Annotated in this window: 54 protein-coding genes, 1 pseudogene and 1 riboswitch (2 of these 56 only partly in view); of the genes and pseudogenes, 34 read left to right on the top strand and 21 right to left on the bottom strand. The window is 73.2% G+C overall.

The window, feature by feature from the left end; genetic code table 11:
* The 6 genes in view from LRS14_RS23345 to bchF are tightly spaced (at most 23 nt apart) and all read right to left on the bottom strand, a layout consistent with a single transcriptional unit that may run on beyond the window.
* Positions 1 to 948 carry the 5' portion of a PucC family protein gene (locus tag LRS14_RS23345; RefSeq protein WP_257801309.1) on the bottom strand. 480 nt of this gene lie to the left of the window's left edge, so 948 of the gene's 1428 nt are visible here — the first part of the coding sequence; the start codon lies at positions 946 to 948; its stop codon lies off the left edge, out of view.
* Positions 945 to 1640 carry a magnesium protoporphyrin IX methyltransferase gene (bchM, locus tag LRS14_RS23340; protein ID WP_257801308.1) on the bottom strand — a complete coding sequence of 232 codons (696 nt, stop codon included), beginning with the start codon at positions 1638 to 1640 and terminating at the stop codon, positions 945 to 947. Before bchM ends, LRS14_RS23345 begins: the two co-directional genes overlap by 4 nt.
* A gap of 14 nt (positions 1641 to 1654) precedes the next feature.
* A complete protein-coding gene (bchL, locus tag LRS14_RS23335; RefSeq protein ID WP_257801307.1) occupies positions 1655 to 2566 on the bottom strand; it encodes a ferredoxin:protochlorophyllide reductase (ATP-dependent) iron-sulfur ATP-binding protein in 912 nt (303 codons plus the stop codon).
* A gap of 23 nt (positions 2567 to 2589) precedes the next feature.
* Complete coding sequence (bchB, locus tag LRS14_RS23330) at positions 2590 to 4125, bottom strand: ferredoxin:protochlorophyllide reductase (ATP-dependent) subunit B (protein ID WP_257801306.1); 1536 nt, start codon at positions 4123 to 4125, stop codon at positions 2590 to 2592.
* A 21-nt stretch (positions 4126 to 4146) separates the two neighbouring features.
* Positions 4147 to 5424, bottom strand: coding sequence for a ferredoxin:protochlorophyllide reductase (ATP-dependent) subunit N (locus LRS14_RS23325; RefSeq protein ID WP_046114961.1), 1278 nt, complete (start codon positions 5422 to 5424; stop codon positions 4147 to 4149).
* Positions 5421 to 5948: a 2-vinyl bacteriochlorophyllide hydratase gene (gene bchF, locus LRS14_RS23320; RefSeq protein ID WP_257801305.1), complete on the bottom strand. Its 528-nt coding sequence runs from the start codon at positions 5946 to 5948 to the stop codon at positions 5421 to 5423. Before bchF ends, LRS14_RS23325 begins: the two co-directional genes overlap by 4 nt.
* Before the next feature lie 263 nt (positions 5949 to 6211).
* On the opposite strand from bchF, the gene LRS14_RS23315 reads away from it, so the two are divergent.
* From LRS14_RS23315 to LRS14_RS23260, 12 genes are all read left to right on the top strand, one after another.
* Positions 6212 to 7114: a B12-binding domain-containing protein gene (locus LRS14_RS23315; protein ID WP_257801304.1), complete on the top strand. Its 903-nt coding sequence runs from the start codon at positions 6212 to 6214 to the stop codon at positions 7112 to 7114.
* A 49-nt stretch (positions 7115 to 7163) separates the two neighbouring features.
* Positions 7164 to 8657, top strand: coding sequence for a transcriptional regulator PpsR (gene ppsR / locus LRS14_RS23310; protein WP_046114959.1), 1494 nt, complete (start codon positions 7164 to 7166; stop codon positions 8655 to 8657).
* A 214-nt stretch (positions 8658 to 8871) separates the two neighbouring features.
* Positions 8872 to 9756 carry a chlorophyll synthase ChlG gene (gene chlG, locus LRS14_RS23305; protein WP_257801303.1) on the top strand — a complete coding sequence of 295 codons (885 nt, stop codon included), beginning with the start codon at positions 8872 to 8874 and terminating at the stop codon, positions 9754 to 9756.
* Positions 9753 to 11114, top strand: a complete 1362-nt coding sequence (locus LRS14_RS23300; RefSeq protein ID WP_257801302.1) for a BCD family MFS transporter — start codon at positions 9753 to 9755, stop codon at positions 11112 to 11114. The genes chlG and LRS14_RS23300 overlap by 4 nt, the downstream gene beginning before the upstream one ends.
* Positions 11111 to 11881 (top strand): geranylgeranyl reductase family protein, encoded by a 771-nt coding sequence (locus LRS14_RS23295; protein ID WP_257801301.1) that lies wholly within the window; start codon positions 11111 to 11113, stop codon positions 11879 to 11881. Before LRS14_RS23300 ends, LRS14_RS23295 begins: the two co-directional genes overlap by 4 nt.
* Positions 11878 to 12297, top strand: coding sequence for a hypothetical protein (locus LRS14_RS23290; protein WP_257801300.1), 420 nt, complete (start codon positions 11878 to 11880; stop codon positions 12295 to 12297). Before LRS14_RS23295 ends, LRS14_RS23290 begins: the two co-directional genes overlap by 4 nt.
* The gene (locus LRS14_RS23285; RefSeq protein ID WP_257801299.1) at positions 12294 to 12779 is read left to right on the top strand and encodes a TspO/MBR family protein; all 486 of its coding nucleotides are present in this window, start codon (positions 12294 to 12296) and stop codon (positions 12777 to 12779) included. Before LRS14_RS23290 ends, LRS14_RS23285 begins: the two co-directional genes overlap by 4 nt.
* Before the next feature lie 374 nt (positions 12780 to 13153).
* Positions 13154 to 13468 carry a high-potential iron-sulfur protein gene (locus tag LRS14_RS23280; RefSeq protein ID WP_257801298.1) on the top strand — a complete coding sequence of 105 codons (315 nt, stop codon included), beginning with the start codon at positions 13154 to 13156 and terminating at the stop codon, positions 13466 to 13468.
* Positions 13469 to 13478: 10 nt separating this feature from the next.
* Complete coding sequence (gene bchI / locus LRS14_RS23275) at positions 13479 to 14504, top strand: magnesium chelatase ATPase subunit I (protein ID WP_257801297.1); 1026 nt, start codon at positions 13479 to 13481, stop codon at positions 14502 to 14504.
* A gap of 27 nt (positions 14505 to 14531) precedes the next feature.
* Complete coding sequence (locus LRS14_RS23270) at positions 14532 to 15977, top strand: hypothetical protein (RefSeq protein WP_257801296.1); 1446 nt, start codon at positions 14532 to 14534, stop codon at positions 15975 to 15977.
* Entirely contained in the window at positions 15926 to 16408 is a 483-nt protein-coding gene (locus LRS14_RS23265; protein WP_257801295.1) for a VWA domain-containing protein, read from the top strand. The genes LRS14_RS23270 and LRS14_RS23265 overlap by 52 nt, the downstream gene beginning before the upstream one ends.
* Positions 16409 to 16536: 128 nt before the next feature.
* On the top strand, positions 16537 to 17463 hold the full coding sequence (locus LRS14_RS23260; RefSeq protein ID WP_257801294.1) for a PRC-barrel domain-containing protein: 927 nt from the start codon (positions 16537 to 16539) through the stop codon (positions 17461 to 17463).
* Between the two features lie 12 nt (positions 17464 to 17475).
* Here LRS14_RS23260 and LRS14_RS23255 read toward each other — a convergent pair whose 3' ends face one another.
* The 6 genes from LRS14_RS23255 to LRS14_RS23230 form a co-directional block, all read right to left on the bottom strand.
* Complete coding sequence (locus tag LRS14_RS23255; RefSeq protein ID WP_257801293.1) at positions 17476 to 18390, bottom strand: RNA polymerase sigma-70 factor; 915 nt, start codon at positions 18388 to 18390, stop codon at positions 17476 to 17478.
* 44 nt (positions 18391 to 18434) lie between these two features.
* Positions 18435 to 19325 (bottom strand): alpha/beta fold hydrolase BchO, encoded by an 891-nt coding sequence (gene bchO / locus LRS14_RS23250; RefSeq protein ID WP_257801292.1) that lies wholly within the window; start codon positions 19323 to 19325, stop codon positions 18435 to 18437.
* A 16-nt stretch (positions 19326 to 19341) separates the two neighbouring features.
* Complete coding sequence (locus tag LRS14_RS23245; RefSeq protein ID WP_257801291.1) at positions 19342 to 21558, bottom strand: GAF domain-containing protein; 2217 nt, start codon at positions 21556 to 21558, stop codon at positions 19342 to 19344.
* Positions 21559 to 21583: 25 nt separating this feature from the next.
* On the bottom strand, positions 21584 to 22939 hold the full coding sequence (locus tag LRS14_RS30415) for a PAS domain-containing protein (RefSeq protein WP_257801290.1): 1356 nt from the start codon (positions 22937 to 22939) through the stop codon (positions 21584 to 21586).
* A 107-nt stretch (positions 22940 to 23046) separates the two neighbouring features.
* Positions 23047 to 23184 (bottom strand): hypothetical protein, encoded by a 138-nt coding sequence (locus tag LRS14_RS23235; protein WP_157039689.1) that lies wholly within the window; start codon positions 23182 to 23184, stop codon positions 23047 to 23049.
* Positions 23184 to 23930 carry a hypothetical protein gene (locus LRS14_RS23230; RefSeq protein ID WP_257801289.1) on the bottom strand — a complete coding sequence of 249 codons (747 nt, stop codon included), beginning with the start codon at positions 23928 to 23930 and terminating at the stop codon, positions 23184 to 23186. Before LRS14_RS23230 ends, LRS14_RS23235 begins: the two co-directional genes overlap by 1 nt.
* Positions 23931 to 24010: 80 nt before the next feature.
* Between LRS14_RS23230 and LRS14_RS23225 the strand changes: the two genes are divergently transcribed.
* The 5 genes from LRS14_RS23225 to LRS14_RS23205 all read left to right on the top strand — a co-directional run bounded on the left by LRS14_RS23225 (position 24011) and on the right by LRS14_RS23205 (position 29208).
* Entirely contained in the window at positions 24011 to 25576 is a 1566-nt protein-coding gene (locus LRS14_RS23225) for a phytoene desaturase (RefSeq protein ID WP_257801288.1), read from the top strand.
* Positions 25545 to 26582, top strand: coding sequence for a phytoene/squalene synthase family protein (locus LRS14_RS23220; protein ID WP_257801287.1), 1038 nt, complete (start codon positions 25545 to 25547; stop codon positions 26580 to 26582). The genes LRS14_RS23225 and LRS14_RS23220 overlap by 32 nt, the downstream gene beginning before the upstream one ends.
* Before the next feature lie 4 nt (positions 26583 to 26586).
* Positions 26587 to 27843, top strand: a complete 1257-nt coding sequence (gene hemA / locus LRS14_RS23215; RefSeq protein WP_257801286.1) for a glutamyl-tRNA reductase — start codon at positions 26587 to 26589, stop codon at positions 27841 to 27843.
* The gene (locus LRS14_RS23210; protein WP_257801285.1) at positions 27840 to 28040 is read left to right on the top strand and encodes a hypothetical protein; all 201 of its coding nucleotides are present in this window, start codon (positions 27840 to 27842) and stop codon (positions 28038 to 28040) included. The genes hemA and LRS14_RS23210 overlap by 4 nt, the downstream gene beginning before the upstream one ends.
* A 70-nt stretch (positions 28041 to 28110) precedes the next feature.
* Entirely contained in the window at positions 28111 to 29208 is a 1098-nt protein-coding gene (locus tag LRS14_RS23205; protein WP_257801284.1) for an acyltransferase family protein, read from the top strand.
* 21 nt (positions 29209 to 29229) lie between these two features.
* On the opposite strand, the gene LRS14_RS23200 is transcribed toward LRS14_RS23205, so the two are convergent.
* From LRS14_RS23200 to crtD, 5 genes and pseudogenes are all read right to left on the bottom strand, one after another.
* Positions 29230 to 29865 (bottom strand): exopolysaccharide biosynthesis protein, encoded by a 636-nt coding sequence (locus tag LRS14_RS23200; protein ID WP_198157008.1) that lies wholly within the window; start codon positions 29863 to 29865, stop codon positions 29230 to 29232.
* Positions 29862 to 30302 (bottom strand): hypothetical protein, encoded by a 441-nt coding sequence (locus LRS14_RS23195; RefSeq protein ID WP_257801283.1) that lies wholly within the window; start codon positions 30300 to 30302, stop codon positions 29862 to 29864. The genes LRS14_RS23200 and LRS14_RS23195 overlap by 4 nt, the downstream gene beginning before the upstream one ends.
* Before the next feature lie 114 nt (positions 30303 to 30416).
* Positions 30417 to 31995 (bottom strand): annotated as a pseudogene (locus LRS14_RS23190) (methyl-accepting chemotaxis protein).
* Between the two features lie 164 nt (positions 31996 to 32159).
* The gene (locus LRS14_RS23185; RefSeq protein WP_198157007.1) at positions 32160 to 32978 is read right to left on the bottom strand and encodes a carotenoid 1,2-hydratase; all 819 of its coding nucleotides are present in this window, start codon (positions 32976 to 32978) and stop codon (positions 32160 to 32162) included.
* 38 nt (positions 32979 to 33016) lie between these two features.
* Positions 33017 to 34555 (bottom strand): 1-hydroxycarotenoid 3,4-desaturase CrtD, encoded by a 1539-nt coding sequence (gene crtD, locus LRS14_RS23180; protein WP_257801282.1) that lies wholly within the window; start codon positions 34553 to 34555, stop codon positions 33017 to 33019.
* An 86-nt stretch (positions 34556 to 34641) separates the two neighbouring features.
* Here crtD and LRS14_RS23175 point away from each other — a divergent pair, with 86 nt between their 5' ends.
* From LRS14_RS23175 to LRS14_RS23095, 17 genes are all read left to right on the top strand, one after another.
* Positions 34642 to 35523: a polyprenyl synthetase family protein gene (locus tag LRS14_RS23175; protein WP_257801281.1), complete on the top strand. Its 882-nt coding sequence runs from the start codon at positions 34642 to 34644 to the stop codon at positions 35521 to 35523.
* A gap of 219 nt (positions 35524 to 35742) precedes the next feature.
* On the top strand, positions 35743 to 36861 hold the full coding sequence (locus tag LRS14_RS23170; protein ID WP_257801280.1) for an acetylserotonin O-methyltransferase: 1119 nt from the start codon (positions 35743 to 35745) through the stop codon (positions 36859 to 36861).
* 35 nt (positions 36862 to 36896) lie between these two features.
* On the top strand, positions 36897 to 37886 hold the full coding sequence (gene bchC, locus LRS14_RS23165) for a chlorophyll synthesis pathway protein BchC (RefSeq protein ID WP_257801279.1): 990 nt from the start codon (positions 36897 to 36899) through the stop codon (positions 37884 to 37886).
* Positions 37883 to 38878, top strand: a complete 996-nt coding sequence (locus LRS14_RS23160; RefSeq protein WP_257801278.1) for a chlorophyllide a reductase iron protein subunit X — start codon at positions 37883 to 37885, stop codon at positions 38876 to 38878. Before bchC ends, LRS14_RS23160 begins: the two co-directional genes overlap by 4 nt.
* A gap of 31 nt (positions 38879 to 38909) precedes the next feature.
* Positions 38910 to 40361 (top strand): chlorophyllide a reductase subunit Y, encoded by a 1452-nt coding sequence (bchY, locus tag LRS14_RS23155; RefSeq protein WP_257801277.1) that lies wholly within the window; start codon positions 38910 to 38912, stop codon positions 40359 to 40361.
* The gene (gene bchZ, locus LRS14_RS23150; RefSeq protein WP_257801276.1) at positions 40358 to 41836 is read left to right on the top strand and encodes a chlorophyllide a reductase subunit Z; all 1479 of its coding nucleotides are present in this window, start codon (positions 40358 to 40360) and stop codon (positions 41834 to 41836) included. The genes bchY and bchZ overlap by 4 nt, the downstream gene beginning before the upstream one ends.
* Before the next feature lie 117 nt (positions 41837 to 41953).
* Positions 41954 to 42103 carry a light-harvesting antenna LH1, beta subunit gene (gene pufB, locus LRS14_RS23145; protein WP_046114938.1) on the top strand — a complete coding sequence of 50 codons (150 nt, stop codon included), beginning with the start codon at positions 41954 to 41956 and terminating at the stop codon, positions 42101 to 42103.
* A 21-nt stretch (positions 42104 to 42124) separates the two neighbouring features.
* Complete coding sequence (locus LRS14_RS23140; protein WP_257801275.1) at positions 42125 to 42352, top strand: hypothetical protein; 228 nt, start codon at positions 42125 to 42127, stop codon at positions 42350 to 42352.
* A 12-nt stretch (positions 42353 to 42364) separates the two neighbouring features.
* Positions 42365 to 42550 carry a light-harvesting antenna LH1, alpha subunit gene (gene pufA / locus LRS14_RS23135; RefSeq protein WP_046114936.1) on the top strand — a complete coding sequence of 62 codons (186 nt, stop codon included), beginning with the start codon at positions 42365 to 42367 and terminating at the stop codon, positions 42548 to 42550.
* A 90-nt stretch (positions 42551 to 42640) separates the two neighbouring features.
* Positions 42641 to 43465 carry a photosynthetic reaction center subunit L gene (gene pufL / locus LRS14_RS23130; RefSeq protein WP_257801274.1) on the top strand — a complete coding sequence of 275 codons (825 nt, stop codon included), beginning with the start codon at positions 42641 to 42643 and terminating at the stop codon, positions 43463 to 43465.
* A gap of 12 nt (positions 43466 to 43477) precedes the next feature.
* Positions 43478 to 44455: a photosynthetic reaction center subunit M gene (gene pufM, locus LRS14_RS23125; RefSeq protein WP_046114934.1), complete on the top strand. Its 978-nt coding sequence runs from the start codon at positions 43478 to 43480 to the stop codon at positions 44453 to 44455.
* Positions 44452 to 45564: a photosynthetic reaction center cytochrome PufC gene (pufC, locus tag LRS14_RS23120; RefSeq protein WP_257801273.1), complete on the top strand. Its 1113-nt coding sequence runs from the start codon at positions 44452 to 44454 to the stop codon at positions 45562 to 45564. Before pufM ends, pufC begins: the two co-directional genes overlap by 4 nt.
* 111 nt (positions 45565 to 45675) lie before the next feature.
* Positions 45676 to 46452 (top strand): enoyl-CoA hydratase/isomerase family protein, encoded by a 777-nt coding sequence (locus tag LRS14_RS23115; RefSeq protein WP_046114932.1) that lies wholly within the window; start codon positions 45676 to 45678, stop codon positions 46450 to 46452.
* Positions 46453 to 46459: 7 nt separating this feature from the next.
* Positions 46460 to 47722: a CaiB/BaiF CoA-transferase family protein gene (locus LRS14_RS23110; protein ID WP_257801272.1), complete on the top strand. Its 1263-nt coding sequence runs from the start codon at positions 46460 to 46462 to the stop codon at positions 47720 to 47722.
* Between the two features lie 8 nt (positions 47723 to 47730).
* Positions 47731 to 48348, top strand: a complete 618-nt coding sequence (locus tag LRS14_RS23105; RefSeq protein WP_257801271.1) for a glutathione S-transferase family protein — start codon at positions 47731 to 47733, stop codon at positions 48346 to 48348.
* Between the two features lie 77 nt (positions 48349 to 48425).
* Positions 48426 to 48512, top strand: a riboswitch (cyclic di-GMP riboswitch).
* Between the two features lie 68 nt (positions 48513 to 48580).
* Positions 48581 to 50761: a S8 family peptidase gene (locus LRS14_RS23100; protein WP_257801270.1), complete on the top strand. Its 2181-nt coding sequence runs from the start codon at positions 48581 to 48583 to the stop codon at positions 50759 to 50761.
* A 93-nt stretch (positions 50762 to 50854) separates the two neighbouring features.
* Entirely contained in the window at positions 50855 to 51835 is a 981-nt protein-coding gene (locus tag LRS14_RS23095) for an NAD(P)H-binding protein (RefSeq protein ID WP_257801269.1), read from the top strand.
* Here LRS14_RS23095 and LRS14_RS23090 read toward each other — a convergent pair whose 3' ends face one another.
* From LRS14_RS23090 to LRS14_RS23075, 4 genes are all read right to left on the bottom strand, one after another.
* Entirely contained in the window at positions 51836 to 52651 is an 816-nt protein-coding gene (locus tag LRS14_RS23090) for an amidohydrolase family protein (protein ID WP_257801268.1), read from the bottom strand.
* Complete coding sequence (locus LRS14_RS23085) at positions 52648 to 53223, bottom strand: carboxymuconolactone decarboxylase family protein (protein ID WP_257801267.1); 576 nt, start codon at positions 53221 to 53223, stop codon at positions 52648 to 52650. The genes LRS14_RS23090 and LRS14_RS23085 overlap by 4 nt, the downstream gene beginning before the upstream one ends.
* A 67-nt stretch (positions 53224 to 53290) precedes the next feature.
* Positions 53291 to 54289 (bottom strand): LysR substrate-binding domain-containing protein, encoded by a 999-nt coding sequence (locus LRS14_RS23080; RefSeq protein WP_052736515.1) that lies wholly within the window; start codon positions 54287 to 54289, stop codon positions 53291 to 53293.
* A gap of 57 nt (positions 54290 to 54346) precedes the next feature.
* Positions 54347 to 55187, bottom strand: the 3' portion of a protein-coding gene (locus LRS14_RS23075; RefSeq protein ID WP_257801266.1) for a tripartite tricarboxylate transporter substrate binding protein. Its footprint extends 173 nt past the window's final position; the window shows 841 of its 1014 coding nt (coding positions 174-1014); the start codon falls outside the window, past its right edge; it ends in the stop codon at positions 54347 to 54349.

Here is a 55187-nt window from a genome sequence, read left to right as displayed (position 1 = left end):
CAGCCAGCGAGCCGCCAGCCCGAAGGCCAGCAGCGCGCCCGTGGCCAGCACCGCGGTGAGCAGGCTGGTGGCGCCCACGCCGAGGTGCATCACCGCGCCGCCGTAAGGCTCCAGCACGATGTCCTGCATGTTGAAGGCCGCGGTGCCCAGGCCCACCGCCACCAGGAAGCGGCGCACGGCCGGCTGGCCGGCGAAGGAACGCCAGGCCTGGCGGAACGAGGGCGGTGCGGTTGGCGCGGGCCGCCGTGCGCCACGCGGCTCCTGCTTCCACAGCGCGACGATGTTGAGCAGCATGGTCATCAGCGCCGCGCCCTGCACCACCTGCACCAGCCGCACATGGCTGAACTCGCGCAGCAGCGCGCCGAAGGCCAGGCTGCCCACCAGCATGCCCACCAGCAGCATCACGTACATCAGCGCCACCACGCGCGGGCGGGTGGCCTCAGGCGCCAGGTCGGTGGCCAGGGCCAGGCCGGCGGTCTGCGTGGTCTGCAGGCCGGCGCCCACCAGCACGAAGGCCAGCGCGGCGGCGGCGGTGCCCACCCAGGCCGGGCCGTGCAGGTCGGCCGCGTCGGACGACAGCACCAGCAGCGCGAAGGGCATGATGGCCAGGCCGCCGAACTGCATCAGCGAGCCGAACCACAGGTAGGGCACGCGGCGCCAGCCGAGCGCGCTCCAGTGCGTGTCGGACTTGAAGCCCACCAGCGCGCGCCACGGCGCCAGCAGCAGCGGCAGCGCCACCATGCTGGACACCAGCCAGGCCGCCACCTGCAGCTCCACGATCATCACGCGGTTGAGCGTGCCCACCATCAGCGCGCTGGCCATGCCCACCGACACCTGGAACAGCGCCAGGCGCAGCAGCCGCCGCAGCGGCAGGTCGGGCGAAGCCGCGTCCGCGAAAGGCAGGAAGCGCGGGCTGACGTGCAGCCACGCATTCGCGATCCTCTTCATCGCCGCAGCTCCAGCGCCTGCGAGGTGTAGAAGCCGCTGGCGATGCGCTGGGTGCGGTCGGTCTGCCAACCTTGCAGTGCCGGCACTTGCCTGATCAACCGATGCAGCTTCTCGCCGCGCACCGGCTCGATGGCCGGGGCCCGGTCGCCGCGCGGGAAGAGGCGGCCCAGCGCATGCATCGCGGCCAGCGCCGGGCTGCTGGGCGCATAGGTGAACAGCATCGAGCCGCGCACGCGCGGCGCCAGCCGCTGCAGCGCTTCCACCGCCTGTGGCGCGGTGTAGTGGATCAGCGAGTCCATCAGCACCACATGGTCGAAGCGGCCCAGCGAAGGGCTGAGCATGTCGCCCGAGCGGAAGTGGATGCGGCCGTGCAGCGCGGTCGGCACGCGCTCCCGCGCCAGCGCCACCAGCGTGGGCGAGAGGTCGATCGCCAGCACTTCGGCGCCGCGCTCGGCCGCGGCCATGGCCAGCGCGCCGGTGCCGCAGCCGGCGTCCAGCAGTCGCAGCCCGTGCAGGTCGCCGGGCAGCCAATCCAGCAACAGCGCGCGCATGCGGTCGCGGCCGGCGCGCACCGTCGCGCGGATGCGGCCCACCGGGGCGTCGGAGGTCAGGCGCGCCCAGGCCTCGGCCGCGGTGCGGTCGAAGTAGTGCTCGATGCGGCCGCGGCGCTGGGTGTAGGTGTCGGTGCTCATGGTCAGAGGCGCTCTCAGTCGAAGCCCAGCAGGTCGAAGATGTCGCGGTCCTTCATCGGCGTGCATTCCAGCGGCTCGGTGCCCAGCCACAGCGCGGCGGCCAGGCGCAGGTACTCGGCCTGCACCGCGGCCAGCTCGGGGCTGTCCTCCATCTCGAACAGCGTGGCCTTCTTCAGCCGGCTGCGGCGGATCACGTCCAGGTCAGGGAAGCGCGCCATCGTCTTCAGCCCGATGCGGTCATTGAACTTGTCGATCTGGTCGGTGGCCGCGCTGCGGTTGGCGATCACGCCGCCCAGCCGCACCTTGTAGTTCTTCGCCTTGGCGCCGATGGCCTGCACGATGCGGTTCATCGCGAAGATGCTGTCGAAGTCGTTGGCGGTGACGATCAGCGCACGGTCGGCATGCTGCAGCGGCGCGGCGAAGCCGCCGCACACCACGTCGCCCAGCACGTCGAAGATGACCACGTCGGTCTCCTCCAGCAGGTGGTGCTCCTTCAGCAGCTTGACCGTCTGGCCCACCACGTAGCCGCCGCAGCCGGTGCCGGCCGGCGGGCCGCCGGCTTCGACGCACATCACGCCGTTGTAGCCGGGGTAGACGAAGTCCTCGACGCGCAATTCCTCGGGGTGGAAGTCCGCCGACTCCAGCACGTCGATCACCGTGGGCATCAGCTTCTTGGTGAGGGTGAAGGTGCTGTCGTGCTTGGGGTCGCAGCCGATCTGCAGCACCCGCTTGCCCAGCTTGCTGAAGGCCACCGACAGGTTGGACGAGGTGGTGCTCTTGCCGATGCCGCCCTTGCCATACACCGCAAACACCTTGGCGGTGCCGATGGACACCGACGGATCGAGCTGCACCTGCAGGCTGCCCTCGCCGTCGGGCCGGCGCGGGGTCTTTAGCGTCGGGAAGGGCAGGGTGGTGGTTTCGGTCATCGGGTGTCCTTGGTGTCATCCGGTCAGCGGCTGAAATGCGCCTTGGCCTCGTACAGCGTCTCGACGGTGATGGTCATCAGCCCGCGGTCGACGGCATAACGCTCGGTGTTGCGGCGGGCCTTGCCACGCACGAAGAAGGGCACGCGGTGCAGCTCCTTCTCGGCTTCGGGCGCCCAGGTGGCGGCCGCGTCCTGCGGCTCCTGCTGCGCGTCTTGTTGCGGCAGCACCGGCGGCGGCGCGGCGGCATGGCCCAGGTGCGAGGCGGGCGCGTCCTCATGGAATTCGAAGTCGCCGCGGAACATGCCCAGCAGGTGTTCCTCCAGGCCCATCATCAGCGGATGCACCCAGGTGTCGAACAACACGTTCGCGCCCTCGAAGCCCATCTGCGGCGAGTAGCGCGCCGGAAAGTCCTGCACATGCACCGGCGCCGAGATCACCGCGCAGGGGATGCCCAGCCGCTTGGCGATGTGGCGCTCCATCTGCGTGCCCAGCACCAGGTCGGGCTGGGCGGCGGCCACGGCGGCTTCCACGTCCAGGTAGTCGTCGGTGATGAGCGGGGCCACGCCATGCAGCGCCGCGGCCTCGCGCACCTCGCGTGCGAACTCGCGGCTGTAGCTGCCCAGGCCCACCACCTCGAAGCCCATCTCGGTGGCGGCCACCCGGGCCGCGGCCACCGCATGGGTGGCATCGCCGAACACGAACACCCGCTTGCCGGTGAGGTAGGTGGAATCGACCGAACGCGAATACCACGGCGCGCGCGAAGCCTCCTCCCGCACCGCGGCCGGCACCTCGATGCCGGCCAGCGCGGCCACTTCGGCGATGAAGGCCTGCGTGGCCTGCGCGCCGATCGGGATGGTCCTGGTGAAGGGCTGGCCGAACTGCCGCTGCAGCCAGCCCGCGGCCTGCTGTGCCACCTCGGGGTACAGCACCACGTTGAAGGCGGCATCGCCGAGCCGGGCCAGGTCGGCGGGCGTGGCGTCCTGCGGCGCGGTCACGTTGACCGGGATGCCCATGCGCTGCAGCAGGCCGGTGATCTCGCGCACGTCGTCGCGGTGGCGGAAGCCCAGCGCGGTGGGCCCGAGGAGGTTGCAGCCGCTGCGGGGCGCGCCTTCGGCCGGCTTGCGGGCCAGCCCGCGCACCAGCTGGTAGAAGGTCTCACTGGCGCCGTAGTTCTCCTTGCGCTGGTACGAAGGCAGCTCCAGCGGGATCACCGGGATCGGCAGCGCCATCGCCTGCGCCAGGCCGCCGGGGTCGTCCTGGATCAGCTCGGCGGTGCACGAAGCCCCCACCAGCATCGCCTGCGGCTGGAAGCGCGCATAGGCATCGCGCGCCGCCTGCTGGAACAGTGCGGCGGTGTCGCCGCCCAGGTCGCGGGCCTGGAAAGTTGTATAGGTGACTGGCGGCCGCCGCCGAGAGCGTTCGATCATCGTGAACAGCAGGTCGGCATAGGTGTCGCCCTGCGGCGCATGCAGCACGTAGTGCACGCCGCGCATCGCGGTGGCCACCCGCATCGCGCCCACATGGGGCGGGCCTTCGTAGGTCCAGAGCGTGAGTTGCATGGTGCGGCCCGGGGGATGCGTTCAGGCCGCGGCCAGCAGCGCGCGGCGGAGCAAAGGGCGGGCGAACAGGCCGGCCAGGTCGGCGGCCTGCTCGTAACCCTGGATGGGCGTGAACACCAGCTCGATCGACCACTTGGTGGCAAAACCCTCTGCCTCCAGCGGATTGGCCAGGCCCAGGCCGCACACCACCAGGTCGGGACGGGCGGCGCGGCAGCGGTCCAGCTGGCGTTCGACGTCCTGCCCTTCGGACAGCACGGTGCCGGCGGGCAGCAGCGCCAGTTCCTCCGCCAGGTGCGCGCGGTGCAGGAAGGGCGAGCCTACCTCGGTGAGCTGCATGCCCAGCTCGCGCGACAGGAAGCGCGCCAGCGGCACCTCCAGCTGCGAATCGGGGAAGAAGAAGATGCGCCGGCCGGCCAGCCGTGCGCGGTGCGTCGCCAGCGCATGCTGCGCGCGCTCGATGGCCGGGCCGGTGGCCTGCGCAAAGCGCGCCGCGCTCACGCCGAAGGCCGAAGCGGCGGCCTGCAGCCAGGCCGTCGTGCCTTCCACGCCCAGCGGAAACGGCGCGGCGATGCGCGTGGCGCCGCGTTCTTCCAGCGCCCGGGCGGTATCGGCCAGGAAGGGCTGTGCCAGCAGGTAGCGCGTCTGCGGCCCGACCGAGGGCATCGCCCCCGCGCGGCGTGCGGGCAGGAACTGCACCGGCCCGATGCCCAGCGCCGCGAACAGGCGCTTGAATTGTTCTTCCACCACATCGGCCAGCGCACCCACCACCAGCAGGCCAGGCTGCGCGGTGGCCTCCAGCGTGGGCACCAGCGCGGCCAGGCAGGCGTCTTCGCCCTGGGTGAAGGTGGTCTCGATGCCGCTGCCCGAATAGTTGAGCACCCGTACCTGCGGCATGAAGCGCTGGCCCAGCCGCTGCGCGGCGCGAGACAGGTCGAGCTTGATTACCTCCGAAGGGCAGGAGCCCACCAGGAACAGCAGCTTGATGTCGGGCCGGCGCTGCAGCAGCCGGGTGACGACGCGGTCGAGCTCGTCGTTGGCGTCGGCCAGCCCGGCCAGGTCGCGGTCGTCGATGATGGCGGTGGCGAAGCGCGGCTCGGCGAAGATCATCACGCCTGCGGCCGACTGCACCAGGTGCGCGCAGGTGCGCGAGCCCACCACCAGGAAGAAGGCGTCCTGGATCTTGCGGTGCAGCCAGATGATGCCGGTGAGGCCGCAGAACACCTCGCGCTGGCCGCGTTCGCGCAGCACCGGTGCGGTGCTGCAGCCGGTGTCGGCCATCGCCGTGGCGATGGGAATCATGGCCGCCCCGCCGCCTGGGCCGCCTGATGCCCGGCCGACCGCATGCCCTCGGCCTGCTGCTGCAGCCGCGCCGCGCGCAGCTTGAGCAGGAACTGCGTGGCATTGATGGCATAGCTGGCGTAGGCCGCCAGCGCCAGCCCCATCAGGCCCTGGCTGCCCAGCCAGCCGAAGCCCAGCGCCAGCAGGTAGGCGGTGTGCAGCGCCAGCACCAGCATGCTGAACACGTCTTCCCAGTAGAAGGCGGGTGCGAACAGGTACTGCCCGAACACCGCCTTTTCCCACAGGCAGCCGGTGACCATGATGGCGTAGAGCAGCAGCGTCTTCAGCACCACCGACACCGTGGCCACCTGCTCGCCCTGGCCGGTGGCCAGGAAGCGCAGCACCAGGCCCAGGCTCACCAGGAACACCAGGAACTGCAGCGGGGCCAGCAGCCCCTGCACCAGGGTCCAGGCGCTGCGGTCACGCCGCCAGCGTTGTTCCGGCGTGTAGAGCGGGGCGGCGGCGGAAGGGTTTGCAGTGGCCATGCGGCAAAGACTAGGGCGCCGCCTGCAGAGTGTCAATCCAGATTGACGTTCTTCGGGTCTGACACTACGCTGCCAGCCATGGGGATACAAATTGAGAAATGCTTGACGGCAATGGGCGTTCCCGCTGACAGTTCGCGCGGACCCTGCTCTTGCTTACCAACACGACACACAAGACAGTCAACCACCGGGCACCAACAGGTCCACCTCAGAAGCAGCTGCTTCCTTCCGAGACCCGACGCGCTCGACCCACGAGGAGACACGTGGTGCAGACGTATACAAGGAACCTGTTCGGTGCGCCGCCCGCGGCCGCCCAGGAGGGCGTGAGCTCGGCGCTGCCATGGGGTGCGGCCGAGCAGCCGGCCCCCGACACCCTGAGCCCGATGGACCGCGCCGCCTCGCTGTTGCGCACGATCGAGACGCAGATCATTCCGCGCCTGCTGCTGGCGCATTGCCACCACGACAGCGGTGCCTCCCACGAGAGCAGGCCGCTGCCGCACACCGGGCCCGCCGAGGTGGCCACGCTGACCGACATCGTGCTGGGCCGCCGGCCCGGCTCCGCCGCCGAGTACATGCGCGCACGCCGTGCCGAGGGCATCGAGATCGAGGCCCTGTACCTGGACCTGCTGGCGCCCACCGCGCAGCGCCTGGGTGCGCTGTGGGAGGCCGACCTGTGCGACTTCACCGAGGTGACGGTGGGCCTGTGGCGGCTGCAGCAGCTGGTCAATGAATACAGCAGCGCCTTCCAGCGCACCGAGCCGCGGCGGCGCAGTCCCTGGCGCGCCCTGCTGGCGCCGGCGCCGGGTTCGCAGCACAACTTCGGCCTGCTGATGGTGGTGGAGTTCTTCCGCCGGGCCGGCTGGGACGTGTGGGCCGATCCGGGTGCGGGTCTGCCGGAGCTGACACAGGCGTTGTCCAGTGGCTGGTACGACATCATTGGCCTGTCGGTCGGCAGCGAGTGCCATGCCGACGGCGTGGCATCGGCTATCCTCGCGCTGCGCCGGGCGTCCTTGAATCCGGCGGTGGTCGTGATGGTGGGTGGACCGGTTGTCAACCTGCTGGACGACTTCGCGGTGAAGGTGGGCGCTGACGCCATGGCGTCCGATGCCCGCGCCGCCGTCGCCGAAGCCGAACGTCTGATGGCCGCCCGCGCGGCGGCCGTCCCCTGAATCCGTCCACCCACCCGCGCGCCTTCCAGCGCCGATCGAACAAGGCCTCATGAACCTCGCAGGCGTGCCGAACGTGACCCCTTTCGACGCTCCCGAGCAGTTGCTGGCGGACATCGACGCACGTTCCACCGCCGCGCTGATCTCCGCCGCGGCCGACGTGGCGCTGGTGATCGACGGCCAGGGCGTCATCCGCGACGTGTCCATCGGCAACGACGAGCTGGTGTACGAAGGCAGCGCTGAATGGGTGGGCCGCCACTGGCTGGAGACCGTGACGGTGGAAAGCCGGCCCAAGGTGCTGGCCATGCTGCGCGATGCGGCCAGCATGCGCAGCGGCCACACGCCGTGGCGCCAGGTGAACCACCCGGCGGCGGGCACGGCCGGCGTTCCGGTGATGTATTCGGCGGTGCAGTTCGGCGACCAGGGCCGGGTGGTGGCCGTGGGCCGCGACCTGCGCACCGTCAGCACCCTGCAGCAGCGGCTGGTGGATGCGCAGCAGGCCATGGAGCGCGACTACCTGCGCCTGCGGCAGGCCGAGGCCCGCTACCGGCTGCTGTTCGAGACGATCTCCGAGCCGGTGGTGGTGCTGGACGGCAGCAGCCATGCGGTGGTGGAGATCAATCCGGCAGCCGCGCGGCTGCTGGGCGACGGCCCGCGCCGCATCGGCGGCCGCCCGTTTGCCGATGCGCTGGCCCCGGCCAGCCGCCAGGCCGCGGCGGACCTGTTCGCCAGCGTGCGGGCCACCGGCCGCGGCGACGAGATCCGCGTGCAGGCCGCCGAGGGCGGGCCGGCGCTGCAGATGTCGGCCACGCTGTTCCGCCAGGACGGTGCCTCGCTGGTGCTGGTGCGGCTGCTGCCCACCGCCGCCGAGGGCGCCGCCCCGGTGGCCGCGCCGGCCGAGGCCGCGCTGCTGCGCGCGGTGGACAGCGTGCCCGACGCCTTCGTGGTGACCGATCCTCAGGGCCGGGTGCTCACCGCCAACACCGCCTTTGCCGAGATGGTGCAGCTGCCTGCCGGCGAGCGGCTGCAGGGCCAGTCGCTGGACCGCTGGATGGGCCGCACCGGCGTCGACCTGAACGTGCTGCTGGGCTCGCTGCGGCAGCACGGCGTGGTGCGGCTGTTTCCCACCACCCTGCGCGGTGCCTACGGGGCCACCACGCAGGTGGAGATCTCGGCCGTCTCGGTGCCGCAGGGCGAGCCGCCCTGCCTGGGCTTCACCATCCGCGACGTGGGCCGGCGCCTGGCGCCTGAAGCCCGTACGCACCGCGAGCTGCCGCGCTCGGCCGGCCAGCTGGCCGAGCTGGTGGGCCGCGTGCCGCTGAAGGACATCGTGGGCGAGACGGTGGACCTGATCGAGAAGCTGTGCATCGAAGCCGCGCTGGAGCTCACGCGCGACAACCGCGCCTCCGCCGCCGAGATGCTGGGCCTGTCGCGCCAGAGCCTGTACGTGAAGCTGCGCCGCTACGGCCTGGGCGACCTGGGCGGCGTGGGCAGCGACCAGGCGGCGGCGAACAATGCGAGTTCGGGGGACAAGGCGCCGGGGTAACTCGCGCTTTGCGGCCGGCGGATCAGCCCACGAAGCGCGCTGCGCGCGCCGACCTCGGCGCTGTGCTCCTCGCCACTTCAAAAATCGCCCCACCGGGCACCGCCCCCCGCACGCCTCTGCGCAGACCGCACACACGCAGCAAAGCGCCAAAGCGCGACTGCAGCAGGTGTAAATCTCAGTTGACACAAACGGCCGTCACACCGAAAGTCAGCGCATGACACGCCCTGACCTGTCGGCCGTGACCGAGCTGCTGAAGCCGATCACCTGGTTCCCACCGATGTGGGCCTTCGGCTGTGGCGTGGTGGCTTCGGGCGTCTCCCCGCAGGGCCGCTGGCCGCTGGTGGCGGCGGGGGTGCTGCTGGCGGGTCCGCTGGTGTGCGCCACCAGCCAGGCCGTCAACGACTGGTTCGACCGCGAGGTGGATGCGATCAACGAGCCGCAGCGGCCGATTCCCAGCGGCCGCCTGCCCGGGCGCTGGGGTCTGTACATCGCCATCGGCTGGACGCTGCTGTCGCTGCTGGTGGCGCTGGCGCTCGGGCCGGTGGGGCTGGCGGCGGCAGTGGTGGGGCTGCTGCTGGCCTGGGCCTACAGCGCGCCGCCGCTGCGGCTCAAGCGCAATGGCTGGTGGGGCAATGGGGCCTGCGCGCTTTGTTATGAGGGCTTGGCCTGGATCACCGGCGCGGCGGTGATGGCTGCGGGCGTGGGGCTGGATGCACGCTCGCTCTGGCTGGCGCTGCTGTACAGCGCCGGCGCGCACGGGATCATGACGCTCAACGACTTCAAGTCCATCGAGGGCGACAGCCGCATGGGCATCGGGTCGCTGCCGGTGCGGCTGGGCGTGCGGCGCGCGGCCGTGGTGGCCAGCGCGGTGATGGCCGCGCCCCAGGCCGCCGTCATTGCGCTGCTGCTCGATTGGGACCAGCCGGCGCATGCCGCCGGCGTGGCCGCGCTGCTGGCCGCGCAGCTGCTGATGATGCGGCGCTTCGTCGCGCAGCCGCTGGCGCGGGCGCTCTGGTACAGCGGCTTCGGCGTGCCGCTGTACGTGCTGGGCATGCTGGTCAGCGCGTTTGCGCTGCGCGCCGCCGGGGCTGCGCCGTGACGTCGGCGGACAAGCCCTTCGGCTGGCTGCAGGTGGTGCGGCTGGGCCTGGTGCAGGCGGCGCTGGGCGGCCTGGTGGTGCTGATGACCTCCACGCTCAACCGCGTGATGGTGGTGGAGCTGGCGCTGCCGGCGCTGCTGCCCGGCGTGCTGGTGGCGCTGCACTACCTGGTGCAGACCAGCCGCCCGCGCATGGGCTGGGGCAGCGACGTGGGTGGCCGTCGCACGCCGTGGATCGTCGGCGGCATGGCGGTGCTGGCCAGCGGCGCGATGCTGGCCTCGGCCTCGGTGGCCTGGATGCCGGTGCATCGCACCGGCGGCGTGCTGCTGGCGTTCGCGGCCTTCGTGCTGATCGGCCTGGGCGTGGCGGCCTGCGGCACCACGCTGCTGGTGCTGCTGGCCAAGCGGGTGCCGGCGCCTCGCCGCGCCGCGGCGGCCACGACCGTGTGGCTGATGATGATCGTGGGCTTCGCCGTCACCGCCGGCACCGCGGGCCACTTCCTGGACCCGTATTCGCCCGCGCGGCTGCTGGCGGTCACTGCGGTGGTCGCCGTGCTGGCGGTGCTGGTGGCACTGCTGGCCACCTGGGGGCTGGAAGGGCCGGCCCCCGCGGCGGCGGCCGCCGCGCCCGGCCCGCAGCCGCACGCTCCGGCCGGTGCCGGCCTGCGCGCCTTCGGCAGCGCGCTGGCCGAGGTGTGGGCGGAGCCGGCGGCACGGCGCTTCACCGTCTTCATCTTCGTGTCGATGCTGGCCTTCAGCGCGCAGGACCTGATCCTGGAGCCGTTCGCCGGCACGGTGTTCGGCTTCACGCCCGGTCGCTCCACGCAGCTGTCGGGCGTGCAGCATGGCGGCGTGCTGGTGGGCATGCTGCTGGCGGCGGCGGCCGGCAGCCGCTGGCGCGGCCGGCAGTTCGGCTCGCTGGCGGGCTGGACGGCGGGCGGCTGCATCGCCTCCGGCCTGGCGCTGGGCGGGCTGGTGCTGGCGGGGCTGTCGGCACGGCCCGGCATCCACCCGCTGGAGGCCAACGTGTTCCTGCTGGGCGCGGCCAACGGCGTGTTCTCCATCGCCGCCATCGGCTCGATGATGCGGCTGGCCGGCGAGGGCCGGCCGGGCAGCGAAGGCGTGCGCATCGGCCTGTGGGGCGCGGCGCAGGCCCTGGCCTTCGCGCTCGGCGGCCTGGTGGGCACCGGCGCCAGCGACCTGGCGCAGGCGCTGCTGGCTTCGCCCGGCATGGCCTACGCAGCGGTGTTCGGCTGCGAGGCGCTGCTGTTCCTCCTGGCGGGCTGGCTGGCCTGGCGGCCGCTGCCCGCTGCCGGCAGCGCCCGCGCGCTGCCTTCACCGATGCAGGTGTCCACATGATGCTGAGCGACCTGTACTACGACGCAGTGGTAGTGGGCGGCGGGCCGGCGGGGGCCACTGCCGCCGACGACCTGGCCCGTGCCGGCCACCGCGTGCTGCTGCTGGACCGGGCGGGCCGCATCAAGCCCTGTGGCGGTGCCATTCCGCCGCGGCTGATCGCCGACTTCGACATCCCCGAGCATTTGCTGGTGGCCCGGGCCACCGCGGCGCGCATGGTGTCGCCGGCCGGCCGGCAGGTGGACATCCCCATCGAAGGCGGCTTCGTCGGCATGGTGGACCGCGAGGTGTTCGACGAATGGCTGCGCCAGCGCGCCCAGGCGCATGGCGCGGTGCGCCGCACCGGCAGCTTCGAGACGCTGCAGCCCACCGCCGACGGCATGACGCTGGTGGCCTACCGCGATGGCCAGGGCCTGCGCCAGGTGCGCACCCGCACCGTCATCGGGGCCGACGGCGCACGTTCCGCGGTGGCGCGGCAGGCGGTGCCGGGCGCCGCCAAGGGCCGCTGCGTGTTCGCATACCACGAGATCGTGCGCACGCCGCAGCCGGCGCCCGCGGGCTTCCGCGGCAGCCGCTGCGAGGTGCATTACGACGGCCGGCTGTCGCCCGACTTCTACGGCTGGGTGTTCCCGCACGGCGACACCGTGAGCATCGGCACCGGCAGTGCCGACAAGGGCTTCTCGCTGCGCGGCGCGGTGCAGCGGCTGCGCCAGTCGGCGCAACTCGACGGCGCGCAGACGCTGCGCCGCGAAGGCGCCCCCTCCCAATGAAGCCGCTGCCGCGCTGGGACGACGGCCGTCACGTGGTGCTGGCCGGCGATGCGGCGGGCGTGGTGGCGCCGGCCTCGGGCGAGGGCATCTACTACGCGATGTTGGGCGGCCGCTTTGCCGCCAGCGCGGTGGCGCTGTGCCTGAAGACGGGCGACGGCCAGGCGCTGGCCAGTGCCCGCAAGGCCTTCCTGCGCGAGCACGGCCGGGTGTTCTGGGTGTTGGGCATCATGCAGCGGTTCTGGTACGCCAGCGACAGGCGCCGCGAGCGCTTCGTCAGCATGTGCCGCGACCGGGATGTCCAGCAACTCACCTTCGACGCCTACATGAACAAACGACTGGTCCGCGCGCGCCCGCTGGCGCATGTGCGCATCTTCTTCAAGGACGTGGCCCACCTGCTCGGGTTGGCGCGCGTATGACGGGACGGCCGCTGTGGAAACCTCTTTCGGTGGCGGTGCTGGGCGCGGTGGCGCTGTCGGTGCTCGGTGGCCTGGCCACCGACATCGGGCCCTGGTACCGCGGCCTGGCCAAGCCCGCGTGGCAGCCGCCCGACTGGCTCTTCGGCCCGGTGTGGACCACGATCTATGCGCTGGGCGTGGTGGCCGCCGTGCGGGCCTGGCGCGCGCCGGTGCAGCAGCCCGGGCGCGGTGCGCTGCTGACGGCCTTCGGTGCCAACGGCATCGCCAACGTGCTGTGGAGCGTCCTCTTCTTCGCCATGCGCCGGCCCGACTGGGCGGCCTTCGAGGTGGTGCTGCTGTGGTTGTCCATCGCCTGGCTGATCCGCGTGGCCGGCCGGCGCGACCGCCTGGCCGGCTGGCTGCTGGCGCCCTACCTGGCCTGGGTGAGCTTCGCGGCCGTGCTCAACCTGACGATCGTGCGGCTGAATCCGCCGTTCGCCTGAGCCGTTGAAGGCGATGCACATGGCCTGGCTGACCGACCTGGTGCTGGGCGTGCTGCTGCTGGAAGCCGCGGTGCTTTGGTGGCTGGCGCGGCCCCACCGGCGCGGCGTGCCGTTTGCCGACGTGGCGGGCAGCCTGCTTGCCGGGCTGTGCCTGGTGCTGGCGGTGCGTGAAGCAGCGTCCGGCAGCACCGGAGGGGGCTGGCGTCCTGGCTGGCCGCGGCCGGCATCGCCCACGCCTTCGACCTGCACAGGCGCTGGCGGCGGCGCCCGGCCGCGCCACCCTCTGCCGCCGCCCCCGATCCTTCCGCCGTATCACCGGGGCCGCGCGCCGCGCCCCCCGGACTCCTGTAGCCAACCGCCAAAGAGGACTTTCCATGACCACCCGTCGCCGCTTCATCACCATCGTGCCGCTGGCCGGCTCCGCGCTGCTGGCAGCGCACACCGCCAGCGCCCAGGGCGCGCCCACGCTGGACCCCAAGGACCCGCAGGCCGCCGCGCTGGGTTATGTGGTCGACACCACCAAGGTCGACAAGGCCAAGTACCCCAAGCACACCAACGACCAGCATTGCGGCAATTGCCAGCTGTACCAGGGCGCGGCCACCGCCGAGAAGGCGCCTTGCACCTTGTTCCAGGGCAAGCAGGTGCTGAACAAGGCCTGGTGCTCGGCCTGGGTCAAGAAGGCTGGCTGAGCCAAGCGCCATGGCATTCCCTTTTTCCGCCATCGTCGGCCAGGAGGAGATGAAGCTCGCCATCCTGGTCGCGGCGGTGGAACCCGCCATCGGCGGCGTGCTGGTGTTCGGCGACCGCGGCACCGGCAAGAGCACGGCCGTGCGGTCGCTGGCCGCGCTGCTGCCGCCGATGACGGTGGTGGCCGGTTGCCGCTACGGCTGCAATCCGGCCACGCTGGCGCTGCACGGCGGCTGCGACGACTGCCGCGCGTTGCGCACCGCGCCACGCACGCAGAAGGTGCCGGTGCCGGTCGTCGACCTGCCGCTGGGCGCCACCGAGGACCGCGTGGTGGGTGCGCTCGATCTGGAAAAGGCCCTGACCCTGGGCGTGCGTGCCTTCGAGCCCGGCCTGCTGGCCCGCGCCCACCGCGGCTTCCTGTACATCGACGAGGTGAACCTGCTGGAAGACCACCTGGTCGACCTGCTGATCGACGTTGCCGCCTCCGGCGAGAACGTGGTGGAGCGCGAGGGCCTGAGCGTGCGCCATCCTGCGCGCTTCGTGCTGGTGGGCAGCGGCAACCCGGAAGAGGGCGAGCTGCGGCCTCAGCTGCTCGACCGCTTCGGCCTGTCGGTGGAGGTGCGCACGCCGATGGACGTGGCTTCGCGGGTGGAGGTGGTCAAGCGCCGCGACGCCTATGAGCGCGACCCGATCGGCTTCGCCGAGCACTGGAAGAAGGAGGATGCCAGGGTGCGCCGCCGCGTCGTGGCGGCGCGCGAGCGCAGCGCCACCACCGCCGTGCCCGACGCCACGCTGGAGGCCGCCGCCCGCCTGGCGATGGCCCTGGGCACCGACGGCCTGCGCGGTGAACTCACGCTCACCCGCGCCGCCCGCGCGCTGGCCGCGCTCGAAGGCGACGACGTCGCCGGCGTCAGCCACCTGCGCCGCGTGGCCCCGGCCGCGCTGCGCCACCGCCTGCGGCGCGACCCGCTGGACGAGTCGGGCAGCACCGAGCGCGTGGAACGTGCGCTGGCGGAGCTGTTCGACGCGGTGGCCTGAGGCCGCTCAGTTCTCATGGCTGCCCCCATGGCCGCCCCAGCCCCCACCCCAGCCGCCACCCCCCTCGCCACCGACCGCGCCGCCGCCGATGCCCGGCTGGCCATCGCGCTGCTGGCGGTGGACCCGGCCGGCCTGGGCGGCGTGTGGCTGCGCGCCCCGGCCGGCCCGGTGCGCGATGCCTGGCTGGCCCTGCTGCGAGGCCTGCTGCCCGAGGGCACGCCGCTGCGCCGCATGCCGTCCCACATCGGCGACGACCGGCTGCTGGGCGGCCTGGACCTGGGCGCCACGCTGCAGGCCCGCCGCCCGGTGCGCCAGGCCGGCCTGCTGCAAGAAGCGGCCGGCGGCCTCGTGCTGCTGGCGCTGGCCGAACGCCTGCCGGCGGCCACCGCGGGCCGCATCGCGGCCGTGCTGGACGCATCGTCCGGCCGCGATGCGGCGGCAGCCGTCGGCATGGTGGCGCTGGACGAAGGCGAGGCCGACGAGGCACCGCCGGCCGCGCTCACCGAACGGCTGGCGCTGCACCTGGTGCTGCGCACGGTGCAGGCGCAGCCGCTGGACCCGCAGCGCCTGCAGGCCGCCCGCGCCGCCTTGCCGCGGCTGCCGTTCGACGAGGACGTGGCCACCGCCCTGAGTGCGGCCGCCGTGGCGCTGGGCATCCGCTCGGCCCGGGCGGGCTGGCTGGCCTGGCGGGCCGCCTGCGCGGCTGCCGCCTGGGCCGGCCATGCCGAGGTGTCGACAGAGGACGCGGCGTTGGCGGCCCGGCTGGTGCTGGGACCGCGGGCCAGGCAGCAGCCCGCCGGCCCGCCGCCCGACGAGGCGGATGCGCCGCAGCACGACGGCGATGCCTTGCCCGCCGACGCCCCGCCACCCGCCGGCCGCGCGGATGCGCCCGAGGACGCGCCCGACGCCGCCGCCCGCCCGCCCTCGGGCAGCCCCGGCGCCCCGCCGCCGCCTGCGCCGGACGGTGGCGATGCGTCTTCCGGCCCCGCGGCACCACCGTCCACCGGCACGCCCTTGCACCAGCAGGTGCTGGCCGCCGCCGCCACCGCCTTGCCGCCCGGCCTGCTGATCGGCCTGGCCGCCCGCGCCGGCCAGCGACCGCCCGGCACGGCCGCCAGCGCCGGCCGCAGCGGCGCGGCGCAGCGCCATCGGCTGCAGGGCCGCCCGCTCGGCTCGGTGCGGGGCGAGGCACGCGGCGGCCGGCTCGACCTGATCGAGACGCTGCGTGCCGCCGCACCCTGGCAGCCGCTGCGCCGGGCCGAGGCCTTGCGCTGCGGCGGGCCGGTGGGCGCCCAGGTGCTGGTACGCGCGCAGGACTTCCGCCTGCGCCGCTACCAGCAGCGGCAGCAGACCACCACCGTCTTCACCGTGGATGCCAGCGGCTCCTCGCGCTGCACCGGCTGGCCGAAGCCAAGGGCGCGGTGGAACTGCTGCTGGCCGACTGCTATGTGCGGCGGGACCAGGTGGCCTTGATCGCCTTCCGGGGCACGGGCGCCCAGCTGCTGCTGCCGCCCACCCGCTCGCTGGTGCGGGCCAAGCGCTGCCTGGCCGAGCTGCCCGGCGGCGGCGGCACGCCGCTGGCCGTCGGCATCGACGCCGCCCGCCGGCTGGCCGAAGGCCTGCAACGCCAGGGCGGCAGCGTGCTGGTGGTGCTGATGACCGATGCCCGCGCCAACATCGCGCGCGATGGCGCGCCCGGCCGCGAGCGGGCCGCCGCCGACGCCCTGGCCTCCGCCCGCGCGCTGCAGGCCACCGGCCTGGCCAGCCTGATGATCGACACCGGCCGCGAGCCGCAGCCCGCCGCACGCGGCCTGGCCCAGGCCATGGGTGCACGCTACCTGGCGCTGCCGCAGGCCGATGCCGGTCGGCTGTGGCGGGCCGTGGCGCCGGGAACCGCCCGGTAGCGCTCCGCCGGCGGCCGTCGGCCGCGGCCTACGTGCAGCCGCGCCGCCGTCCGGGTCGGGTGGCGGGAACCGGCCCCAGGGCGCCTCCTCCCACAGGGGACATGCCAACCAACCCTTGGAGGCCCCCGATGAACAAGACACGCTCCAGCCGACCCATCCACCGCCTGGCCGCCCTGCCGCTGCTGGCCACCGCGCTGGGCCTGCCGGCCTTCGCGCAGCAGCCGGCCGCGGGCGCCCGCCCTGCAGCAACCACGCAGACGACCACCCAGACCACGCCGGCGGCCAACCCGGTGGCCGCCACGCCGGCACCCGCCGCCCAGGCTGGCCCCTACCGCGCCTTGCGCGCCAGCAAGCTCATCGGCATGGAGGTGCAGAACCGGGAAGGCCGGCACATCGGCCAGATCGACGACCTGGTGGTGAACATGGGCAACGGCGACCTGCGTTATGCCGTGCTGTCCTTCGACCCCGGCGTGATGGGCGGCGAGCGGCTGTTCGCCCTGCCGCCCGACCGGCTGGCCTTCACGCCCGAAGGCGACCGGGTGGTGGTGGACGTGGACAAGCAGCAGTTCGAGAAGGCCGCCATCGAACGCACCCGCTATTCGCCGGCCTTCTTCCGCGACCATGCCCAGGTGGCCGTGCTGGACCGGGCCTGGTCCATCCCGCAGCCCGGCCGCGGCACCACTGCGCACCGGGTGACCGACCTGCTGGAAGCCGACGTGCTGGCCCGCAACGGCGACGAGATCGGCGACGTGGACGAACTGGTGCTGGACCTGGGCTCGCGCAAGGTGCACTACGCGGTGGTCAGCTTCGACCCGGGCTGGACCTCGGCCGAGAAGCGCTACCTGTTCGCGCTGAGCGACTTCCGCCTGCCGCGCGACCCGGAGGATGTCCAGCTGGACCTGGACCGCGACGGCATGCGCCGGCTGCAGGGCTTCGACGGCGACCGCATGAAGGACCTGAACGCCGCGGGCTGGGTGGCCGACGTGCGCCGCAGCCTGGCCCAGGGCACCGGCGCACGGGCCGGCGCCGCACCCACGGACGCGGCGGCCCGCTGACCAGGGCGGCGCTCACCGCGGCGCGGTGGCCGCCGGCTGCGGCACCGGCGCTGCGCCCAGCGCCGCGGCCAGGCGCTGCAGCTTGTCCGGATTGCGCTGCACATGGATGCGCACGATGCGCTGCCCGTCCGTCTCGAAGGCCTGCGCCGATTCCAGGTGCCCGTCGATGAAGCGCAGCAGCCCCCACTGGCCATTGATGACGGCCAGTTCGACGCGCACCGCCTCGCCGTGGCGCAGCCGGGCCGCCAGGTACAGCTGCGCGATGCGCCGCCCGCCGGCCAGCACCTTGCCGAAGCTGGGCACCTTGCCGCCGCCGTCGCTCACCAGCTCGGCCTCCTCGGCCAGCATGGACGCCATCGCGCCGAAGCTGCCCTGCGCCACCGCTTCGGCGAACTGGCGCATCACCTGCAGGTGCGCCTCGGGCGTCACGGCATAGCGCGGGCGGGCCTCGCGCAACTGGGCCTTGGCGCGGCTCACCAGCTGGCGGCAGGCGGCCTCGCTCCTGCCCAGCGTGCGCGCCACCTCGTCGTAGTCGGCGTCGAACACCTCCCGCAGCAGGAAGGCCGCCCGGGCCGGCGGCGCCAGCCGCTCCAGCAGCGTGAGGAAGGCCACCGACAGGTCGTCGGCCCGCTGCAGCAGCTGCTCGGGCGAGGCGGGCGCGTCGTCCAGCTGCGGCTCGGGCAGCCAGAAGCCGGTGTAGTGCGCCCGCTGCACCTTGGCCGCGCGCAGGCGGTCGATGGCGATGCGGGTGGCGCTGGTCACCAGCCAGGCCTCGGCGTTGTCGATGGCCGGGCGGTCGGCCGCATGCCAGCGCAGCCAGGTGTCCTGCACCACCTCCTCGGCCTCGGCCCGGGTGCCCAGCATGCGGTAGGCGATGCCCAGCAGCCGGGGCCGCAGGCGGTCGAAGAGGCGGGTGGCGTCGTCCATCAATGCAAGACGTTCGAGGCCCGCGGCTTGTGACGGCAGGTCGCTCAGCCGGCCCAGGCGGCTTGGATGAGGGCCGCCACCTCGGCCGGCTTTTCCTCGTGCGCCAGGTGGCCGGTGCCGGCCAGCGGCAGCACCCGGGCCTGGCGCAGGCGGCGGGCCACGGCGCGGGCCTGCTCCGGCGGCACCATGCGGTCGCGGTCGGAGGCCAGCAGCCACAGCGGTACCGGCAGCCGCGGCAGGGCGTCGGCCAGCGGGCGCAGGTCCCAGTGCGCCATCATCGCCAGCGCACCGGCCACATGCGCCGGGCTGCGCACCAGCCGGGCATACAGGGCGGCGGAGGCGGCCGGCACCACCGAGCCGGTGCCGTCCAGCAGGCGCTGCACCGCACGGTCGTCGCGCGCCTGCCGGGCCACCAGCCGGGTGACCAGACCGGGCAGCAGCGGGCCGCCGCCGATCAGCCGCGCCAGCGGCGCGAACAGCAGGCCGGCCACGCCGTCGAAGGGCAGCAGTGCGCCGTTCATCGACACCAGCGCCCGCGCCGGCGCATGGCCGTCCAGCATCAGCTGCGCGCCGATGGCCGCACCGGCCGAATGGCCGGCCACCAGCGCCGGCGGCGCCAGGTCCAGCATCGCCAGCAGCGCCGCCAGCGCACGGGCCATCGCCGGCAGGCCGGGCGCGGGCTGCAGTGGGTCGGTGAAGGCATGGCCGGGCAGGTCGGGCACCACCACGGTGAAGCGCGGAGACAGCAGCGGCAGCAGCCCGGCCATGCTGTGGCTGGAAGCGCCGGTGCCGTGCAGCAGCAGCAGCACCGGGCCCTGGCCGGCCACCTGCACATGCCAGTGCAACCCGCCGGCCTGCAGGAAGCGGCTGTGTGCGCGGTGCGGCCAGTCGGCGCCGTCGCGCTCCCAGGCCAGCCGCCGCCGCTGCGCTTCCATCCGCCCGCGGCTGCCGCTAGCCGGCGTCGCCGGCCACGCCGAACAGGCGGATGCGCCCGTACAGCGTGGCCGCGCGCTGGGTGGAGGCCTCCACTTCCTGCAGCAGCGGCGCCATGTCGGGGCCCACCGGTCCGTCGGCGATGTCCATCGCCACCAGGCTGGCATTGCTGAGGATGGCGCGCATCACCTCGTCGGCGCCCACCGGCTGCGCCGCGCCTTCGGCGGCGGTGCGCTGCAGCGAGGCTTCGAGCTGCCGCCGGGCCTCGGCAGCGCGCTGGCTGTCCACCAGGTCGGTGAGGGTGAGGATGAGGCCGAGCGCGCTGCCGTCGCGCGCCGGCACGATCTCGGCGCGCACGCCCACCGGCCGCGGCGGGCCGCCGGCGGTGCCCTGCAGCGCCAGCTCGCCGCGCCAGGGTTGGTGCGCCGCCTTCAGGCCGCGCAGCATGTCGTGCAGCGCCTGCGGCGGCCGGAAGCCGGCGGCCACGTCGTCCAGCGTGTGCAGGGTGCGGCCGTCGGGCGCCAGCAGGCGGCGGAAGGCCTCGTTGGCATGCAGCAGTCGGCCGTGCGCATCGGCGATGGCCACCGGCTCGCGCGAGTTCTGCACCGTGCCGCGGATCTGCACCAGCTGCCGCTCGGCGATCAGCAGCCGCACCGCATGCACCTGCACGATGATGTCCACCAGCGCGCTGCCGAAGGCCCGTGCCAGCGCGATCTCGGTGGCCGTCCAGGGCAGGGCGGTGCCGCGCACGATCTCGGACCAGGCCGCGAAGGAGCGCCGCGGCGACAGCTCCATCGGGTCGTCGCCCACCTTGGGCTTGTGCGGGTCGCCGGCCCAGGTGACGGTCAGCAGCTGCTCCTTGCGGAACCACATCAGGTAGTCGGGCTGGCTGGCCGACAGCCGCACCGCCAGCACGCCGGCGGCCACCGGCGTCAGCGAAGCCAGCGCGGGCTCGGCCTGGGCGATGGACGAGCAGGCCAGCGGCGGCGCATCGGTGGTGGCCTGCGGCGCGGCCGCCGCCGGGCGAGAGTCCACCCACCGCGCCAGCGCGCGCAGCTCGGGCGTGGAGGGCACCTCGCCGGAGGTGAGCACCTCGCCGTCGTGGAAAAGCGCCGCGCCGGTGGCGCCCAGCGGCTGCAGCAGCGTGGCCGGGTTGCGCAGCAGGGCCAGCCGCCAGTCGCCTTCGGTGGAAGTGGCCTCGATCAGCCGCTGCTCCAGCCGGCGCACCACCAGCGCCACCTGGGCATGGGCATAGTTCTCGATGGCGGCGATGCGGGTGGCGATCACCTCGGCCAGCAGGTCGCAGGCGGTGCGCACCGCATAGCGCAGGTTGCGCGGCTGGTAGTGGTGGGCGGCGATCAGGCCCCAGAGCCGGCCCTCGTGCACCAGGGACACCACCAGCGTGGCGGTCACGCCCATGTTCTTCAGGTACTGCAGGTGCAGCGGCGACATGCTGCGCAGGTAGCACATCGACATGTCCAGCTCCTGCCCGGTGGGCGGCAGCCGCGCGGGCACCAGCGGCGCCGGCTGGTAGTGCACGTCCATCAGCACCCGCACGCGGTTGCGCAGGTAGAGCGCACGGGCGCGCTGGGGGATGTCGGTGGCCGGATAGTGGTGGCCCAGCAGCGATTCCAGCCGTGGGTCGCGCGCCTCCGCGATGATCTTGCCGTGGCCGTCGGGGTCGAACTGGTAGACCATCACCCGGTCGTAGCCGGTCAGCTCGTGGATGCCCTGCACCGCGGCGTCGGCCAGCGCGCCCAGGCTGGCCGCCGCCGACAGCCGCTGCACCGTGGCCGACACGCAGGCCAGCACCGCCTCCTGCCCGATGGTGGCCATGTGGCGGGCGCTGTCGGGCAGCTCCACCGCTTCCACCTCCACCACCAGCTGGCCGTCGGGCACCCGGTGCAGGCTGCCTTCCAGCACCCGCGGCATGCCGTCGGCAGCGCTGGTGCATTGCAGCGGCACGGGCTCGTCCTGCGGGCGGGCCACGCGCGGCGCCAGCGCGGCCACCTGCGCGGCCAGGTCGCCGCCCAGCACCTGCAGCGGCCGCTCCAGCAGCCGCTCCACCGGCAGGCCCAGCACCGCGGCGGTGTTGGCGCTGGCCTGCAGCACCTGCAGGTCCGACGGCCGCAGCACCAGCAGCGCGCCATGCGGCTGCACCGAGCCGGCAAGGTGGATCAGCTCACGCTCGCAGTTGCTGAGGTCGGCCTGGCCGAAGGGCGGGTGGTACGTCACGGCGGGCGGGAGCGCAGGCGGGATGTCAGCCGGCGTCGTCGGTGGCCAGGCCCAGCCGGCGCATGCGGCGCTGCAACTCGGCGGTGTCGATGCCCAGCTGCAGCGCGGCCGCCGCCATGCGGCCGCCGGCCTGGGCCAGCGCGGTGTCGATGGCATGGCGCTCGGTGGCGTCGCTGGCCTCGCGCAGCAGCGCCGGCAGCGGCAACTGGCCCACCCGCGCGGCGATGCGCTGCAGCGTGGCCGCCAGGTCCAGCGGCGTGCCCGGCGGCGTGCCGGCCGGCGCCGGGGACGCCAGCGGCCGCAGCACGAAGGCCAGGCGCTCCTGCTCGCCATCGGCCAGCAGCGAGACCCACAGCGCCACCGCCACCGGCGCACCGGCCGCGCCGATGGTGGCCCGGGCCTGGGTGGCGAAGCCAGCGCGGCGGGCGTCGGACAACGCCGCCGCCAGCTGGCGGTGCGGATCGCCCAGCACCTCGGCCACCGGGCGGCCGGCCAGCTGGGCTTCGGTGTCCGCGCCGGCCAGGGCCAGCAGCTCGGCATTGGCCATCAGCACGCGGCCGTGGGCATCGGCCACCAGCACGGCGTCCTGCACCGCCTGGCCCGGCTGCGGCGTCTCGGCCGGCCGGGCGCGCACCAGCAGGGCCTGGGGCTGCGCCGCATCGTCGGGGCGGATGGGGACCACCGACACATCCAGCGCCAGCACGTCGGCCGCGCGCTGCAGCCGGGTGCGCACCTCGGTGGCGCGGCCGGCGCTCTGCGCCAGCGCCAGCAGGTCGCGGATGGGCGGCGGCAGCGGCTGGCCCGGCGCGCCGAACAGCGCCTGCGCCTGCGCATTGGCATCGGCCGCGAGCAGGGTGGGCAGCTGCACCAGCATCACCGCGTCGCTGGCCACCTGGGCCAGCAGGCGCTGGCGCGACTGCTCCTGGCGCAGGCGCCAGTAGTCGCGCTCCATCTCGCGCTGGGCCTCGACGAAGCGCTGCTGGATGGCGGCCACCGCGCGCAGGTCGCGGCCCACGGCCAGCAGCGGGCCGCCGGCGCCCAGGCGCAGCGCGGCATAGCTGATGGGGATGTCCTCGCCGCTGGCCGAGGGATGGTTCACCTCGCGCCGGCGGGAGACGCCGTGGCTGCCCACTTCCTGCAGCAGCTGCTCGATCTTGCGGCGGGTGCCGCCGGTCACGGTCTCGGCCCAGGGCCGGCCCACCCATTGGCCGGCGCCCAGGGCCAGCGCGGCGTCGGCGGCCGCCACGTTGGTGACGATGCCGTCCTCGCCGATCACCAGGGCGATGTCACTGGCCAGCGACACGAAGGCCGTGGCCAGCTCGGGAGCCAGGCCTGACAGCGCGCTCAGGTCGGTGGGGTCGGGGGTGCCAGGGGTGGCCACGACATGCTTTCAGGGTTCACCCGGACGGGGGGTGGAACAACTCGTCGGACCTTAACACACGGGTGCGGCCGCCCTCGCGGGCCGCTGCACCCCCGGCAGCCCGGCCTTCAGGCCGGTTGTGCCTCGTCGCTGGCGTCCTCCGCCTCGCCTTCGTTGGCGCGCGCCAGCGCACGCCGGCGCAACCACAGCTGGAGCGCCTCGCCGCCCAGCACGGCCACGGTCAGCAGCAGGAGCAGGGTGTCCATCACAGTACCTCCAGCGCATGCAGCTGCCGCCGCGCACGCTCCACGATCTCCAGGCGGGTGCGCTGCAGCACCACCGCCGCCGCATGCGCGCCGCCAGCCAGCAGGCCGAGCGCCAGCGCGGCGGCCGGCGGCGGGGCTGCGGGCGGTGCCGGCATGGCGCCCAGGTGCAGCACCGCCAGCGGCAGCAGCCCGGCCAGCAGCAGCACCGCGGCGGCGCGGTCGGCGCGCGCCGGCTCGGCGATGGCGTGGCGCAGCAGCACCGCGCCCAGCGTGAAGGGCAGCAGCATCGCCTCCGGCGCCAGCTGCGCATTCCACCAGGCGTCGCCCGCGCTGGCCTGCACCGCCTGCGCGGCCATCGACAGCATCGCCATCAGGGCGGTGGTGGGCGCCGCAGCCGCCGCCACGATGGGGCAGAGCCGGGCCACGCCGAGCAGGCCCAGCCCGGCGGCCAGCGCCATCAACAAGTAGAGGCCGCCGGCCAGCGGGGCCGTCACCGCATGCAGCAGGGCGGCGATGGTGCCCTCCGCGCCTGCAGCGCGGGCGGCCCCCTCCGCGCCAGCGGCGCGGGCGGCCATCAGTGCCGCCAGGCCGCCCAGCACCGCCACCGCGGCCAGCCAGCGCACCAGCCGGCCGGCCAGCGCATAGAAGAACCAGGGCGTGGCCAGCCGGCGCAGGTCCGCCGCCGACCGCCAGGCCCGCGCGCGGCGCGGCCGGCGCGGCAAGGAATGAGGGTGGAGCTGCGGCATGGGGCCTCCCGGATCAGGGCTTACGAGCAGTGGGGCGCGATCAGGTTGTAAATCAAAGTTGACACTCATACTATAGCCGCATGTTGACAGCCCATGCGCCCGTTTACACCGTCCCGGCCACGCGGCTGGCCACCGGCGGCGGGCCTGCCGCGGCACCGCATGCGGTCGTCATCGGCAGCGGCTTCGGTGGTCTGGCCGCAGCGGTGCGCCTGGGCGCACGCGGCTGGCGGGTGACGGTGCTGGAGGCACTGGACCAGCCCGGCGGCCGCGCCCGGGTGCACCGGCAGGACGGCTTCACCTTCGATGCCGGCCCCACCGTCATCACCGCGCCCTTCCTGCTGGAGGAGCTGTGGGCCCTGTGCGGCCGCCGGCTGGCCGACGACGTGGACCTGCGGCCGGTGAGCCCCTTCTACCGCGTGCGCTTCGACGATGGCACGCAGTTCGACTACAGCGGCGACGCCGCCGCTATGGAGGCCGAGGTGGCCCGCCTGTCGCCCACCGACGTGGAAGGCTACCGCCGCTTCCTGGCGGCCAGCCAGGCGATCTTCCAGGTGGGCTTCGAGCAGCTGGCGCATGTGCGCTTCAGCCGCTGGACCGACATGGCGCGGGTGCTGCCCAAGCTGCTGCAGCTGGAGGGCTGGCGCACCGTCCACGGCCTGGCCTGCAAGCATGTGCAGAGCCCGCGGCTGCGCATGGTGCTCACCTTCCAGTCGCTGCTGGTGGGTGGCAATCCGTTCGCCACCACCTCGGTGTACTGCCTCATCGCCTTCCTCGAGCGGCGCTGGGGCGTGCACTTTCCCATCGGCGGCACCGGCCGGCTGGTGCAGGGGCTGGTGAGCCTGGTGGAAGGGCAGGGCAACCGGGTGCGCTGCGGCGCGCCGGTGGCGCAGATCCTGGCCGAGCGCGGTGCGGCCACCGGCGTGCGGCTGGCCGATGGCGAGGTGCTCAAGGCCGACATCGTGGTGAGCAATGCCGACTCGGCCACCACCTACCGCCGGCTGCTGCCCGGCGTGCGGCGCCGGCGCTGGACCGACCGCCGCATCGACCGTGCGCGCTACTCGATGAGCCTGTTCGTCTGGTACTTCGGCACCCGCCGGCAGTACCCGGGCGTGGCCCACCACACCATCGCGCTGGGCCCGCGCTACCGCGGCCTGCTGGACGACATCTTCGAGCGCAAGCACCTGGCCGAGGACTTCAGCGTCTACCTGCACCGGCCCACCGCCACCGATCCCTCGCTGGCGCCGCCGGGCTGCGATGCCTTCTACGTGCTGTCGCCGGTGCCGCACCTGCAGTCGGGCACCGACTGGCAGGTGCAGGGCGAGTTGTATAGACAAGCCATCGAGGCCCGGCTGGAAGCCACGCTGCTGCCCGGCCTGGGCCAGGCGCTGTGCAGCTCGCGCATCACCACGCCGCAGGATTTCCAGGACACGCTGGGTGCCTTCCGCGGCGCCGCCTTCGGGCTGGAGCCGGTGCTCACGCAGAGCGCCTGGTTCCGCCCCCACAACCAGAGCGAGGAGCTGCGCGGCCTCTACCTGGTGGGCGCCGGCACCCACCCGGGTGCGGGCCTGCCCGGCGTGCTGTCTTCCGCGCGCATCCTCGATACGGTGGTACCCGATGCCCGAGCCTTCCAGCAGCAACCCGCCTGAGCTGTCGGCGGCCGACGTGGCGGCCTGCCGGCGCGTGCTGCGCCAGCATTCGCGCAGCTTCCATGCCGCATCGCTGATGCTGCCGCGCACGGTGCGCGATCCCGCCTCGGTGCTGTATGGCTTCTGCCGCCTGGCCGACGATGCGGTGGACGTGCATGGCGGCCAGGCCGAGGCCATCGCGCGGCTGCAGGAGCGGCTGGCCCGCGCCGCCGCCGGCCGGCCGCTGCCGCAGGCGGCCGACCGCGCGCTGGCCGCGGTGCTGCGCGCGCATGCCATTCCGCTGGAGCTGCCGGTGCGGCTGCTGGAAGGCCTGGCCTGGGACGCCGAGGGTCGGCGCTACGAGACGCTGGACGACCTGCTGCACTACGCCGCCCGCGTGGCCGGTACCGTGGGCGCGATGATGTGCCTGCTGATGGACGTGCGCAGCCACCAGGCCCTGGCCCGCGCCTGCGACCTGGGCGTGGCGATGCAGCTGTCCAACATCGCCCGCGACGTAGGCGAGGACGCCCGCATGGGCCGCCTGTACCTGCCGCTGCAGTGGCTGCATGCCGCCGGCATCGATGCCGATGCCTGGCTGGCCGCGCCGCGGCATTCCCCGGCGCTGGCCGGCGTGGTGGAGCGGCTGCTGCGGCAGGCCGACCTGCTGTACGCCCGCGCCGACGCCGGCATCGCGATGCTGCCGGTGGCCTGCCGGCCGGGCATCCGTGCCGCGCGCCGCCTGTATGCCGAGATCGGCCAGCAGGTGCGCCGCGCCGGCTGCGATGCGGTGGGCGGGCGGGCGGTGGTGCCGCCGCTGCGCAAGGCGGTGCTGCTGGCCGGTGCCGCCTGGCCGGGCGCGGGCCGCGGCCGCCGCGCCGCCGCGGGCCCGCTGCCGCCGCTGGCCGCCACCCGGGGGCTGGTGGAAGCCGCCGCCCGCCCGGTGCCGCGCCGCCGCGGTCCGGTGGACACGGTGCTCGACCTCTTCGAGCGGCTGGAGCGGCGCGACCGCTTCGGCAGCGCCGGTTGATGCCATGGCAGTGCTGGCGCTGGGACTCAACCACGGCAGTGCGCCGCTGGACGTGCGCGGGCGGTTCGCCTTCCCGGCCGATGCGCTGGGCCAGGCGCTGCGCGGCCTGGGCGCGCGGCTGCAGCGCGCGCCGGCCGAGGCCGCCATCCTGTCCACCTGCAACCGCACCGAGCTGTACATCGCCACGCCCGACGGAGCGCCCGCGGTGCTGCCCACGCTGCTGGACTGGCTGGCCGAGCACGGCGGCATGCCGGCCGCCGCCCTGCAATCGCACACCTATGTGCGGCAGGACTGCGATGCCGCCCGCCATGCCTTCCGGGTGGCCGCGGGGCTGGACTCCATGGTGCTGGGCGAGCCGCAGATCCTGGGCCAGCTCAAGCTGGCGGTGAAGCAGGCCGAGGAGGCCGGCGCGCTGGGCAGCACGCTGCACCAGCTGTTCCAGCGCTCCTTCTCGGTGGCCAAGGAGGTGCGCAGCTGCACCGACATCGGCGTCCATTCGGTGAGCATGGCCGCGGCCGCGGTGCGGCTGGCCGAGCAGCTGTTCGAGCAGATGGCCGACACCCGCGTGCTGTGCGTGGGCGCGGGCGAGATGATCGGGCGCGTGGCCACGCATTTCGCGGCGCGCAAGCCGCGCGCGCTGGTGCTGGCCAACCGCACGCCGGCACGCGGCGAAGCCCTGGCGCAGGCCCTGGGCGCGCAGTCCATGCCGCTGGCCGAGCTGCCGGCCCGGCTGGGCGAGTTCGACGTGGTAGTGAGCTGCACCGCCAGCACCCTGCCGCTGATCGGCCTGGGCGCGGTGGAGCGGGCGCTGAAGGCCCGGCGCCGCCGCCCGATGCTGCTGCTGGACCTGGCGGTGCCGCGGGACATCGAGGCCGAGGTGGCCCGCCTGCCGGAGGTGTACCTCTACACCGTCGACGACCTGGCCACGCGGGTGCGCGGCGCCGGCGAGCGCCGTCAGGCCGCGGTGGCGCAGGCCGAAGGCATCATCGACGCGGGCGTGGAGCGCTTCGGCCGCTGGCTGGCGCAGCGCGGCGCGGTGCCGCTGATCCGCTCGCTCAACGAGCAGGTGGACAGCTGGCGCGCTGCGGAGATCGCCCGGGCGCGCAAGCGGCTGGCCGCGGGCATGCCGATCGACGAGGTGTTCGAGGCGCTGTCCCAGGGGCTGGCGCACAAGCTGATGCACGGCACCCTGGCCGAGCTGCATGCCGCCGGCGGCGCCGCGCTGGCGCCCACGGTGCAGCGCCTGTTCCTGCGCCGATGAGCGGCAGCACGCTGGTGCTGGTGGAGCTGCTGCTGGTGCTGGGCGGCGTGATGGGCTGGGCGGTGTGGGAGCTGTGGTCGGTGCGGCGCCAGCTGCGCGATGACCGCGATCGCCTGCGGCAGGCCGGGGCGGACCGGCAGGGCGGGCAGGGCGGCCCGCCCGGGTCCGGCGGCATACCGCCTTCGCGTTTCGACTGATTGCGCCGCCCGCCGGGGCCGGGGATGCTGCGCCCGCGGTGCAGTTCGCCGCGCCGCCGGCAGTGCGCCCGTGACCCCTTCGTTCTCGCTGTACCTCGAAGTCGTCCGCGTGGTGGCCACGGTGGTGGTGGTGCTGGGGCATGCCAAGGCCTTCCACCTGCCGGTGAGCCAGTTCTGCGACCGCTTCCATCCCGGCCGCGACGCGGTCATCGCCTTCTTCGTGCTCTCGGGCTTCGTCATCAGCTGGTGCGCCACCGAGCGCGACCGCGACTGGCGCCGTTATGCGCTGCAGCGGGCGACGCGTGTGTACTCGGTGGCGGTGCCGGCGGTGGCCTTCAGCCTGCTGGTGGCCGCCGTCATCCCGATGCTGGCCGGCGGCAGCCTGCCCTATCCGCTGCAAAAGCTGTGGCTGTACCTGCCGATCTACCTCGGCTTCCTGGGCAACGTGGGGCCGCTGACCGAGACGCCGCCGCACAACTTTCCCTGGTGGTCGCTCAATTTCGAGGTCTGGTACTACGTGGTGCTGGGCGTGGCCCTCTTCGGCCGCGGCCGTTGGCGCTGGCCGGCGGTGGCGCTGCTGCTGGTGGCCATGGCGCCGGCCATGCTGGCGCTGCTGCCGGTCTGGCTGGCCGGCGTGGTGCTGCAGCGCTGGGGCGGCCCGCGCTGGCGGCCGCCGGTGGCGCGGCTGGTGGCCGGCGGCACCGTGCTGGCCTACCTGGCCGTCAAGCTTGGCGGGGTGGATGCCGAGATGGACCAGCGGCTGCTGGGCCGGGTGGAAACCGCCGGCCATGAACGGCTGCTGGGCACCTACCTGGTGGCCGCGCTGATGGCGCTGCACCTGGCCGCGGTGCGCTGCCTGCACTTCGCGCCGCCGCCCGCGGTGGCCGGGCTGATCCGCCGCGCCGCCGCGCTCACCTTCGCCACCTACCTGTTCCACCTGCCGCTGTTCGACCTGGCGCAGGCGCTGTGGCCACGGCGCGAGGGCGGCCTGGCCCACTACGCGGTGGTGGTGGCCGGCACGCTGCTGCTGTGCGGCCTGGCCGGCGTGGTCACCGAGCAGCACAAGCAGCGCTACCGCAGCAGCCTGGTGCGCCTGGCGCGGCGGCTGCGCGGCTGGGGGCCGGAGGTCGCCCCGCTGCCGGCCGGCCGGCCGCCCGGCCCGGGATGAAGGCCGCTGCCCGGCGGGCGCTCAGCTGCCCGCGCCCGGCCAGGGCAGCCAGGCCGGCAGCAGCCCGCGCGCCAGCAGCCAGGCGCCAATGAACAGCGCCGTGGTGCCCAGCAGCGCCAGCGCCGACATCAGCCAGCCCAGCAGCACCGCCACCCCGTCGTGGAACACCAGGCCGATGCCCAGCAGCATCAGCGCCAGGGCCGGCAGCACGTTGCCGAAGGGAATGGGCAGCACGATGATCACCGCCATCACGCCCACCAGCGCCGCCAGCAGGCCATGCGGATGGCCAGTGGCCAGGTGGCTGAGCCGTGGCCGCGACAGCAGGCCGGCCAGCGCATAGGCCGCGGCCAGCAGCCGCAGCACCCGCGCCGCCCAGCGCTGCGAAAGCTGGAAGCCGCCCACCCGCTGCGGCAGTGCCATCGCGCCGCGGCCGCGCCACAGCGCGGCAGCCAGCGCGCAGATGCCCATGCCCACCACCGTGCCCGAGCCCGGCACCGGCAGCAGGCAGGGCACTGCCAGCAGCACCAGCAGGCTGCCCTGCGCGGCCGGCCCATGGGCCTGCGCCAGCCATTGCAGCGACACGCCCTCGCCGGGCAGCTCGGCGGCCGCATGGCGCAGCCGTTGGGCCAGCCCGGCTGGCGTGGCCTCGCCCGTCACCGGGGCAGGCCGGTGGCGGCTTGCGCCAGGCGGGCGGCGGGGTTCGCCGTGGCCGCCGCGGCGCGGGCGCGCCGGCGCCACAAGGCGATGCCGGCATGCAGCGTCACGCCCAGGGCCAGCAGCAGCAGCGCGCCGAAGGCCCACACCACCCACAGCAGCACCGTCAGGCCGCCGGCCAGGGCCGGCAGCAGGCCCAGCAGGCCATCGACCCAGGGCGCCAGCTCGGCCAGCGCCGCGGTGATGCTGGCAGCAATCTCCGGCGGCACCCACTGCGCCAGCCAGGCCGGCAGCTGCAGCGCGGGCACGCCTGCCGCACCCACCGAGACCTGCCCGGCCTGTGCCGCCGACCAGCCGGCCAGCGCATCCACCGCCCACAGGCCGCCGGTCCACAGCGCCAGCAGCCCCGCGATGGCGAACCACACGATGGCGTGGAACATGTCGATCTCCTTGTGCTTGAAAAGAAACGGGGCCGATTGTCTGAACCGGGCGTTTCGAAAAAAGCATAGGCAGATGGACGAATGTTCCTTTTATCCGAAGTAAAAGCGGCAGGCTCAGGCCGCCTGCAGCGGCAGCTTGAACACCGCCACCGCCTGCACCAGCTGGGCGGCCTGGTGCTTCAGGCTCTCGGCGGCGGCGGCGCTCTCCTCCACCAGCGCGGCGTTCTGCTGGGTGGCCTGGTCCATGTGGCTCACGGCCTGGCCCACCTGGCGCACGCCGGCGCTCTGTTCCTCGCTGGCCGCGGTGATCTCGGCCACGATCTCGCTCACCCGCTGGATCGAGCGCACGATCTCGCCCATGGTGCTGCCGGCACGGTCCACCAGCTGGGTGCCCTGTTCCACCTGCTCCACGCTGCGGCCGATCAGGGTCTTGATCTCCTTGGCGGCCTCGGCGCTGCGCTGGGCCAGGCTGCGCACCTCGGCCGCCACCACGGCGAAGCCGCGGCCCTGCTCGCCGGCACGGGCGGCTTCGACCGCCGCGTTCAAGGCCAGGATGTTGGTCTGGAAGGCGATGCCGTCGATCACGCTGATGATGTCGCCGATCTTGCGGCTGCTGTCGTTGATGCCCTGCATCGTGGTGACCACCTGGCCCACCACCTCGCCGCCCTGCACCGCCACCGAGGAGGCGCTCTGCGCCAGCCGGTTGGCCTGGCCCGCGCTGTCGGCGTTGTTGCGCACGGTGCTGCCCAGCTGGTCCATCGTGGCCGCGGTCTGCTGCAGGCTGCTGGCCTGCGTCTCGGTGCGCTGCGACAGGTCCAGGTTGCCGGTGGCGATCTGCACCGAGCCGGTGGCGATGCTGTCCGATGCCTGGCGCACCTGGCCCACCACGCGGGCCAGGGCCTGTTGCATCGCGCCCAGCGAGGCCAGCACGCTGCCGGCCTGTGCCTGCGCGGCGCCGGGCACCGGGCTCAGGTCGCCGGCAGCCACCCGCTCGGCCACCTGGCCCAGCGCGGCCGGCTCGGCCCCCCAGCTGGCGGACGATGTGGCGCGAGATGGCGGCCGCCAGGGCGATGCCGGCCACCAGGGCCAGCCCCAGTGCGCCCAGCATCACCGCGCGGAAGCCGGAGGCCTGCTCCATCGCCACCGCATTCAGGGCCTGCACCCGTGCTTCCTCGAATTCGATCAGCCGGTTGATGGCCGCCAGCCACTGCACGTACTGTGGCTTGGCGCGCGACCACAGCAGCGCCTGCGCCTCGGTGGCGTCGCCGCGGTCCACCGCCGCGATCACGGCCCGGGTGCTTGCCACGGCCTCGGCCTCGATCTGCTGGATGGCGGCATACAGCCGCTGCAGCTCGGCCCGGTCGTCGGAGCCGTTGATCAGCGCCTGCAGCGGCGCATCGGAGGCTGCATAGAAGCGGGCCAGCTCGTCGATGGCGGCCACTTCCTTCTGGCGGCTCTCGGCGTTGGTGGCCAGCACATGGTCGCGGATGGCGATGGCGCGGTCGTGCGCCGAGCCGCGGAAGTTGATGGCAAAGCGCTGGATGCGGGTGTGCTCCTGGCCGTTGGCCGACAGTGCGCGCTCGATGGTGCGCACCTTGACCATGGCCACGCCCGCGACGATGGACAGGATGACGAGGATGACGGCAAAAGCCAGCTGCAGGCGCTGGCTGACGCTCAGTGTGGACAGGCGCATGAGAACCTCAACGAATGGAGCGGAAGGTGCTGCGCAGCAGGACGGTCCTGCAGGCGCTGCGGGATGGCCCGGGAGGGCCGGTGCATCGATGGGCTCGGCGATCATGCAAGCCGGAGCATGAGGGCTTTTCGGCCCCGGCCGGCGCGGCTTGAGCCGCGCCCCGCTCAACCGCGCCGCGGCATGCGGAAGGGCAGCAGCGCCTGCACCCAGCGGCGGCCGAAGCGCCGCAGCGAGAGGCTTTCATGCACCGCCGTCACGGGCTGGCCCAGCAGCGTGGTGTGCACCAGGGAGCGGGTGTAGAAGGGCCCGTCCTCCAGTGTGGCCAGCAGCCGGGCATCGGGCCCGCGCACCGGCCGCGCCACGCCCCAGCGGGCCCGCGGCAGCAGGCCCATGGACGGCGGCTCGAAGGCCTGGGCGCTGCCGTCGGCCGCGATCTGCAGCGCCAGCGACAGCGGCGGCCCGCACAGCGGCTGCACGTCGTAGGTGAGGGCACTGCGGCCACCGGCCAGCGCGGCGCGGGCCCAGGTCCAGTCGGCGAAGCGCTGCTCCAGCGGCTCGTCGCCGCGGTTGGCATCCAGGTAGCCGGTGCCGCGCCAGCACAGGCCGGGCTGCGGCAGCCGCACCTCCACCTGCGCACGCGGCGCCAGCGGCGTCCAGCGGTGGCCGCCTTCGGCCGCCAATGGAATGTCCAGCCCCGTGCGGGCCTGCGGATGCAGCGTGATGCGCCCGCGCAGCCGCTGCGGCCATGGCGCGGTGATCTCGTCGACGTCGATCACCAGCGCGTCGCCCTGCCAGTGCAGCGCGCTGGGGCCGATGGCCAGGTGGTCGTGCCGCTGGTGCAGGTGGCGGCTGCCGCGCTCGGTCATCGCCCAGCGGTGGCCGCCGTCGCCGTACAGCGCCAGGTTGATGGCGCAGTGCTCGGCGGGCGGTGCCGCGCCGCGCCGGCGGGCCGCGGCGTAGTAGGGCGAGAACACGCTGCCCACGAAGGCGATCAGCGCCAGCCCGTGGCGGCCGTCGTCGCTCAGGGCATCGAGGTACCACCAGGCATAACCACCGGATGGTGGCGCCGCATCGAAGCCAGGTCGGCCAGCAGCCGCTGCGCCGCCAGCCGGCCCGACAGCGCCGCCATCGGCACGCCCGGGCCCGGATGGGTGCTGCCACCGGCCAGGTACAGCCCCGGCAGCCGGCTGCGGGAGCCCGCCCGCCGGAACGACGCCTGCCACCCGTGGCTGGCCGGGCCATACAGCGCCCCGCCCGTGCCCGGAAACATCCGCTCGAAGTGTGCCGGCGTGGTGGTCACCATCGCCGATTCGGGCCGGATCAGCAGCCCGCAGCGGGCCAGCCGGTCGAAGGTGCTGTGCTGGCATGCGGCCATCTCCTCGGGGGTGGGCGGGCGGCTGTCGCCGGTGGGTGGGGCATTGACCAGCATCAGCAGCCGCTCGGGGCCGCCGTGCACCGTGCGGGGCTGGTCGCGCCGGTCCTGCGCGCACAGGTACACCGTGGGTGCGCGCGGCAGCCGCCCGGCGCGCAGGTCGTCGAATTCGGCGCGGTAGTCGTCGCTGAAGCACACGTTGTGGCGCAGCAGCGGCTGCCCGCGGCAGTGGGCCAGCAGGTTCCAGGTGACGGCAGACAGCGAGCGCTGCGCCGGCAGCGGCGCCCCGGGCCCGGCCGCGGCCCGCACCGCGTCGCCCAGGTGGCCGGCCGCCAGCGCGCCCACGTCGCCGTTGAACACCACGGCATCGGCATGCAGCACCTCGCCGCCGGCCAGCCGCACGCCGGCGGCGTGGCCGTCGGCCAGCAGGATCTCCGCCACCCGCGCGCCATGGCGCAGCCGGGCGCCGCACCGCGCGGCCTGCGCCGCCAGCACCTGCGCCAGCCGGTGCATGCCGCCGTCCACGTACCACACGCCGCTGTGCTCCACATGGGCCACCAGCATCAGCGTGGCCGGCGCCTGGTAGGGCGACGAGCCGCAGTAGGTGGCATAGCGGCCGAACAGCTGCCGCAGCCGCGCATCGCGGAAGTGGCCGGCCAGGGCCGCGGCCAGCGTGCCGAAGGGCGAGATGCGCGCCAGGCCGGGCAGGCCCTGCCAGGCCACCCGGCCCACCAGCTGCAGCAGGCCGGGCCGCTGGCTGCGGATGAAGGGCTGCTCCAGCGTGCGGTAGATGCGCCGCGCCCGCTGGCAGAACTGGCGGTAGCCGCGTGCATCGGCCGCGCCGGCGAAGCGGCCGATGGCATCCACGCTGGCTTCGAAGTCGGCATGCAGGTCCAGGTGCGCATCGCCCGACCAGGCATGGCGCGCCAGCACCGCGGCCGGCTCCAGGTGCAGGTGGTCGTCCAGCCGCTGGCCCAGCAGGCTGAACAGCTCGTCGAACACCCAGCGCATGGTGAAGACGGTGGGGCCGGCATCCATCGGCTGGCCGCCGGCCAGCACTTCGCGCAGCTTGCCGCCGGGCTGGTCGGCGGCTTCGAGCAGCGTCACGCGAACGCCCTGCGCGGCCAGGCAGGCCGCTGCCACCAGCCCGCCGACGCCAGCACCGATCACCACCACGGAGATTGCCAATTGACGCTCCTGCTGTCGGTGTCTATTCTGAATGACAATCGATGTGTCATGAAAACATTACACACGCCGCAAGGCAGGAGGCCTGCTTGAGCACAAGCGAACGGATCGAGCAGCTGTTGGTCGGGGCCTTGGCGGCCATCGAGTCGCCTGCCCAGCCACCGCGGCTGGCGGCGGCGGTGCGGCATGCGGTGTTTCCCGGCGGCGCCCGGGTGCGGCCGCGGCTGGTGCTGGCGGTGCATGCGGCCTGCGGCGAAGGCGAGGCGTCGCTGGCCGGCGCTGCCGCGGCGGCGGTGGAGCTGCTGCACTGCGCCTCGCTGGTGCACGACGACCTGCCGTGCTTCGACGACGCGCCGCTGCGCCGCGGCCTGCCCAGCGTGCACCGCGCCTTCGGCGAGCGGCTGGCGGTGCTGGCGGGTGATGCGCTGATCGTGCTGGCCTTCCAGGTGCTGGCGCAGGCGTCGTGCCGCGATGCCGGCCGGCTGGCGCAGGTGCTGGCCACGGTGGCGGGCGGCGTGGGGCTGCCGGGCGGCATCTGTGCCGGCCAGGCCTGGGAATGCGAGCCGCAGGTGTGCCTGGCCGACTACCAGCGGGCCAAGACCGGCGCACTGTTCGCGGCCGCGGCCGCGGCCGGCGCGCAGGCGGCCGGCGCGGCGCCGGCGCCCTGGCGCGCCTTCGGCGATGCGCTCGGCGAGGCCTACCAGGTGGCCGACGACATCCGCGACGTGGCGGCCGACCCGGGCCTGCTGGGCAAGCCCATCGGCCGCGACCTGGCGCTGGGCCGTCCCAGCGTGGCCAGGCGCGACGGCGTGGCCGGCGCCATCCGCCGCTTCAACCGCCTGGTGGCGCAGGCCGTGGCCGCGGTGCCTGATTGCCCCGGCGCCGAGCCGCTGCGCATGCTGGTGCGGCTGGAGAGCGAACGCCTGGTGCCCAAGGCGCTGAGCACGGAGTGGCTGGCCTCGGCCGCTTGAGAACCTGTGAACGAACCACTCACGCCCGCTCGACGCGCCCAGACGACCCGGCTCGTCGTTGCAAATGCTCGCCATAGCTCGAGCCATGTCTGCGCTTTGCGCCTGGATCCAGGCCGCCCTGTCGCGCCGCTCGGGCGCGACCGGTTCATTCACAGGTTCTGAGCCGGCTGCCCCCGCCATGCCACGCTCCCCCACCTGGCCTGGCCGCCGACCGCCGCCGTGGCCGGCCACCTGAAGGGCCCCGCCCGCTGGCTGGCGCAGGCCACGGTGTGGCGCGATCGGCTGATCGCCCGCCCGAGCTTCCAGCGCTGGGCGCGCCGCTTCGCGCCCACCCGGCCCATCGCCCGCCGCCGCGCCGGCGCGCTGTTCGACCTGATGGCCGGCTTCGTCTATTCGCAGGTGCTGCTGGCCTGCGTGCGGCTGGAGGTGTTCGACCTGCTGGCCGACGGCCCCCAGCCCTTGCCGGTGCTGGCCGCCGTGTGGCGCCTGCCCGAGCCCGCCGCGCGCCGGCTGGTGGATGCTGCGGTGGCCCTGCGCCTGCTGGCCTGGCGCGGCGCGGGCTGCGTCGGCCTGGGGCCGCTGGGCGCGCCCCTGGTGGGCAATGCCGGCCTGGCGGCCATGGTGCTGCACCACGGGGCGCTGTATGAGGACCTGCAGGACCCGGTGGCGCTGCTGCACCGCGACGGCGGCGGCGCGTTGGCGGGCTACTGGCCCTATGCCGGCGACGGCGACGCACGTGGCTTGGCCAGCGAGCAGGTGGCGGCCTACACGGCGCTGATGGCCGCCTCCCAGCCCCTGGTGGCCGGCGAGATCCTGGACGCCTACGACTTCCGCCGCCACCGTTGCGTGCTGGACGTGGCCGGCGGCGACGGCAGCTTCCTCGCCGCCGTGGCCGAGCGCCATCCGGCGCTGCAGCTGCAGCTGTTCGACCTGCCCGCGGTGGTGGCGCGGCCAGCGCCCGGCCTGCCGCAGCGGGCCGCGCGCTTCGGCGGCGACTTCCGGCTCGACCCGCTGCCCACCGGCGCCGACCTGCTCACCCTGGTGCGCGTGGTGCACGACCACGACGACGACACCGTGCGCCGGCTGCTGCGCGCGGCCTGGCAGGCGCTGCCGCCCGGCGGCGTGCTGCTGTTGGCCGAGCCGATGGCCGGCACGCCGGGCGCGCAAGCCATGGGCGATGCGTATTTCGGCTTTTACCTGCTGGCCATGGGCCGCGGGCGGCCGCGCACGGCTGCGGCGCTGACGGCCTTGCTGGCCGAGGCCGGCTTCGAACGCATCCGTCCGCTGCGCACCGGCATCCCGCTGCAGTGCAGCATCCTGCGTGGGTGTAAATCGTAGTTGACACTCAGTACGCTAAGCGTATTCTGACACTCATGGACTCCACCTCGATCCGCACCGCCACCGGCCCGCTGCACAGCCTGGCCGTCGTGCTGGAAGAGCCTGGCCAGCTTCGCCTGAGCGACCTGCCGCTGGTGGATCCCACCGAATCCGACGTGGTGGTGGACGTGGAATGGAGCGGCATCAGCACCGGCACCGAGCGCCTGCTGTGGACCGGCCGCATGCCGGCCTTCCCCGGCATGGGTTATCCGCTGGTGCCTGGGTACGAATCGGTGGGCCGCGTGGTGCGGGCCGGTCCGGCGGCCGGCCATGCGGTGGGCGAGCGGGTGTTCGTGCCCGGCGCGCGCTGCTTCGGCGACGTGCGCGGCCTGTTCGGCGGTGCCGCCGCCTGCCTGGTGGTGCCGGGCGCGCGTGCGCTGCCAGTGGCCGAGCACCTGGGCGAGGAAGCGGTGCTGATGGCGCTGGCTGCCACCGCCTACCACTCGGTGGCCGGCGGCGGCAAGCGCGACCCCATCGCGCCGCCCGACCTGATCGTCGGCCACGGCGTGCTCGGCCGGCTGCTGGCCCGCATGACGGTGGCCGCCGGCCTGCCGCCGCCCACGGTATGGGAGCGCGAACCCGGCCGCTGCGGCGGCGCCGAGGGCTACCCGGTGATGCACCCCGACGACGACACCCGCCGCGACTACCGCGCCATCTACGACGTCAGCGGCGACGCCGGGATCATCGACACGCTGGTGATGCGCCTGGCGCCCGGCGGCGAGATCGTGCTGGCCGGCTTCTACAGCCAGCCGCTGCAGTTCGCCTTCGCACCCGCCTTCATGCGCGAGGTGCAGATCCGCTGCGCCGCCGAATGGCAGCGCCCCGACCTGCTGGCGGTGAAGGAACTGGTGGAGACCGGCCGCGTCTCGCTGGCCGGCCTCATCACCCACCACGAAGCTGCCGTACATGCCGCGGGCGCCTACGCCACGGCCTTCGGCGACAGCGCCTGCCTGAAGATGGTTTTGGACTGGAGACACCACGCATGAACGCCGCCCCCGTCATCTTCATGAAGGAGCAGCTTCGCGCGGAGGCTGCCATCGAGCCCGATGCGCCGAGCACCTCGCCGGCCACCAAGACCACGCAGATCATCGCCATCTACGGCAAGGGCGGCATTGGCAAGAGCTTCACGCTGGCCAACCTCAGCTACATGATGGCCCAGCAGGGCAAGAAGGTGCTGCTGATCGGCTGCGATCCCAAGAGCGACACCACCAGCCTGCTGTTCGGCGGCAAGGCCTGCCCCACCATCATCGAGACCAGCAGCAAGAAGAAGCTGGCCGGCGAGGCGGTGTCCATCGGCGACGTGTGCTTCAAGCGCGACGGCGTGTTTGCCATGGAACTCGGCGGGCCAGAGGTGGGCCGCGGCTGCGGCGGCCGCGGGATCATCCACGGCTTCGAGACGCTGGAGAAGCTCGGCTTCCACGACTGGGGCTTCGACTACGTGCTGCTGGACTTCCTGGGCGACGTGGTGTGCGGCGGCTTCGGCCTGCCCATCGCCCGCGACATGTGCCAGAAGGTCATCGTGGTGGCCAGCAACGACCTGCAGAGCCTGTACGTGGCCAACAACGTGTGCTCGGCGGTGGAGTACTTCCGCAAGCTGGGCGGCAACGTGGGCGTGGCCGGCATGGTGATCAACAAGGACGACGGCACCGGCGAGGCCAGTGCCTTTGCCGAGCGGGCGGGCATCCCGGTGCTGGCGGCCATCCCGGCGCACGACGACATCCGCCGCAAGAGTGCCAGCTACGAGATCATCGGCCGGCCCGGCACGATCTGGGCGCCGCTGTTCGAGACGCTGGCGCAGAACGTGGCCGAAGCGCCGCCGATGCGGCCCAAGCCGCAGACGCAGGACGAGCTGCTGTCGCTGTTCTCGGCCGACAGCGTGGGCCGCGACGTGGTGCTGCAGCCGGCCACCGATGCCGACATGACCGGGCAGGCGGTGGTCAACCGCGCCTCGCTCGAAGTGATCTACGACGCGGCCTGACGCCATGGCCTGCCATTCCACCGCGGACCTGATGCGCTCGGCAGCCGAAGCCGCCGGCAAGGGCGAGACGCTGCAGCGCTATGCCGCCGACTATCCGGTGGACCGCGGCACCGGCCCGCACGAGCAGCCGCAGAGCATGTGCCCGGCCTTCGGTTCGCTGCGCGTGGGCTTGCGCATGCGGCGCACCGCCACCATCCTCAGCGGCTCGGCCTGCTGCGTCTACGGCCTGACCTTCACCTCGCACTTCTACGGCGCGCGCCGCAGCGTGGGCTACGTGCCCTTCAACAGCGAGAGCCTGGTCACCGGCAAGCTGTTCGAGGACATCCGCGAGGCGGTGCATGCGCAGGCCGACCCGGCCAAGCTGGACGCCATCGTCGTCATCAACCTGTGCGTGCCCACCGCCAGCGGCGTGCCGCTGCAATTGCTGCCCAGGCAGATCAACGGCGTGCGCATCATCGGCATCGACGTGCCGGGCTTCGGCGTGCCCACGCATGCGGAGGCCAAGGACGTGCTGGCCGGCGCGATGCTCAGGTTCGCCCGCACCGAGGCCGAGGCCGGCCCGGTGGCCGCGCCGCGCGGCGGCGTGGAGCAGCGGCCCACCGTCAGCCTGGTGGGCGAGATGTTCCCGGCCGACCCGGTGGGCATCGGCATGATGCTGGCGCCGATGGGCCTGGCCCCCGGCCCGGTGGTGCCCACCCGCGAATGGCGCGAGCTGTATGCCGCGCTGGATTGCAGCGTGGTGGCCGCGATCCATCCGTTCTACACCGCCAGCCTGCGCGAGTTCAGTGCAGCGGGTCGGCCCATCGTGGGCTCGGCGCCGGTGGGCGTGGAGGGCACCGACGCCTGGCTGCAGGCCATCGGCAGCGCGGCCAACGTCGCGCAAGCGCTGATCGACGAGGCCCGGCAGCGGGTGCTGCAGGCCATCCGCGGCGCCTTGTCGAAGTTGCCTATACAAGGCCGCATCACCGTCAGCGGCTACGAAGGCAGCGAGCTGCTGGTGGCGCGGCTGCTGATCGAAAGCGGCGCCGAGGTGCCCTACGTCGGCACCGCCTGCCCGCGCACGCCCTGGAGCGAGCCCGACCGCCAGTGGCTGGAGGCCCGCGGCGTGTACGTGCAGTACCGCGCCAGCCTGGAGCAGGACCTGTATGCGATGCAGCATGCCAAGCCCGACTTGGCCATTGGCACCACGCCGGTGGTGCAGGCCGCCAAGGAGCTGTGCACGCCGGCGCTGTACTTCACCAACCTCATTTCCGCCCGGCCGCTGATGGGCCCGGCCGGCGCCGGCTCGCTGGCGCAGGTGGTCAACGCGGCCATCGCCAACAAGCACCGCTTCAGCGCGATGAAGGACTTCTTCGGCGCCACCGGCCAGGGCGACAACGCCGGCGTGTGGGAGGGCGTGCCTCCAGCGCACCCCGCCTTCCGCGCCGACACCCGCCGCCGCGTGATCAAGCTGCAGAAGGCGGCGCAGGAGCACATGGCATGAGCTTCACGATTGACCATGACCGTGCCGGCGGCTACTGGGGCGCCGTGTATGTGTTCACCGCCATCAAGGGCCTGCAGGTGGTGATCGACGGCCCGGTGGGCTGCGAGAACCTGCCGGTGACCAGCGTGCTGCACTACACCGATGCGCTGCCGCCGCATGAGCTGCCCATCGTGGTCACCGGCCTGGCCGAGGAACAGCTGGGCCGCGAAGGCACCGAAGGCGCGATGAAGCGCGCCCATGCCACGCTGGACCCCGACCTGCCCAGCGTGGTGGTCACCGGCAGCATCGCCGAGATGATCGGCGGCGGCGTGACGCCCGAGGGCACCACCATCCAGCGCTTCCTGCCGCGCACCATCGACGAAGACCAGTGGCAGTGCGCCAACCGCGCCATCTACTGGCTGTGGCAGCAGTACGGCCTGCGCAAGGTGCCCGAGCGTGTGCGCCAGCCCGGCGACAAGCCGCGCGTGAACATCATCGGCCCCAGCTACGGCATGTTCAACGGCCCGAGCGACCTGGCCGAGATCCGCCGGCTGGTGCAGGGCATCGGCTGCGAGGTGAACCTGGTGTTCCCGCTGGGCAGCCATCTGGCGGAGGTGTCGCGGCTGGTGGAGGCCGACGTCAACATCTGCCTGTACCGCGAGTTCGGCCGTCTGCTGTGCGAGAACCTGGAGCGGCCCTACCTGCAGGCGCCCATCGGCCTGCACTCCACCACCGCCTTCCTGCGCGAGCTGGGCCGGCTGACGGGCCTCGACCCCGAGCCCTTCATCGAGCGCGAGAAGCACACCACGCTCAAGCCGATCTGGGACCTGTGGCGCTCGGTCACGCAGGACTTCTTCGCCACCGCCAGTTTCGCGGTGGTGGCCGGCGAGACCTATGCGCGCGGCATCCGCCACTACCTGGAAGACGAGCTGGGCCTGCCCTGCCAGTTCGCCGTGTCGCGCAAGCCGGGCAGCAAGACCGACAACGCCGAGGTGCGCCGGCTGGTGCACGAGAAGCCGCCGCTGGTGATGTTCGGCTCCTACAACGAACGCATGTACCTGGCCGAGGCCGCGGGCTCCACGGGCCGGCCGGGGCCGAAGCCGGCCTACATCGCGGCCTCGTTTCCCGGCGCGGCCATCCGCCGCGCCACCGGCACGCCGTTCATGGGTTATGCCGGTGCCACCTGGCTGCTGCAGGAGTACTGCAACGCGCTGTTCGATGCACTGTTCCACGTGCTGCCGCTGGCCGTCGACATGGATGCGGTGGCACCCACGCCCGCGCGCGGCAGCGCCGAGCTGGCCTGGGACGAAGCTGCCCGCCAGCGCCTGGAATCGCTGGTGGAAGCGCAGCCGGTGCTGGTGCGCATCTCGGTCGCCAAGGCCTGGCGCGATGCGGCCGAGCGTGCCGCCCGCGCCGCCGGCCGCGCCAGCGTTGGCCTGGCCGACCTGCCGGCCGAGCCGGCGCGCGCCGAGCCCAGCGAGGCGGTGTCGCCATGAACAGCAAACCTGCATCGGACCGTCCGGCCCGGGCAGCCCTTGCCGCGCGGGCTTTCGCGCGGTGCCGGTCGCAAGACCATCGGCCGCAAGGCCACTGCACCTGAAGGAACCATCCCTATGCTTGATCCCAGAAGCGGCTCGCTTTCCGGCCTGACCGAACAGGAAGCGAAGGAATTCCACGGCGTGTTCATGACGAGCTTCGTCGGGTTCACGGCCGTGGCCATCGTGGCCCACATCCTCGTGTGGATGTGGCGTCCCTGGCTCTAGTGCCTTGACGGGAGGGTTGCCATGACCGATCTCACCCACCACCACACGCCCGCGGCGGCGCCGGCCAGGGACTCGCTGGCCACGGCCGGCGTCTTTCTCGCGGGCTTCGTCGTGCTGCTGGTCTTCGCCCTGCTGGCGCAGCTGCTCATGCTGCCCTGGCGCGGCTGGCTGCCGGGGGCCGAGGGCGAGGCATCGCTGCTCGGTGCGGTGAGGGCGGCCGTGTACACCTTCATGTCCCATCTCGATTGAAGGAGGCCCACCATGTGGCGTATCTGGCTCTTGTTCGATCCGCGCCGCGCGCTGGTAGCACTGTTCGTGTTCCTGTTCGTGCTGGCGCTGCTGATCCATTTCATCCTGCTGTCCACCAACAAGTTCAACTGGCTGGACGGGCCCACCAAGGCGGTGGCCACGCAGAACTCCGCCATGCCCGCGCCCACGCCGCGTTAGCGGCGCCGCACAGCGCACGACCGCAGGCGCCGCCTCCCGGCGCGCCTGCACCCCGGCTTCCCGCCGTCGAACGAGAAAGAGGGTGCCCCCATGGCCATGCTGAGCTTCGAAAGAAAGTACCGCGTGCGCGGTGGCACGCTGATCGGCGGCGACCTGTTCGACTTCTGGGTCGGCCCGTTCTGGGTCGGCTTCTTCGGCGTCACCACCGCGTTCTTCTCGCTGGTGGGCACGCTGCTCATCATCTGGGGCGCCTCGCAGGGGCCGACCTGGAACCTCTGGCAGATCAGCATCGCGCCGCCCGACCTGAGCTACGGCCTGGGCATGGCCCCGCTGATGGAGGGCGGCCTGTGGCAGCTCATCACCGTGTGTGCCATCGGTGCCTTCGTGTCCTGGGCGCTGCGCGAGGTGGAGATCTGCCGCAAGCTGGGCATCGGCTACCACGTGCCGGTGGCCTTCGGCTTCGCCATCCTGGCCTACCTGTCGCTGGTGGTGGTGCGGCCGGTGCTGCTGGGCGCCTGGGGCCACGGCTTCCCGTACGGGATCATCAGCCACCTGGACTGGGTGTCCAACACCGGCTACCAGTACCTGCACTTCCACTACAACCCGGCGCACATGCTGGCGGTGAGCTTCTTCTTCGCCACCACCTTCGCACTGTCGCTGCACGGGGCGCTCATCCTGTCGTCCACCTGCCCTGCCAAGGGCGAGAAGGTGAAGACGGCCGAGCACGAGAACACCTTCTTCCGCGATGCCATCGGCTACTCCATCGGCACGCTGGGCATCCACCGGCTGGGCCTGTTCCTGGCGCTGTCGGCGGGCTTCTGGAGCGCGGTGTGCATCGTCATCAGCGGGCCCTTCTGGACCCGCGGCTGGCCCGAGTGGTGGACCTGGTGGCTCAACCTGCCGGTGTGGCGTTGAAGGAGACCCGTGATGGCCGAGTACCAGAACCTCTTCACCCGCGTGCAGGTGGCCGGCGCCGCCTATCCCGGCATCTCGCTGGGCCGCGATGACCATGAACGCGACAGCGGCGCCACCCATTCGCACTGGCTGGGCAAGCTGGGCGATGCGCAGGTCGGGCCCATCTACCTGGGCTGGCTGGGCATCGCCTCGCTGATCTTCGGCTTCGCGGCCTTCGAGATCATCGGGCTGAACATGTGGGCCAGCGTCGGCTGGGACCCGATCCAGTTCGTGCGCCAGCTGCCCTGGCTGGCGCTGGAGCCGCCGCCACCGGCCTACGGCCTGACGCTGCCGCCGCTCAACGAAGGCGGCTGGTGGCTGCTGGCCGGCCTGTGCATGACCACCTCGGTGCTGCTGTGGTGGGCCCGCATGTACCGCAGGGCGCGCGCGCTGGGCATGGGCACGCACGTGGCCTGGGCCTTTGCGGCGGCCATCTGGCTGATGCTGGTGCTGGGCATCATCCGGCCGGTGCTGATGGGCTCGTTCGGCGAGGCGGTGCCCTTCGGGCTGTTTCCGCACCTGGACTGGACGGCGGCCTTCTCGCTGCGCTACGGCAACCTGTTCTACAACCCGTTCCACATGCTGTCCATCGTGTTCCTGTACGGGGCCACGCTGCTGTTCGCGATGCACGGCGCCACCATCCTGGCGGTCAGCCGCTTCGGGGGCGAGCGCGAGATCGAGCAGATCACCGACCGCGGCACCGCCACCGAACGCGCGGCGCTGTTCTGGCGCTGGACCATGGGCTTCAACGCGACGATGGAATCCATCCACCGCTGGGCCTGGTGGTTCGCGGTGCTGTGCCCGCTCACGGGCGGCATAGGCATCCTGCTCACCGGCACGGTGGTGGACAACTGGTTCCTGTGGGCGGTCAAGCACGGCGTGGCGCCGGTGTATCCGCAAGTCTTCGCACCGGTGACCGATCCGGCGCTGCTGCAAGGGGTCAAGCCATGAAGCGCACCACATTCCCCTTGTTGGCGGCCGCCGCGGCGCTGCTGCTGGCCGGCTGCGAGCGCCCGCCGGTGGAGACGGTGCAGACCGGCTACCGCGGCGCCGGCATGGAGCAGGTCTACAACCCGCGGCTGCTGGCCAAGCAGGCCGCGGTGAACACCGCGCCGCAGGCCTTGCCGCCGGCTTCGCCCGACGGCCCGAAGGCCTCGCAGGTGTTCCAGAACGTGAAGGTGCTGGGCGACCTGAGCGTGGGCGAGTTCACCCGCACCATGACGGCGATGACGCAGTGGGTGTCGCCCGACCAGGGCTGCGTGTACTGCCACAACCCGGCCAACCTGGCCGACGACTCGGTCTACACCAAGGTGGTGGCGCGGCGCATGCTGCAGATGACGCAGCACATCAACACCGACTGGAAGAACCACGTGGCCGGCACCGGCGTCACCTGCTACACCTGCCACCGCGGCAACCCGGTGCCCACCAACAGCTGGTTCGAGCCGCTGGGCTCGCCCGCCACCCGCAGCCTGGTGGGCAACAAGGCGGGGCAGAACGCGCCGGCGCAGACGGCGGCCTATGCATCGCTGCCCAACGATCCGTTCTCGCCCTTCCTGCAGCATGCGGAGAACATCCGCGTCATCGGCACCGAGGCGTTGCCCCACGGCAACCGCCAAAGCACCAAGCAGGCCGAGTGGACCTACGGCCTGATGATGCACATGAGCCAGTCGCTGGGCGTCAACTGCACCTTCTGCCACAACTCGCGCTCCTTCGCACAGTGGGACCAGAGCTCGCCGCAGCGGGTCACCTCGTACTACGGCATCCGCCTGGTGCGCGACCTCAACGTCTCGTACCTGGAGCCGCTGACCGACGTGTTTCCGCTGGAGCGCCTGGGCCCCAACCGCGACGTGGCCAAGGTCAACTGCGCCACCTGCCACCAGGGCGCCTACAAGTCGCTGTATGGCGCGCAGATGATGAAGGACTACCCGGCGCTGATGGCGCCGCCGGCCGCGGCTTCGGCCGCGATGTCGTCGGCCACGCCGGATGACGGCCGCGGTAGCCTGCAGCGCCTGGCCACGCTGATGGGCACGCCGCCCGCGGCGCCGGTGCCCGCGCGCTGAGCGGCCGCCTGACGCAAAGCGCATAACAGCTCTGCCGCCGCGGGGATGGGCCGCGGCGGCCCGCCTTTAAGCTGCCCGCATGGCTCGCCCGAGCCGCGGAGACAGCCCCCGATGAACGACCTGACCCAGCTGCATGTGCACATCGAGGCACACGTGGCCACCCTCACGATGGATGCGCCGCCGGTCAATGCCCTGACCCGCACGCTCAACGACGAACTCACGCTGGCGCTGGACCGCATCAGCGAGCTGGACGAAGTGCGCGCGGTGGTGCTCACCGGCGCCGGCAAGGTGTTCTGCGCCGGTGCCGACCTGAAGGGCCGCGCCGAGGTCATCAAGGGCCCGGGCGACCTGCCGGCCCATTCGCGCCGCACCCGCGAATGCTTCCATGCCATCCGCGAATGCGCCAAGCCGGTGGTCTGCGCCCTCAACGGCGCGGCGCTGGGCTCGGGCCTGGCGATGGCGGCTTCCAGCGACATCCTGCTTTGCAGCGAGACGGCCAGCCTGGGCCTGCCCGAGGTGGACGTGGGCCTGCTAGGCGGCGCCCGGCATGCGATGCGCCTGTTCAGCCATTCGCGGCTGCGGCGCATGGCGCTCACCGGCCTGCGGGTGGGCGGCCCCGAGCTGTACCGGCTGGGCATCGTGGAAGCCTGCGTGCCGCCGGCCGAGCTGATGGCCGCGGCGATGGAGATCGCCTCGGCCATCGCCAGCAAGAGCCCGGTGAGCACCCGCATGGGCAAGCACACGCTGAACGTGATCGAGGACATGAGCCTGCGCGACGGCTACCGCTACGAGCAGGACATGACCGCGGCCATCGGCAAGACCGACGATGCCCGGGAGGCGCAGGCCGCCTTCCGCGAGAAGCGCGCGCCGGTGTTCACGGGCCGTTGAACGGGGCATGAACTTGTCTAGTCAAGCTGAAGCCCCCCTGTCCGCCGCCGGCGGCCCGCTGTCGCACGTCAAGGTGCTCGACCTGAGCCGCATCCTGGCCGCGCCCTGGGCCGGCCAGATCCTGGCCGACCTGGGCGCCGAGGTCATCAAGGTCGAGCGCCCCGGCGCGGGCGACGACACCCGCAGCTGGGGCCCGCCCTTCCTGAAGGACGCCGAAGGCCGCGACACGAAGGAGGCCGGCTACTACCTGGCCGTCAACCGCGGCAAGCGCTCCATCACCGTCAGCCTGGACACGCCGGAAGGCCAGCGCATCGTGCGCGAGCTGGCGCTGGAATGCGACATCGTGCTGGAGAACTACAAGGCCGGCACGCTGGCCCGCTACGGGCTGGACGAGGCCTCGCTGCGGGCCATCAACCCGCGCCTGGTGTACTGCTCGGTCACCGGCTTCGGCCAGACCGGCCCGCGGCGCGACCAGCCGGCCTACGACTTCCTGATCCAGGCCATGGGCGGCCTGATGAGCGTGACCGGCGAGCGCGACGGCCGCCCGGGCGGCGGGCCGCAGAAGGTGGGCGTGCCCATCGTCGACCTGATGACCGGCATGTATGCGGCGGTGGCGGTGCTGGCGGCGCTGTCGCGGCGCGACCTCACCGGCCGCGGCGATGCCATCGACATCGGCATGCTGGACGTGCAGGTGGCCGCGCTGGCCAACCAGGCGATGAACTACCTGGTGTCCGGCAAGGTGCCGCAGCGCAACGGCAATGCGCATCCCAACATCCAGCCGCAGGACGTGTTCGGCTGCGCCGACGGCGACGTGATCCTGGTGGTGGGCAACGACGGCCAGTTCAACAAGCTGTGCCAGGTGCTGGGCCGCGCCGAATGGGCGACCGACGAGCGCTTTGCCACCAATGCGCAGCGGGTGCGGCACATCGGCGTGCTGGCGCCGATGTTGAGCGAGCTGTTCGGCGCCTGGCAGCGCAGCGCGCTGATCGCGGCGCTGGATGCGGCCGGCGTGCCCTGCGGCGCCATCAACTCGGTGGCCGACGTGTTCCGTGATCCGCAGGTGGTGGCGCGCGGCCTGCTGCGCCATGTGCCGCACCCCGCCGGCGTGGACGTGCCGCAGGTGGGCAGCCCGATGCGTTTTGCCGAAGCCACGCTGAAGGTGCCCGCCGCGCCGCCGCTGCTGGGCCAGCACAGCGACGACATCCTGTCCGAACTGGGCTACGAGGCCGAGGACATCGCCGCGCTGCGCGCGCAGGGTGTCATCGGATGATGGCGGCCATGACGACGATGAAACTGCATTGGTCGCCCAAGTCGCCCTACGTGCGCAAGGTGATGGTCTGCGCCCATGAACTGGGCCTGCTGCCGCGCATCGAGCGGGTGCGCTCGGTGGCCGCGATGCTGCAGCCCAATGCGGCGCTGATGGCCGACAACCCGCTGAGCAAGATCCCGACGCTGGTGCTGGAGGACGGCCGCACGCTGTTCGATTCGCCGGTGATCTGCGAATACCTCGATGCCGTGGCCGGTGGCGGCCGCCTGTTCCCGCCGGAAGGCCAGCACCGCTGGCAGGTGCTGCGCTGGCAGGCCCTGGGCGACGGCCTGCTCGACGTGCTGATCCTGTGGCGCAACGAGCGCGAGCGGACCCAGCCGCTGCCGGCGCTGGTCGAGGCCTTCGCGCTCAAGACCCGGGCCACGCTGGCGCTGCTGGACGAGGAAGCGGGCGCGCTGGAGGCAGCACCCTTCGGCATCGGCCACATCGCCATCGGTTGCGCATTGGGCTACCTCGACTACCGCTTCGATGCCTTCGGCTGGCGTGCGCTGGCGCCGCGGCTGGCGGCTTGGGAACAGGGCATCGCTTCCCGCGCTTCCTTCCTGCAGACGGCGCCCACCGAGGGTTGACCCGGGCGCCGGCCCGGCCGGCGCCGTGGCGTCGATCACGCGCGCCGGCTTGCCTTCATGTCACAGGTGCATACAGTTCCGGCCGAGGGCAAACCGGCGCGAAAGGCCGGGACGCAAAGCCTCCGGCCTAAGGCACTGCGGTGCACGGTAGCGGGGTTGCCAGTGGGCAGTTGCCGTGCGGCGCCGCCACTGTTCCAGCGTCGGTCCTCGCCCTGCAACTCCGGAGCGCGCGATGGCCACCTCTCCTTCCTCCCTCCACCGATCGATCCGCGGCCGCCGCGCTGCCTGGTGGCCCGCCTGCGCCGCCGCCGTGTTGCTGGCGGCCTGCGGCAGCGGCGAGCCCGACGGTGCCGCCTCCGCCGCCGCGCCCTCGCCGGACACGCCGCTGCCGTCGGCGGCCGTGGCGGACCGCCGCTTCGTGCTGTGGCAGCCGGGCACCGAGGCGGCCGTGCAGGCCGAGCAGGCCGCGCTGGCCGGCCAGGCCACCGACGAAGCCCGCCTGGTCGTGCGCATGAATCCGGCCGCGGTGCCGCCAGTCCCCGGCCGCGCGGTATTGGCCGGCGCCGCGGGCCATGGCGAATCGGGCGACGCGAGTGCACTGCGCGCCCGTGAGCTCTCGGCCAAGGCCAGTGCGGTGGCCACCGCCGCCGATGAAGTCACTGCGCTGTCCATCCGCCGGCTGGCGCCCGATGCGGCGGTGCGCCAGCATTTCGCGCATGCCATCGAAGGCTTCGTCGTGAGCGTGCCGTGGCGGCAGGCCCAGGCCGTGGCCGACGAACTGGCGCGCAATCCGGCCGTGGATGCGGTGGAGCTGGACCGGCCGCTGACGCTCGAACAGACGGCGCCCACGGTGCGCACGCTGGACGCCCGGGCCTGGGGCGTGGACCGCATCGACCAGCGCGCCCGTGCCTTCGACGGCGCCTTCCGCAATGCCTACACGGGGCAGGGCGTGACGGTGCATGTGGTGGATTCCGGCGTCAGCCCGCATGCCCAGTTCGGCAGCCGGCTGCGCAGCGGCTTCAGCGCCATCACCGACGGCAACGGCACCCGCGACTGCCACGGCCACGGCACCCATGTGGCCGGCACGGCCGCCGGTGCCACGGTGGGCGTGGCCCCGGGCGCCAGCGTGGTGCCGGTGCGGGTGATGGACTGCAGCGGCAGCGGCTCCAGCAGCGCCGTGATCGCCGGGCTGGACTGGATAGCCGCTCATGGCTCGCGGCCCGGCGTGGTGAACATGAGCATCGGCGGGCCGGCCTTTTCATCGTTGGACGCGGCCGCACAGCGGCTGGTGGCCGCTGGCTTCAGCGTGGTGGCCGCGGCCGGCAACAGCAACGTGGATGCGTGCACCCAGTCGCCTGGCCGCGCCCCCGGTTTGCTGACCGTGGCCGCCACCGACAGCGCCGATGCCAAGGCGGCCTATTCCAACTGGGGTTCATGCGTGGCGCTGTTCGCGCCCGGTTCGTCCATCGCCTCGGCCGGCATCGCGTCCACCTCGGCGCTGGCGGTGATGAGCGGCACCTCGATGGCATCGCCGCACGTGGCCGGGGCGGCGGCCCTGTGGCTGCAGGCCCAGCCGGCGGCCACGGCCGCCCAGGTGCGGCAGCTGCTGCTGCAGGACGCCACGCCCAACACCGTGCTGGGCCTGACCAGCGCCCAACCCGGCACACCGCGCAGCCTGCTGCATGCCGGCACCGCGGCCGCGCCTTCGGCGGCGCCTGCCGCGCCAGCGGTGCCGGCGGCGCCCTCGGTGGCACTGCGCACCGGCAGCATCACGTTGGCCACGGCGGTGCCGTTCATCGGTGCCTGGACGGCCCATGCCACGGTGCAGGTGCAGGATGCACAAGGCAAGCCTGTGCCCGGCGTGAAGGTGGCCGCGCGTTTCTCCAGCATGCCGGCGGAGCTGAGCTGCACCACCGCGGCCAGCGGCAGCTGCCGGGTCACCAGCGCCGCGGTGCCCTGGGGCGCCGTCAGCCGGATCGGCTTCGCAGTCACCGGGCTCAGCGGCGCCCAGATGATGGACAGCCTGGCCGGCTCCCGGCAGGCGCAGGTGGCCCAGCCGGCGGCACCGGTGGCCAGCGTGGCGGCCATCTCCGGCACCGCGGTGCGGCCGTCGGCCGGCTCGGCGCAGTGGGCGCCGCAGTTCACCGTGGCACTGGCCGACGACAAGCGCGCGGCGGTGCCCGGCGCGGTGGTGTACGGCGTGCTGCGCATCCACAGCGGTGCGCGCGTGGTGGGCCTGCAGACCCTGCTGTGCCAGACCGCGGCCAACGGCCAGTGCATGCTGCGCTGGACCGGCCCGGCGCTGGGCAGTGCCCACACCGGCGCGGTGCTGGAGGTGCTGTCGGTGGACCGGCCGTTCCTGGTCTACCAGCCCGGCAGCCTGAAGACCGGCGTGGTGGGCCGGGTGAACTGACCCGCACCTGGGGCCGGGCCGGGCTGCGCAGCAGGGCACGGCGGCCTAGACTCGGCCGGCCACCCTCCGGTGGCGCCACTGCCTTGTCCCACGGTGCAGCCCCTGCGTGTATTCCTGCTCGGCGCCACCGGCACCATCGGCCGGGCCACGCTGCGTGCGCTGCAGGCCGATGGCCATGCGGTGGTGTGCTTCGTGCGCCCACGGGCCGGGCGCGATGCGGCTGGAGTCCCGGCGCTGCTGGCCGGCGCCGAAGTACGCTTCGGCGACGTGACCGATGCCGGCTCGCTGTGGCGCGACGGTTTCCGCGGCGAGCGCTTCGACGTGCTGGTCTCCTGCCTGGCCTCGCGCACCGGTGCGCCGGCCGATGCCTGGGCCATCGACCACCGCGCCCATGTGCTGGCGCTGGCCGCGGCACGGCAGGCCGGCGTGCGGCAGATGGTGCTGCTGTCGGCGATCTGCGTGCAGAAGCCGCTGCTGGCCTTCCAGCAGGCCAAGCTGGCCTTCGAGCGTGCGCTGCGCGACTCGGGCCTGGTGTGGTCCATCGTGCGGCCCACGGCCTTCTTCAAGTCGCTGTGCGGCCAGGTGGAGCGGGTGCGCAGCGGCCGGCCGTTCCTGGTCTTCGGCGACGGCACGCTCACGGCCTGCAAGCCCATCGGCGACGACGACCTCGGCCGCTACATCGCCGGCTGCCTGACCGACCCGGCGCGGCAGCACAAGGTGCTGCCCATCGGCGGGCCGGGCGAGGCCATCACGCCGCGGCAGCAGGGCGAGTGGCTGTTCGAGCTGTTCGGCCGCACGCCGCGCTTCCGGCAGGTGCCGGTGGCGCTGCTGGACGGCATCGTGGGCGTGCTGGCGGTGGGCGGGCGGCTCTCGCCCACGCTGGCAGCCAAGGCCGAGCTGGCCCGCATCGGCCGCTACTACGCCACCGAATCGATGCTGGTGCTGGATGAGGCCACCGGCCGCTACAGCGCGGCCGCCACGCCGTCCACCGGCAGCCAGACGCTGCTGGACTGCTACCGCGCGCTGGCCGCGGGCGCGCCCGCACCGCAGCGCGGCGACCATGCGGTGTTCTGATCACTCATAGAGCCGCTGCGGGTTGTCCTGCAGGATGCGGCGCACCATCGCATCGTCCCCGGCGCCGGCCTTCATCCAGGCCAGCAGTTGCGCTGCATCGGGCACCGGCTGCACCCGCAGGTGGGGCCAGTCGCTGCCCCACACCAGCGCGTCGGGGTTGGCCTGCAGCATCGCCGCCAGGAAGGGCAGGGCGGCTTCGCCGGCCTCGGCCGTCAAGGCCAGGCCCGGCAGGTTGCGGTAGACGCACAGCTTCACATGCACATGGCCTTCGGCCAGCAGCGCGAGCAAGGTCTGGAAGCCGGGCTGCGACACGCCCGCGGCCAGGTCGAAGCCGCCCATGTGGTCGATCACCACCGGCAGCGGCAGTGCGCGCAGCCGGTCGGCCAGGGCGGGCAGGGCGGCGCAGTCGGTCCACAGCTCGGCATGCAGGCCGACATCGGCCAGGGCCGGGGCCAGCGCCAGCAGGTCGTCGAAGGAGGCACTGCCGGCGAAGTTGCCGCCCGCGCCGCTGCGCTGGCTGAAGCGCGCGGCCCGCACGCCGCGAGCATGCAGGCCGGCCAGCGTGGGCAGCTCGCCCGGCCGGGTGACGATCACGCCGCGCCAGGCCGGCCGCTCGGCCAGCGTGTCCAGCAGCAGCGAGAAGTCGTTGCCGTAGGCACTGGGATGCACCAGCACCCCGCGGCCCAGCCCCAGCCGCTTGAGCAGCGCCGCGTAACCTTCCTGCACCGCCTCGGGCGGCGTGTAGCTGCGGTCCGCGGCCAGCGGATAGCGGCCGTAGGGGCCGAACAGGTGGGCATGGCAGTCCCAGCCGGTCATCGTTGGGCCTCGTCATGCTGCGGCAGCGCGAAGGCCGGGGCCACGCCTTCGGGCAGCGGGATCTCGTGGGCGTTCAGCGTCATCGCCACCATGGTGTAGTAGCCCACCAGGGCCACCAGCTCCACCAGCGTGCGCTCGCCCAGCAGCGACAGGGTGCGGGCATAGGTGGCGTCGGTGATGGAGTGCAGGCGCTTGAGTTCCATGGCCGCCTGCACGATGGCGGTGTCGGTCTCGTCCAGGCCCTCGGGCAGGCGCTGCTGCAGCAGCGCCTCGATCACCGCGGGATCGATGCCGGCCTTCAGTGCCTCCTGCTCATGCGCATACCACTCGAAGGGCGACCGGCTGGCCCGGCCGGTCACCAGGATGGCCAGCTCGGCCTGCCGCCGGCTCAGGCCGGTGCCGTAGCGCAGTTGCGCGCCCAGGGCCGACCAGCGCTCGGCCAGCTCGGGGCTGTGCAGCGCCGCGCGCAGCGGCCCCTGGATGCGGCCCCGCGGCCCGTTGACGATGCCGTCGTGCACCCGCCGCTGCTCGGGCGTCATGGTGTCGGGATGGGGCAGGGTGATGCGGGGCATGGCGGGGCGGGGTCCTGTCTAGACAACTGGCGGTGCCGGCCAGCTTATCGCCCGCCGCCGCGGGCGGCTACCGGGCGGGCGGCAAGCCAGCTATGCCGGCGTCGGCATCGCTGGTGCGCCACATCCCGCTGCGCGCCATGTCGCCCACGATGCGCACGATCTGCGCGGCCACGGCGGTCACCGCCTTGGCCGGACCCTTCTGGCGGGCCATGGCCATGGATACGCTGCGCTGCAGCGGCGGATCGACGATGCGGGCGGCCTGCAGCCGGCCTTCCTGCAGCTCCTGCCACACCGCATGCAGCGGCAGCACGGTGTACAGGCGCTCCTGCGCCACCAGCAGCTTCTGCAGCGGCAGGCTGTCGGCCTCGATGGCCGGGGCCAGCGTGATGCGGGCCTGCCGCGCCATTGCATCCAGCGCGGTGCGCAGGCCGTTGGGCGCGCTGGGCAGGATGAAGGGCAGCTCGTGCAGGGCGGCCAGCGGCAGCTCGGGCGCGGCGGTCAGGCGGTCGCCGCGCGGGCCGATCAGGTAGCTGTCGACCGTGGCCAGCGCTTCCTCGTGCTCGGGCAGCGTGGCGCCGTAGCGGTAGAGGATGGCGATGTCCACCCGCGCGTCGGCCAGCCACTCCTCCACCTGGCCGCTGGAGCCTTCGAGGATCTTCAGGTGCAGCCGCGGATGCAGCGCCCGCATCTCGGTGAACAGCCGGCCCACCAGCGGCGAGCCGATGGAAGGCAGCGAGCCCACCGTCACCCGGCCGGCCAGCTCATGCGCATCGCCGCGGATCTCGCGCTCCAGCTGCTCGGCATCGGCCAGCAGCGCCTTGACCTGCGGAAAGATGCGCCGCCCCACCTCCGACAGCTCCACGCCGCGGCCGGTGCGGGTGAACAGCCGGGTGCCGCATTCCCGCTCCAGAGCATTGAGCTGCCGGCTCAGCAGCGACTGGTTGCTGTCGAGGAACAACGCGGCACGGGTCAGGCTGCCCAGCTCGCCGATGGCCAGGAAGGTGCGCCACTTGTGCAGGTCGGCGGCGATGTCGAGCTGGATGCCGGTGGGCTTGGGGGTCTGCATCGGCAGGCAACGGGGGTACGGCTTCGGGCCGGCGATTTTGCGCCGGCCCTGGCGGCCTCACTCCCAGCGGATGCCCAGGGCTTTCACCAGTGCGGCCGAACGGGCGCTCTCGGCCCGCAGGAAGGCGCCGAACTGCGCCGGCGTGCTGGCCACGGCCTGCGCGCCCTCCTCGTCGATGCGGGCTGCCACCTCGGGCGCGCGCAGTGCCTCGGCCACCGCCTGCTGCAGCCGGGCCAGCCGCTCCGGCGGCGTGCCGGCCGGCGCCACCATGCCGTGCCAGTTGCTGATGACGAAGCCCGGCAGCCCGGCCTGCGCCGCGGTGGGCACGTCGGGCAGCTCGGCCACGCGCTCGGGCCCGGCCACTGCCAGCGCCACCAGGCGGCCGGCCGCGATGTGCGGACGCACCAGCGTGATGTCGGACACCATCAGTTCCACCTGGCCGGCCAGCAGGTCGTTGAGCGCCGGGCCCGAACCCTTGTAGGGCACGTGCACGATGTTGATGCCGGCTTCGCGCTTGAGCAGCTCGCCGCCGAGGTGCGGCACGGTGGCATTGCCGGCCGAGCCGAAGTTGAGCCGGCCGGGCGCGGCCTTGGCCTGGGCCACCAGCGCGGCCAGCGTGCGCACGCCGGTCTTGGGATGCACCACCAGCACCTCGGGCACGGCCACCACCTGCGTCAGCGGCGCCAGGTCCTGCAGCGGGTCGAAGGGCATGTTGCGCGCGATGTGCGGCGCCACCGTGAGCGCGCCGGCCAGCGAGTAGCCCAGCGTGCTGCCGTCGGGCCGGGCCTTGACCACCTCGGCCAGGCCGGTCACGCCGCCGGCGCCGGGCCGGTTCTCCACCACCACGGTGGTGCCCAGCACGCGGCCCAGTGCGTTGCCCACCAGCCGGCACATGGCA

The organism is Aquincola sp. J276 (assembly GCF_024700035.1).
Lineage (GTDB): Bacteria > Pseudomonadota > Gammaproteobacteria > Burkholderiales > Burkholderiaceae_C > Aquincola > Aquincola tertiaricarbonis.
This window is presented reverse-complemented; position numbering and strand designations above follow the sequence as displayed.

Coding starts and splice junctions, on each gene's coding strand:
- LRS14_RS23235 (WP_157039689.1), bottom strand. CDS start 23,184: ATGGACACCCTGCTCCTGCTGCTGACCGTGGCCGTGCTGGGCGGCGAG.
- LRS14_RS23110 (WP_257801272.1), top strand. CDS start 46,460: ATGAACTTGTCTAGTCAAGCTGAAGCCCCCCTGTCCGCCGCCGGCGGC.
- bchY (WP_257801277.1), top strand. CDS start 38,910: ATGCGCTCGGCAGCCGAAGCCGCCGGCAAGGGCGAGACGCTGCAGCGC.
- bchF (WP_257801305.1), bottom strand. CDS start 5,948: ATGGCCACTGCAAACCCTTCCGCCGCCGCCCCGCTCTACACGCCGGAA.
- LRS14_RS23280 (WP_257801298.1), top strand. CDS start 13,154: ATGACCACCCGTCGCCGCTTCATCACCATCGTGCCGCTGGCCGGCTCC.
- LRS14_RS23115 (WP_046114932.1), top strand. CDS start 45,676: ATGAACGACCTGACCCAGCTGCATGTGCACATCGAGGCACACGTGGCC.
- LRS14_RS23225 (WP_257801288.1), top strand. CDS start 24,011: ATGTTGACAGCCCATGCGCCCGTTTACACCGTCCCGGCCACGCGGCTG.
- pufL (WP_257801274.1), top strand. CDS start 42,641: ATGGCCATGCTGAGCTTCGAAAGAAAGTACCGCGTGCGCGGTGGCACG.
- LRS14_RS23140 (WP_257801275.1), top strand. CDS start 42,125: ATGACCGATCTCACCCACCACCACACGCCCGCGGCGGCGCCGGCCAGG.
- LRS14_RS23285 (WP_257801299.1), top strand. CDS start 12,294: ATGACGGGACGGCCGCTGTGGAAACCTCTTTCGGTGGCGGTGCTGGGC.
- bchZ (WP_257801276.1), top strand. CDS start 40,358: ATGAGCTTCACGATTGACCATGACCGTGCCGGCGGCTACTGGGGCGCC.
- bchL (WP_257801307.1), bottom strand. CDS start 2,566: ATGACCGAAACCACCACCCTGCCCTTCCCGACGCTAAAGACCCCGCGC.
- bchC (WP_257801279.1), top strand. CDS start 36,897: ATGGACTCCACCTCGATCCGCACCGCCACCGGCCCGCTGCACAGCCTG.
- LRS14_RS23085 (WP_257801267.1), bottom strand. CDS start 53,223: ATGCCCCGCATCACCCTGCCCCATCCCGACACCATGACGCCCGAGCAG.
- LRS14_RS23195 (WP_257801283.1), bottom strand. CDS start 30,302: ATGTTCCACGCCATCGTGTGGTTCGCCATCGCGGGGCTGCTGGCGCTG.
- pufB (WP_046114938.1), top strand. CDS start 41,954: ATGCTTGATCCCAGAAGCGGCTCGCTTTCCGGCCTGACCGAACAGGAA.
- pufA (WP_046114936.1), top strand. CDS start 42,365: ATGTGGCGTATCTGGCTCTTGTTCGATCCGCGCCGCGCGCTGGTAGCA.
- LRS14_RS23290 (WP_257801300.1), top strand. CDS start 11,878: ATGAAGCCGCTGCCGCGCTGGGACGACGGCCGTCACGTGGTGCTGGCC.
- pufM (WP_046114934.1), top strand. CDS start 43,478: ATGGCCGAGTACCAGAACCTCTTCACCCGCGTGCAGGTGGCCGGCGCC.
- ppsR (WP_046114959.1), top strand. CDS start 7,164: ATGAACCTCGCAGGCGTGCCGAACGTGACCCCTTTCGACGCTCCCGAG.
- LRS14_RS23220 (WP_257801287.1), top strand. CDS start 25,545: ATGCCCGAGCCTTCCAGCAGCAACCCGCCTGAGCTGTCGGCGGCCGAC.
- LRS14_RS23260 (WP_257801294.1), top strand. CDS start 16,537: ATGAACAAGACACGCTCCAGCCGACCCATCCACCGCCTGGCCGCCCTG.
- LRS14_RS23295 (WP_257801301.1), top strand. CDS start 11,111: ATGATGCTGAGCGACCTGTACTACGACGCAGTGGTAGTGGGCGGCGGG.
- LRS14_RS23105 (WP_257801271.1), top strand. CDS start 47,731: ATGACGACGATGAAACTGCATTGGTCGCCCAAGTCGCCCTACGTGCGC.
- LRS14_RS23210 (WP_257801285.1), top strand. CDS start 27,840: ATGAGCGGCAGCACGCTGGTGCTGGTGGAGCTGCTGCTGGTGCTGGGC.
- LRS14_RS23100 (WP_257801270.1), top strand. CDS start 48,581: ATGGCCACCTCTCCTTCCTCCCTCCACCGATCGATCCGCGGCCGCCGC.
- LRS14_RS23160 (WP_257801278.1), top strand. CDS start 37,883: ATGAACGCCGCCCCCGTCATCTTCATGAAGGAGCAGCTTCGCGCGGAG.
- LRS14_RS23255 (WP_257801293.1), bottom strand. CDS start 18,390: ATGGACGACGCCACCCGCCTCTTCGACCGCCTGCGGCCCCGGCTGCTG.
- LRS14_RS23080 (WP_052736515.1), bottom strand. CDS start 54,289: ATGCAGACCCCCAAGCCCACCGGCATCCAGCTCGACATCGCCGCCGAC.
- LRS14_RS23270 (WP_257801296.1), top strand. CDS start 14,532: ATGGCCGCCCCAGCCCCCACCCCAGCCGCCACCCCCCTCGCCACCGAC.
- bchB (WP_257801306.1), bottom strand. CDS start 4,125: ATGCAACTCACGCTCTGGACCTACGAAGGCCCGCCCCATGTGGGCGCG.
- bchI (WP_257801297.1), top strand. CDS start 13,479: ATGGCATTCCCTTTTTCCGCCATCGTCGGCCAGGAGGAGATGAAGCTC.
- bchM (WP_257801308.1), bottom strand. CDS start 1,640: ATGAGCACCGACACCTACACCCAGCGCCGCGGCCGCATCGAGCACTAC.
- LRS14_RS23325 (WP_046114961.1), bottom strand. CDS start 5,424: ATGATTCCCATCGCCACGGCGATGGCCGACACCGGCTGCAGCACCGCA.
- hemA (WP_257801286.1), top strand. CDS start 26,587: ATGGCAGTGCTGGCGCTGGGACTCAACCACGGCAGTGCGCCGCTGGAC.
- chlG (WP_257801303.1), top strand. CDS start 8,872: ATGACACGCCCTGACCTGTCGGCCGTGACCGAGCTGCTGAAGCCGATC.
- bchO (WP_257801292.1), bottom strand. CDS start 19,325: ATGGAAGCGCAGCGGCGGCGGCTGGCCTGGGAGCGCGACGGCGCCGAC.
- LRS14_RS23230 (WP_257801289.1), bottom strand. CDS start 23,930: ATGCCGCAGCTCCACCCTCATTCCTTGCCGCGCCGGCCGCGCCGCGCG.
- LRS14_RS23090 (WP_257801268.1), bottom strand. CDS start 52,651: ATGACCGGCTGGGACTGCCATGCCCACCTGTTCGGCCCCTACGGCCGC.
- pufC (WP_257801273.1), top strand. CDS start 44,452: ATGAAGCGCACCACATTCCCCTTGTTGGCGGCCGCCGCGGCGCTGCTG.